Origin of the sequence: Paenibacillus sp. FSL L8-0502, from assembly GCF_038593055.1 — a bacterium.
In the GTDB taxonomy this organism is placed as follows: domain Bacteria; phylum Bacillota; class Bacilli; order Paenibacillales; family Paenibacillaceae; genus Paenibacillus; species Paenibacillus polymyxa_D.
On record NZ_CP151958.1, the window covers coordinates 4844532 to 4902202 of the forward strand.

Annotated in this window: 50 protein-coding genes and 2 pseudogenes (1 of these 52 only partly in view); 16 read left to right on the plus strand and 36 right to left on the minus strand. The window is 44.3% G+C overall.

The window, feature by feature from the left end:
* Together deoC and NSQ57_RS21300 are read right to left on the minus strand one after the other, a co-directional pair.
* Positions 1-503, minus strand: the 5' portion of a protein-coding gene (gene deoC, locus NSQ57_RS21295) for a deoxyribose-phosphate aldolase (RefSeq protein WP_342425266.1). The gene continues 160 nt to the left of window position 1, outside the view; the window shows 503 of its 663 coding nt (coding positions 1-503); its start codon is at positions 501-503; its stop codon lies off the left edge, out of view.
* Positions 504-711: 208 nt separating this feature from the next.
* Positions 712-1647, minus strand: a complete 936-nt coding sequence (locus NSQ57_RS21300; protein WP_023990386.1) for a sugar-binding transcriptional regulator — start codon at positions 1645-1647, stop codon at positions 712-714.
* A gap of 275 nt (positions 1648-1922) precedes the next feature.
* Here NSQ57_RS21300 and NSQ57_RS21305 point away from each other — a divergent pair, with 275 nt between their 5' ends.
* On the plus strand, positions 1923-2336 hold the full coding sequence (locus tag NSQ57_RS21305; protein WP_029519325.1) for a chemotaxis protein CheW: 414 nt from the start codon (positions 1923-1925) through the stop codon (positions 2334-2336).
* Between the two features lie 60 nt (positions 2337-2396).
* Here NSQ57_RS21305 and NSQ57_RS21310 read toward each other — a convergent pair whose 3' ends face one another.
* The 5 genes from NSQ57_RS21310 to NSQ57_RS21330 form a co-directional block, all read right to left on the minus strand.
* Positions 2397-3515 (minus strand): slipin family protein, encoded by a 1119-nt coding sequence (locus NSQ57_RS21310; protein WP_342425267.1) that lies wholly within the window; start codon positions 3513-3515, stop codon positions 2397-2399.
* An 835-nt stretch (positions 3516-4350) separates the two neighbouring features.
* The gene (locus NSQ57_RS21315) at positions 4351-5202 is read right to left on the minus strand and encodes a fibronectin type III domain-containing protein (RefSeq protein WP_342425268.1); all 852 of its coding nucleotides are present in this window, start codon (positions 5200-5202) and stop codon (positions 4351-4353) included.
* A 430-nt stretch (positions 5203-5632) separates the two neighbouring features.
* Positions 5633-6733 carry a bifunctional diaminohydroxyphosphoribosylaminopyrimidine deaminase/5-amino-6-(5-phosphoribosylamino)uracil reductase RibD gene (gene ribD / locus NSQ57_RS21320; RefSeq protein WP_029519328.1) on the minus strand — a complete coding sequence of 367 codons (1101 nt, stop codon included), beginning with the start codon at positions 6731-6733 and terminating at the stop codon, positions 5633-5635.
* The gene (locus NSQ57_RS21325; RefSeq protein WP_029519329.1) at positions 6730-7494 is read right to left on the minus strand and encodes a GTP cyclohydrolase II; all 765 of its coding nucleotides are present in this window, start codon (positions 7492-7494) and stop codon (positions 6730-6732) included. Before NSQ57_RS21325 ends, ribD begins: the two co-directional genes overlap by 4 nt.
* 83 nt (positions 7495-7577) lie before the next feature.
* Positions 7578-8675, minus strand: a complete 1098-nt coding sequence (locus NSQ57_RS21330) for an FAD-dependent monooxygenase (protein ID WP_029519330.1) — start codon at positions 8673-8675, stop codon at positions 7578-7580.
* 266 nt (positions 8676-8941) lie between these two features.
* Between NSQ57_RS21330 and NSQ57_RS21335 the strand changes: the two genes are divergently transcribed.
* Entirely contained in the window at positions 8942-9277 is a 336-nt protein-coding gene (locus NSQ57_RS21335) for a helix-turn-helix domain-containing protein (RefSeq protein ID WP_013312049.1), read from the plus strand.
* A gap of 148 nt (positions 9278-9425) precedes the next feature.
* Here NSQ57_RS21335 and NSQ57_RS21340 read toward each other — a convergent pair whose 3' ends face one another.
* Complete coding sequence (locus NSQ57_RS21340; RefSeq protein WP_013312050.1) at positions 9426-9818, minus strand: helix-turn-helix domain-containing protein; 393 nt, start codon at positions 9816-9818, stop codon at positions 9426-9428.
* A 148-nt stretch (positions 9819-9966) separates the two neighbouring features.
* On the opposite strand from NSQ57_RS21340, the gene NSQ57_RS21345 reads away from it, so the two are divergent.
* Together NSQ57_RS21345 and NSQ57_RS21350 are read left to right on the plus strand one after the other, a co-directional pair.
* The gene (locus tag NSQ57_RS21345) at positions 9967-10485 is read left to right on the plus strand and encodes a DJ-1/PfpI family protein (protein ID WP_069011589.1); all 519 of its coding nucleotides are present in this window, start codon (positions 9967-9969) and stop codon (positions 10483-10485) included.
* 193 nt (positions 10486-10678) lie between these two features.
* Entirely contained in the window at positions 10679-11380 is a 702-nt protein-coding gene (locus NSQ57_RS21350; protein WP_029519333.1) for a YoaK family protein, read from the plus strand.
* A gap of 12 nt (positions 11381-11392) precedes the next feature.
* Here NSQ57_RS21350 and NSQ57_RS21355 read toward each other — a convergent pair whose 3' ends face one another.
* Positions 11393-12568 carry a DHHA1 domain-containing protein gene (locus NSQ57_RS21355; RefSeq protein WP_069011590.1) on the minus strand — a complete coding sequence of 392 codons (1176 nt, stop codon included), beginning with the start codon at positions 12566-12568 and terminating at the stop codon, positions 11393-11395.
* A 238-nt stretch (positions 12569-12806) separates the two neighbouring features.
* Between NSQ57_RS21355 and NSQ57_RS21360 the strand changes: the two genes are divergently transcribed.
* The 3 genes from NSQ57_RS21360 to NSQ57_RS21370 all read left to right on the plus strand — a co-directional run bounded on the left by NSQ57_RS21360 (position 12807) and on the right by NSQ57_RS21370 (position 16028).
* Positions 12807-13340 (plus strand): MarR family transcriptional regulator, encoded by a 534-nt coding sequence (locus NSQ57_RS21360; protein ID WP_069011591.1) that lies wholly within the window; start codon positions 12807-12809, stop codon positions 13338-13340.
* Positions 13341-13474: 134 nt separating this feature from the next.
* Entirely contained in the window at positions 13475-14794 is a 1320-nt protein-coding gene (locus NSQ57_RS21365) for an HlyD family secretion protein (RefSeq protein ID WP_029519336.1), read from the plus strand.
* On the plus strand, positions 14778-16028 hold the full coding sequence (locus NSQ57_RS21370; RefSeq protein ID WP_342425269.1) for an ABC transporter permease: 1251 nt from the start codon (positions 14778-14780) through the stop codon (positions 16026-16028). Before NSQ57_RS21365 ends, NSQ57_RS21370 begins: the two co-directional genes overlap by 17 nt.
* 122 nt (positions 16029-16150) lie before the next feature.
* Here NSQ57_RS21370 and NSQ57_RS21375 read toward each other — a convergent pair whose 3' ends face one another.
* On the minus strand, positions 16151-16711 hold the full coding sequence (locus tag NSQ57_RS21375) for an NAD(P)H oxidoreductase (RefSeq protein WP_029519338.1): 561 nt from the start codon (positions 16709-16711) through the stop codon (positions 16151-16153).
* A gap of 162 nt (positions 16712-16873) precedes the next feature.
* Between NSQ57_RS21375 and NSQ57_RS21380 the strand changes: the two genes are divergently transcribed.
* Positions 16874-17269: a helix-turn-helix domain-containing protein gene (locus NSQ57_RS21380; protein ID WP_013373192.1), complete on the plus strand. Its 396-nt coding sequence runs from the start codon at positions 16874-16876 to the stop codon at positions 17267-17269.
* Between the two features lie 45 nt (positions 17270-17314).
* On the opposite strand, the gene arsC is transcribed toward NSQ57_RS21380, so the two are convergent.
* From arsC to NSQ57_RS21395, 3 genes are all read right to left on the minus strand, one after another.
* Positions 17315-17734, minus strand: coding sequence for an arsenate reductase (thioredoxin) (arsC, locus tag NSQ57_RS21385; RefSeq protein ID WP_029519339.1), 420 nt, complete (start codon positions 17732-17734; stop codon positions 17315-17317).
* A 25-nt stretch (positions 17735-17759) separates the two neighbouring features.
* Entirely contained in the window at positions 17760-19049 is a 1290-nt protein-coding gene (locus NSQ57_RS21390) for an arsenic transporter (RefSeq protein ID WP_342425270.1), read from the minus strand.
* A gap of 86 nt (positions 19050-19135) precedes the next feature.
* Positions 19136-19486, minus strand: coding sequence for a metalloregulator ArsR/SmtB family transcription factor (locus NSQ57_RS21395; protein ID WP_318628112.1), 351 nt, complete (start codon positions 19484-19486; stop codon positions 19136-19138).
* A gap of 131 nt (positions 19487-19617) precedes the next feature.
* Here NSQ57_RS21395 and NSQ57_RS21400 point away from each other — a divergent pair, with 131 nt between their 5' ends.
* Entirely contained in the window at positions 19618-20067 is a 450-nt protein-coding gene (locus NSQ57_RS21400; RefSeq protein ID WP_340933236.1) for a MarR family winged helix-turn-helix transcriptional regulator, read from the plus strand.
* A gap of 137 nt (positions 20068-20204) precedes the next feature.
* A complete protein-coding gene (locus NSQ57_RS21405; protein WP_340933238.1) occupies positions 20205-20996 on the plus strand; it encodes an arsenite methyltransferase in 792 nt (263 codons plus the stop codon).
* Positions 20997-21040: 44 nt separating this feature from the next.
* On the opposite strand, the pseudogene NSQ57_RS21410 reads toward NSQ57_RS21405, so the two are convergent.
* Positions 21041-22634: pseudogene (locus tag NSQ57_RS21410) on the minus strand (alkaline phosphatase family protein).
* 182 nt (positions 22635-22816) lie between these two features.
* Here NSQ57_RS21410 and NSQ57_RS21415 point away from each other — a divergent pair.
* Positions 22817-23590, plus strand: a complete 774-nt coding sequence (locus NSQ57_RS21415; RefSeq protein ID WP_342425271.1) for an alpha/beta hydrolase — start codon at positions 22817-22819, stop codon at positions 23588-23590.
* A gap of 210 nt (positions 23591-23800) precedes the next feature.
* On the plus strand, positions 23801-25027 hold the full coding sequence (locus tag NSQ57_RS21420; RefSeq protein ID WP_340933243.1) for a sugar efflux transporter: 1227 nt from the start codon (positions 23801-23803) through the stop codon (positions 25025-25027).
* Positions 25028-25035: 8 nt separating this feature from the next.
* Here the strand turns inward: NSQ57_RS21420 and NSQ57_RS21425 are convergent, their stop codons facing one another.
* Positions 25036-26253 (minus strand): macrolide family glycosyltransferase, encoded by a 1218-nt coding sequence (locus tag NSQ57_RS21425; protein WP_342425272.1) that lies wholly within the window; start codon positions 26251-26253, stop codon positions 25036-25038.
* Positions 26254-26444: 191 nt separating this feature from the next.
* Positions 26445-29753 carry a pectinesterase family protein gene (locus tag NSQ57_RS21430; RefSeq protein WP_342425273.1) on the minus strand — a complete coding sequence of 1103 codons (3309 nt, stop codon included), beginning with the start codon at positions 29751-29753 and terminating at the stop codon, positions 26445-26447.
* Positions 29754-29941: 188 nt separating this feature from the next.
* On the opposite strand from NSQ57_RS21430, the gene NSQ57_RS21435 reads away from it, so the two are divergent.
* Positions 29942-30781 (plus strand): AraC family transcriptional regulator, encoded by an 840-nt coding sequence (locus NSQ57_RS21435; protein WP_029519347.1) that lies wholly within the window; start codon positions 29942-29944, stop codon positions 30779-30781.
* Between the two features lie 222 nt (positions 30782-31003).
* Here NSQ57_RS21435 and NSQ57_RS21440 read toward each other — a convergent pair whose 3' ends face one another.
* From NSQ57_RS21440 to NSQ57_RS21475, 8 genes are all read right to left on the minus strand, one after another.
* On the minus strand, positions 31004-32041 hold the full coding sequence (locus NSQ57_RS21440; RefSeq protein ID WP_029519348.1) for a low specificity L-threonine aldolase: 1038 nt from the start codon (positions 32039-32041) through the stop codon (positions 31004-31006).
* Entirely contained in the window at positions 32028-32489 is a 462-nt protein-coding gene (locus tag NSQ57_RS21445; RefSeq protein ID WP_029519349.1) for a MarR family winged helix-turn-helix transcriptional regulator, read from the minus strand. Before NSQ57_RS21445 ends, NSQ57_RS21440 begins: the two co-directional genes overlap by 14 nt.
* A gap of 126 nt (positions 32490-32615) precedes the next feature.
* Complete coding sequence (locus NSQ57_RS21450; protein ID WP_342425274.1) at positions 32616-35726, minus strand: efflux RND transporter permease subunit; 3111 nt, start codon at positions 35724-35726, stop codon at positions 32616-32618.
* On the minus strand, positions 35723-37144 hold the full coding sequence (locus NSQ57_RS21455) for an efflux RND transporter periplasmic adaptor subunit (protein ID WP_340933254.1): 1422 nt from the start codon (positions 37142-37144) through the stop codon (positions 35723-35725). Before NSQ57_RS21455 ends, NSQ57_RS21450 begins: the two co-directional genes overlap by 4 nt.
* Before the next feature lie 172 nt (positions 37145-37316).
* On the minus strand, positions 37317-37967 hold the full coding sequence (locus tag NSQ57_RS21460) for a response regulator transcription factor (protein WP_069011601.1): 651 nt from the start codon (positions 37965-37967) through the stop codon (positions 37317-37319).
* A complete protein-coding gene (locus NSQ57_RS21465; RefSeq protein WP_209949869.1) occupies positions 37964-39202 on the minus strand; it encodes a sensor histidine kinase in 1239 nt (412 codons plus the stop codon). Before NSQ57_RS21465 ends, NSQ57_RS21460 begins: the two co-directional genes overlap by 4 nt.
* A 252-nt stretch (positions 39203-39454) precedes the next feature.
* Positions 39455-39625, minus strand: a complete 171-nt coding sequence (locus NSQ57_RS21470; RefSeq protein ID WP_013373210.1) for a hypothetical protein — start codon at positions 39623-39625, stop codon at positions 39455-39457.
* 18 nt (positions 39626-39643) lie between these two features.
* The gene (locus NSQ57_RS21475; protein WP_016820419.1) at positions 39644-39838 is read right to left on the minus strand and encodes an H-type small acid-soluble spore protein; all 195 of its coding nucleotides are present in this window, start codon (positions 39836-39838) and stop codon (positions 39644-39646) included.
* 199 nt (positions 39839-40037) lie between these two features.
* Here NSQ57_RS21475 and NSQ57_RS21480 point away from each other — a divergent pair, with 199 nt between their 5' ends.
* Entirely contained in the window at positions 40038-41225 is a 1188-nt protein-coding gene (locus tag NSQ57_RS21480) for a macrolide family glycosyltransferase (protein ID WP_029519354.1), read from the plus strand.
* A gap of 75 nt (positions 41226-41300) precedes the next feature.
* On the opposite strand, the gene NSQ57_RS21485 is transcribed toward NSQ57_RS21480, so the two are convergent.
* The 6 genes from NSQ57_RS21485 to NSQ57_RS21510 all read right to left on the minus strand — a co-directional run bounded on the left by NSQ57_RS21485 (position 41301) and on the right by NSQ57_RS21510 (position 48563).
* A complete protein-coding gene (locus NSQ57_RS21485; RefSeq protein WP_029519355.1) occupies positions 41301-42716 on the minus strand; it encodes a glycoside hydrolase family 32 protein in 1416 nt (471 codons plus the stop codon).
* An 83-nt stretch (positions 42717-42799) separates the two neighbouring features.
* Complete coding sequence (locus tag NSQ57_RS21490) at positions 42800-43627, minus strand: carbohydrate ABC transporter permease (protein ID WP_029519357.1); 828 nt, start codon at positions 43625-43627, stop codon at positions 42800-42802.
* Positions 43627-44511 (minus strand): sugar ABC transporter permease, encoded by an 885-nt coding sequence (locus NSQ57_RS21495; RefSeq protein ID WP_029519358.1) that lies wholly within the window; start codon positions 44509-44511, stop codon positions 43627-43629. The genes NSQ57_RS21490 and NSQ57_RS21495 overlap by 1 nt, the downstream gene beginning before the upstream one ends.
* A 59-nt stretch (positions 44512-44570) precedes the next feature.
* Positions 44571-45896 (minus strand): ABC transporter substrate-binding protein, encoded by a 1326-nt coding sequence (locus tag NSQ57_RS21500; protein ID WP_029519359.1) that lies wholly within the window; start codon positions 45894-45896, stop codon positions 44571-44573.
* Positions 45897-46060: 164 nt separating this feature from the next.
* Entirely contained in the window at positions 46061-47038 is a 978-nt protein-coding gene (locus tag NSQ57_RS21505) for a LacI family DNA-binding transcriptional regulator (RefSeq protein ID WP_069011602.1), read from the minus strand.
* A 178-nt stretch (positions 47039-47216) separates the two neighbouring features.
* Positions 47217-48563, minus strand: coding sequence for a cellulase family glycosylhydrolase (locus NSQ57_RS21510; RefSeq protein ID WP_342425275.1), 1347 nt, complete (start codon positions 48561-48563; stop codon positions 47217-47219).
* A gap of 412 nt (positions 48564-48975) precedes the next feature.
* On the opposite strand from NSQ57_RS21510, the gene NSQ57_RS21515 reads away from it, so the two are divergent.
* Complete coding sequence (locus NSQ57_RS21515; protein WP_230585153.1) at positions 48976-49662, plus strand: glycoside hydrolase family 16 protein; 687 nt, start codon at positions 48976-48978, stop codon at positions 49660-49662.
* Positions 49663-49938: 276 nt separating this feature from the next.
* Positions 49939-50702 (plus strand): annotated as a pseudogene (locus tag NSQ57_RS21520) (IS5 family transposase).
* Between the two features lie 318 nt (positions 50703-51020).
* Here NSQ57_RS21520 and NSQ57_RS21525 read toward each other — a convergent pair.
* From NSQ57_RS21525 to leuB, 6 genes are all read right to left on the minus strand, one after another.
* Positions 51021-52010, minus strand: coding sequence for a D-isomer specific 2-hydroxyacid dehydrogenase family protein (locus tag NSQ57_RS21525; RefSeq protein ID WP_340933259.1), 990 nt, complete (start codon positions 52008-52010; stop codon positions 51021-51023).
* Between the two features lie 144 nt (positions 52011-52154).
* Entirely contained in the window at positions 52155-53501 is a 1347-nt protein-coding gene (locus NSQ57_RS21530) for a 2-hydroxycarboxylate transporter family protein (protein ID WP_342425276.1), read from the minus strand.
* Positions 53502-53524: 23 nt separating this feature from the next.
* Positions 53525-54787: an aconitase/3-isopropylmalate dehydratase large subunit family protein gene (locus NSQ57_RS21535; RefSeq protein ID WP_340933262.1), complete on the minus strand. Its 1263-nt coding sequence runs from the start codon at positions 54785-54787 to the stop codon at positions 53525-53527.
* Between the two features lie 6 nt (positions 54788-54793).
* Positions 54794-55303, minus strand: coding sequence for a 3-isopropylmalate dehydratase (locus NSQ57_RS21540; protein ID WP_340933264.1), 510 nt, complete (start codon positions 55301-55303; stop codon positions 54794-54796).
* A 10-nt stretch (positions 55304-55313) separates the two neighbouring features.
* The gene (locus NSQ57_RS21545) at positions 55314-56456 is read right to left on the minus strand and encodes an aconitase family protein (RefSeq protein ID WP_340956965.1); all 1143 of its coding nucleotides are present in this window, start codon (positions 56454-56456) and stop codon (positions 55314-55316) included.
* A gap of 1 nt (position 56457) precedes the next feature.
* Complete coding sequence (leuB, locus tag NSQ57_RS21550) at positions 56458-57558, minus strand: 3-isopropylmalate dehydrogenase (RefSeq protein WP_340933268.1); 1101 nt, start codon at positions 57556-57558, stop codon at positions 56458-56460.
* Positions 57559-57671 lie beyond the last annotated feature (113 nt).

Genomic DNA, 57671 nt, shown 5'->3' on the forward strand with positions numbered 1-57671 from the left:
AAGGCAACGTCTTCCACAGTAGCTCCACCTGTAGAGAAGCCTGTCGAGGTTTTCACAAAATTCGCCCCCGCTTTGACGGACAGCTCACATGCCAGTACCTTCTCTTCGTCAGTCAGCAGGCAGGTTTCGATAATCACTTTTACCAGTGTACCAGCAGCTGCTTCCACGACCGCACGGATATCCTGCTCGACGAGCTGTACATCACGTGCCTTCAAAGCACCTATGTTAATAACCATATCAATTTCAGTCGCTCCGTTAGAAATAGCATCTTTCGTTTCAAATGCTTTCGTTGCGGACGTGCTCGCTCCCAGCGGGAAACCGATAACTGTACAGATGGCTACGCCTGTGCCTGCGAGCTGTTCTGCTGCATAAGCTACCCACGCCGGGTTCACACATACAGAAGCAAACTGATATTTTTTTGCCTCGGCAGTCAATTTAGTAATTTCATCCTTCGTCGCATCTGCACGCAACAATGTATGGTCGATTAATGCTGCAATGTTCATATCTAAAAGCTCCTTCATTAGATAAATAGTTGAAGACAAAAGTCCTTTATTTCTCTGTGATGAGATCATCATAGCACGGCTTTGAACATATGTAAAACACATTTTGAAATTATGTTCACGCTTGTACATAAGGCGTTCACCTACCATTCATATTACCCTGTAGGCACACGCCATAACCGTGTATTTTGCTGGATGGAGGCGACTTGCTCTATTGTAAAAGTGCTTGTGCCGTAAACTGATCCGTCACCAAGATATTCGCATACTTGCCACGCAGCGATGCCCGAATGGCCTCCACTTTGCGCTGGCCTCCAGCGACGAGAATGGACTTCTCCTTCTTTCGCAAATCAGGCAAATCAATCCCAACGGTACGGCTGTTAATTTCCTGACTGCATATGTTGCCCTCAGCGTCAAAAAAGCGTGAGCAAATATCGCCCTTGCCAATTCTTTGCAGTAGCTTCTGCTCTTCCCCGTTAAAATAACCCAATCGGAACAGCAACGCATCCTCCTTGACCGTCCCCACCGTAAACACCGCGATGTTCGCCTGCTTGCCAAGTTCGATGATACGCTGGATATGCCGATCCTCCTCGACCATTTTCTTAACGGCGTGACTGTCGAAAATTACAGGCAGCGGCAAATACCTTGCTATGGTATGAAAGGCTTCTGCGAACAAATTCACGGTTTCCACAGCATATGTGTTGACATGTGAATGGCTCACGCCTCCCTTGAGCTGAACCACCTCAACTCCCTTGACCTGCTTTTGTTGGAGATGAAGCGCCACGGCATGCATGGTTGTTCCCCATGTCACTCCAATAATATCAGCATCCTGTACCGTTTCATGCAAATAATCGGCTGCTTTTTTGCTAATATGCTTCTTGATCTCCTGATATTCATTTAACGGCGAATAACAGACTAACACAGTATCCAGTCCGTATTTCTTCTTCACCTGCTCTCCGAGCGCGTCCATATCCTCCATCGGGTCCACAATACTAATCCGCACGTATCCTTGTTCCTTGGCAGCCTGAAGTAACCGCGATACCGTAGGACGCGAAACCCCGAGTCTGACCGCGATATCTTGCTGGCTGTAGTCGTTTAGATAGTATAATCTGGCTGCTTCGATACTTAATCGCTGCTTTTCATGATCCACTCTACCTCAACCCGCTTATCTTAAAATGTAGTGCCATCGGACACAGCTTTAGTCCCAAACATTATATATGAAGGGAAACTTGAAGCCACGCCTTGGCCGTATGGTTGTTATTTTGGAAGATTTAACTGCTCGTTTGTGATATTCTGTGAGTAACTACAACCATTTTACCGCATCCTCAACTTTATCGTTCCATCTGTCAAAACGCAATAGTTAACCCATTTTACCGCTCAATCACAACCTGTGATGGCTCATCTGAATAGATAAGGAGAATTGTTATGTCTGAATTTATTGTGTGCAGTCTAGCAGACAAAAAGTTCGCTTTAAACTTTGTGGAAGTAGAAGAAGTCATGAATGCTAAGAAGGGAACTCCGCTTCCCTTTTCCGAAGCATGGCATGAAGGAATGGTGACTATTCGCGGCAATGTATTTACGATCCTTAATTTACGCAAAAAACTGCTTCTTCCTGCATCCAGCGATTCCTCCGAGGACAAAATGATTTTGCTCAGCCGTGCGAAGATTGCTCTGCTTGTCGATCAGGTGGAGGACACGGCTTCTGCCGAGGACAGTCAGCTACAAAGCAATGAGGAAGAGTGGCAGCGCGAGTTGTTCCCTACCGTGATGGAGCATCAGGGTACCCTCATTCCGGTGATCGATATGGACGCTTTTCTCGCATCCACCAAGACGAACTAAAACGCAAAATACTCCCGAACCTTGAGGCGGCTTGCACTCATCGTTCGGGAGTATTTTCAGTTATTGGAGTCCCTGCCCCTCTTTCATGTGAACCAGCGTGTTCAGCTGCTCCAGCAACGTATTCCCGCCAGTTAGCGAAATCGTGCCAATCTTCTCGCAGATTTTTTCCATGAATTCTAGCTCTTTGAGACGATAGAGAGTGGCGTTCTCGTCCATCAGCTTGGCCGTATTGAGCAGACTACGAGTGGATGCCGTCTCTTCACGTCGTGTGATGAGGTTGGCCTGTGCCTTCTTCTCTGCCAACAGCACCGTATTCAGAATATCCTTGATATCCCCCGGCAAAATAATATCCTTCACCCCTGCTGACGTAAAAGTCACTCCATATTCGTCGCTCTGCTCATTCAGTCGAGTCAAAACATATACCGCAATCTCCTGCTTCATTTTCAGCAAATCATCCAGCTTCATCGTGCCAACGTATTCGCGTAACAACAGTTGAAGCATAATGTACATTTGCTCCTCGTATGCCCGGAATTCTAATGCCCGCAATGGGTCGATGATACGGTACTGACAGACGAAGTTGAGGCGCAGCGTAATTTTGTCCTCTGTCATGATTTCCTGTCCCATCAAGTCCATTTGCTGTTGTCGCATATCTATCGTTTTGATCTCTGTATTCACCGTGGACATCCAGAAATAATATTTACCCGGTTTCAGCTCACCCTGCAACACATTATCGTAATACAAAAATCCTAATTCATAGCTGCCCACCTGAAGCGCCTTCCAGAAGCCCGGTGTCTTGGACAAGAATGCTTGCCCCAATGCCTTATCAATTGCAGGCTGCCGAGTATCTGCACGAACAAAACGATGTTCCTTGAGCACGTTCCAATAAGCATATTTCCCAGCCGTCATCAGCTCCACAAACCGATTATCCTCATAATGCAGCACATATTCATGGTCCTCTACATCAATGACATTCAATTGCTCAAGCAATAGGGGATCTGTCAAAAACAAACGAATATCATGGTCCGGTACAAAAAATGGTTCGGCTACATTCAAAATTTCAACCGCTTCCTGCTGAAATGTCTTCAATAGGTAAGTTCCTGGTTGCAACAATTTGTGGTAGCTTCCTTTTTTGAACAGCAATCCGCGCTCATCGGATTTAATTGTTATCTTCTTAAACATCGTATCACTCCTAGTATTTAGAATCCTCAACTTAAAAGAGTGCTTTTTTCTACGTGTGGCGCTCCGCGATCCATTTGATCTTCCGATCGCTGTTGCCCCTGAATTTTTGGATTTGATGAACCCCTTATAGGGTTAAACTTCAGGGGCAAAAGGCGAACGCTTCGCTTCTTCAGATTCAAATGGACCGCTCCGTAGCTGCCCGCCTTAAAATTAACACACTTTTAAAATGAGGATTTTTTATTTTTATTTGTTGTAGTAGGGTTAGGACCCTTGCAGAGCATCCCTCCGGTGTGAACGGCGGGGTCAAGCTTGAGGAAAAAGAAAGATACCGCCTGTTTTCGTGTTCTAGGGATGGGATTCATCAGCCCAACATCGACTGTGAATCCGTATCTCCGAAGCCTCGGGCCCTGTCGGCGCTTGCTCTCTCCGGTATCCGCTGGCCGCATAGCCATCGCCCCGGTATCTGTCATCAAGACCAGACATGGGATGCTCTTATCCGGGTCTTTTCATTGTTTTTATTCGATCATTCGAATACTCTACCAGAAGTCGCGTGGAAGGCGATTGGGAATCGAACCCTAATTGTTGGTGGATACGCAAGTTTACAGGATACCTGACCCCATCAGGGCAGGCACTGCGGGACCTTTGGAAATCCGCGCCTCGGTAATATCTTCCTGTATCAGCCTTTATCATTATCGCGTAATCTAGAACTCGCGAACATGGCGAAAGTATTACGACCCTATAAAAAACGAAAAAGACACAGGAGAAGCATATGTGCTTCCCTCGTGTCTTTCTCTCTATAGTTAACTAGTCGCGTTCGTATCTTAGGCCTGATCCACTAGGATGTTTTTTCGAAAACGGGATCAGCGCCTGGTGTTGGAAGTTCTGGAACGTCTGTCGTTGTTGAGGCAATCTGCTGGTGTGTATAGCTGAATGGAGGGGTCTCGTATTGCAATCCCGCCTTTTCATAGGTAAACCAATAGCTGACACCCTTCCCGATATCGAGGTCTGTTACCCGCTGCTCCCAGACACCGCCGTTGTTGGTCATCCGGTAATTGAGCTGTTGTCCATCCGTTAAAGTATAATGCACGTCAACATAGGCCGAGGCTTTTTTGGGTGTAAATTGAAGCAATGCTTCACGATCGCTGACAAAACGAGCTCCTGCTTTATAATCCTCCGTTTCTCCGCCACCCTCATTACCGCCAGATGCTGTCTCCGTAGTTACCGATATAGCATGGCTTGCTGCAGATAGGTTACCAGCTGCATCGCGAGCTTTAACGGTAAAGCTGTAAGTGGAAGCTGCATTTAGCCCTGTCATTGAAGCGAAAATACCGCTTATCTCTGCCGCCTGTGCCCCGTCCTTATAAACGATATACCCCGCAACGCCAACATTGTCTGTAGCTGCATCCCACTCCAGAGTGACTGTCGATGCCGTTTTGGTCGTAACTCGTACATTCGCCGGGATGGACGGAGCCTCCGTATCAGGTTGCGGATTGCCACCGCCGCTTCCATTTCCGGTATTAAAGCTGTTCGGCTGCACGGTAATACTGTGCCCATCTGAGAAGGTTACCGTTTTGACCTGGTTTGTAAAATTGTAGGCCACATAAGTTTTTACACCGTTCTTATGAAATACGGCATAAATAGGTGAATTAGCGGTGATGCTGCGGTCGATGTTGCCTACAGCATCCAAATTATAGATCCAGTGGTAGGCATTCGCGTAATTATGTTTTCAAACTCACCCCATAAGACATTCACCCTATAAGTTATTCATCCCATTAACCATTCACCCTAATAAACGTTTAGTATATAAAAAAAGAATCCTCCAGGCCTATTAGCCCTTCAGATCCTCTGTTTTGAATTTATAAGTTTTTGAGCCTTTGAGTTTTTGAGTATTTAGTTTCTTATGCCCTTCCCATGCTCCACAACATTTCGGAAAAAGAGTGACTTTGCGGTGGGCAGCAGCGGAGCGAAGGGGTTGCATCTGGAGAAGCGGAAGCGTTCGCCTTTGCAGTGGGATTCTTACCTTTAAATCTCTCATACAATCCGAAGAATCCCACTGCAACAGCGATCGGAAGATCAACCTCTCCGCGAAGCGCCTCCTCCACCCGAAAACAACTCACTCATTTTCCCCGCTCAAAATACCCTTCTATTTTCCAATCTACACCAACCTGTGTCACGCTCAAATCATGCAATGCCACCGCATCGCTCATCGCAGACACGCCTTCTCCCCCGAGAAATCCCGGGGCTGCACGTCCTCCAACCAGCTTCGGCGCCATATACAGCACCAGCTTGTCTGCCAGCCCTTGCTGCACGAACGAAGCGTTCACTTCGGCTCCGCCTTCCACGAACACCGATGACACCTCCGCTGCCCCCAGAATATCCAACATTTGCGGCAGGTTAACTCGATCGCTGTTTTCATCCTGTGTCGGATATACTTTTACACCCAGCTGTTCCAGCTGGCTTCGCTTGCCTTCATCGTAGGCCCGTCCTGTGAATATCCAGGTCGGAGCCTCCCCATCTGTAATGACACGAGCATCCAATGGAATTCGAAGCTTACTATCCAGAATGATACGAATCGGATTCCGTCCTTCTGGTAGACGAGTCGTAAGCTGAGGATTATCATGAATCACGGTCTGTACACCGACCAGGATTCCTACATGCTCGTGACGAAGACGATGCACATCCTCCCGTGCAGCCTCAGATGTGATCCACTTGCTTTCAGAGGTTCGAGTTGCAATTTTACCGTCCAGCGTTACTGCTGATTTGATCGTAATAAAAGGACGCTTGCTCACGATATATTGATTGAACACTTCATTCATGCGGATGGATTCCTGCTCACATACGCCGACAATGACCTCAATGCCTGCATCTTTCAAAATCTGCACCCCTCTGCCGGAAACCAGCGGGTTCGGGTCCAGCGCTGCAATCACCACTCGACGAATACCAGCCTTCACAATCGCTTCCGCGCACGGGCCTGTCCGGCCGTGATGGGAACACGGCTCCAGCGTTACGTAAATCGTCGCTCCCTGAGCGTGTTCACCCGCCATACGCAACGCATGAATCTCGGCATGTGGCTCGCCGGGCTTCAGATGAGCGCCGATCCCAACGATACGGCCGTTGTTGACAATGACTGATCCGACGAGCGGATTCGGTTCTGTTTGCCCTTTAGCACTTCTGGCATTTTCCAGTGCCAGGCGCATATATTTTTCGTGAGTGGTCATAGAACCTCCCTGAGATCGGAATCCCGCAAATGGCCGGATCGTTCCACTTTTGTATTCAAATACCGTTCATTATATTGCGACACATCGCCCCAGAGCGGCATACGACCCGCCACATTCATACCCGATTTTTTCAAGGCATCCAGTTTTTTGGGATTATTTGTGATCAGGGTTACCGGCTTTTGTCTCAGGTGACGGAGCACACTAATGGCATCCGCATAGTTGCGTGTATCATCTTCAAAACCCAATTGATGATTGGCTTCCACGGTATCCATGCCTTCTTCCTGCAGAATATAAGCCATTGCTTTACTAAACAAACCAATTCCGCGGCCTTCATGGTTAGCCAGATAGAACAATGCACCCGTTCCATGTTCCACGATCATTTTCATGGACTGGTGGAGTTGAAATCCGCAATCACAACGCTTGCTACCAAAAATATCTCCAGTATGGCAAATACTATGCATGCGAACTAATGCATTTTCCGACTGCTCGAGATCGCCGTACACCAAAACGCTTGACTGTTGTCCCTCTGCCAAATCCAGTGTGGACAATCGCTTCACAATCGTCTCAGCGGTGGCATTCAGTAAGTCCTGACGATCTTCCTCATCCCGTACAGGCAACCAGCAGTACCACTGAAAAACAACCGTTTCCCCTTCCAAATTAACTGGCAGCTTGATCGGTCCAACCAAAATCGTCGAAGATTGTTCTCCACGAACGGTTTGAATTTTATCGTTAAGTAGCGTAGCTACATCTTTTTGGTTCATCTCTTTGCACCATCCTTTATATAAGCTCTATATAGAAAATGCCTAATTCTTCAAAGGCTAATCGTTATTGTTAGGGTCATAAATCATTGAACTCTGTGTAAGAAATGTTCATGAAACGTGGATTCCATCGTCAGTTGCCGTTCCTGAAGCTCGGTGACAGCCTGCCGTCGTCCGTCTTCGAACGCCTTTAGGTCTCCGGCGGTATAGCTCTTCTGTCGTAAACGAAGAAGCTCACTGGCTAGCACATCGGCATCCTTCAAAGCTGCGTTCAAGCCAAAAGCTCCGGTAGGTGTCATGGTATGCGCCGCATCTCCAATAAGGACCAGTCCGTTCTGCGTCCAGGTGTCACTACGACTGCTGAAAATATCCAACGGTACGAAGTCCTTCCATGAACGAATATGATCATGCACACTATGCTTCAAATCTGGAAAAGCCTCTGTAAACCGTTGTATAAATGGTTCAAAGGATTGCTTAAACAGGGTTAGAAAGCTACCCTCCTCCACATTCCAGCCAATTTGAATATAGCCCTCAGCCTGCGAGAATAAAGCCAATTGTCCTCCGTTGACCCATGCCAGACGAGTGACGGGCTCCCACCCAGCAGGTGCCGTAATTTTCGCCCATAGCAGATCATAGCCGTGTCGAATGTTCGTCACAGGCATCTGCGCCAGCTTGCGCACAGTCGAATAGCGACCATCTGCCCCTACAATCAACGAACTGTGAATCGTGATCTCATGACCGTTCTTATCGCGGGCGGTCAAGCCCGTGTACCCCTGCTCGCTGTTACCTTCCAACGCAGTCACAGTTGTACCCGCCAGGTAACGGAAGGACTCGTAGGTTGACGCCTGTTTGAGCAAAGCCTCCAAAAATCGAGGCTGTGGAATATGAACCCCCACATTACCATCTACTGATACTGGCTTGACCGTCTTCACTTGCCGCTGATGCCCCCAATATTCGATCCTTGTGGAGGCGAGAACATAGTTCTCATGAATTTGTTCGAGCAGCTTATGCCTTTGGATCACTTCCTGACCCTCATCATTTAAGATTTCACCGCGAAAGGCCTTTCCCGCTATGCTCTGCCGCTCAATCAATATCGTGGATACACCCTGCGCCGCCAGTAGACAGGACAACAAAGTCCCTGCGGGTCCCCCTCCAACTACGCACACTTCACATTCCAGCTTCATCCGACTTCCCCCTACACCCAAACCATAACCTCAACGATTAGTTCGTACCTGTTCATTTAATTACATCATTAATAATATCAAAAATAACATCAAATTAAGTTTAAATTTTAAGTATTCATATCTTAAGCTCCGTCTCAAAGCTAACAAGTTACTTTATGTAACAAAGTATATTTATATCATATCATTTCGTCAAGTAATAAATTTATGTAAAGTAAAATCATTTACTTTTAACAGTGAATCGTTAATAATAAGCATGAGGTGATCACATGAACATTCCGCAGATGTGTCCACGGTTTGAAAAGGCTATGGAACTACTGAGTAAGCGTTGGACGGTATTGATCGTATTTCAACTAACGAATGGTCCGCAACGTTTCGTCGCTATTGAGAATTCAATTCCTAATTTAAGTGGAAAGGTCCTTTCGGACCGTTTGAAAGAGCTGGAGGAAGAAGGAATCATACAACGTATGGTTTATCCTGAGAAGCCCGTACGGATTGAATACTCTCTTACGGATAAAGGACGCGATTTAGCTCCTTTGTTTGACCATATCGGTACTTGGGCTACACGCTGGATTGAGGTTCTACCAGCACTTGAACAGCAATGATTCTTATTGAAGCAGCTTCACGTCTACCGCTATTGTTCCTAGACTAATATGATAAAAACACAGACTGCTAACATGCCAAAGAACGCCTTTGCTCTAAGTACAATTGTACTCATAGTGCAAGGCGTTCTATTTTTCATATGAAGGAACTTTAAACGTTTCCCTCACCGCTGCGTTGCATTTCCTCACGTATGGATTGCACCCGTTTTTTCCCCCAGTCATACATCATCTCCACAATGGGTAAAATCGTCATCCCCAGCTCGGTCATCGAATACTCCACCTTTGGAGGTACCTCGGGATACACTTCCCGGTGCACAATACCGTCCTCCATCAACTCCCGCAACTGATTGGTCAGCACTTTATGCGACAGCTTCGGAAACAGCCTTTGCAGGTCACTGAAACGATGCGCTCCTTCCACACCCAGATGCCATAAAATGACGACCTTCCATTTTCCGCTTAACACTGACAAGGTTAGTTCCTTTTCGCAGTTATAGTCTCCGTTAACGATCTTCTCCCGTATTTCTTCTCTTAGCGTATCAGACATATATAATTAACTCCTTCTAAATCATCATGGTCTTGCACTCTAATAGTAACCTGCAGGTAACCTCCGTACTTGAAAGTGCATTCTTCACAGCCTGACGAAGCCATCCTACAATAGTAGATAACGTTACACATTCAAGGAGGAATAAAGTATGAGTAAAAAAGCTCTTTTTATTATACCCCCAGAGCGCTTTAATGAGGATGAATTGTTTAAACCGAAGGAAGCGCTGGAGCAAGCAGGCGTTACCGTGACCCTAGCTAGTACAAAAACAGGCGAAATCACGGGTGACTACAACGGTAAAGCGACAGCTGATCTTGTTTTTACAAACGCTGTGCTGGCTGATTATGATGTAGTATCTGTGATCGGCGGATCAGGTACGAATGACCATCTGTGGAATAACGCGGATCTCCAAACTCTGCTAAAACAAACTCATGAGCAAAAGACTTTATTGGCTGGCATCTGCGCAGGCTCTGTAGCCGTGGCTCAAACCGGACTACTCTCTGGTAGAACGGCTACATGCTATCCAGTGGATATACAAAAGGATCAGCTTCAAGTGCATCAAGCCGAATATCTCGCTCAGCATGTCGTTGCGCATAGCGACATTATTACAGCCGATGGCCCAGATGGTGCACAGGAATTCGGCGCAGCCCTCGTTCAAGCTCTGCAATAAGCACATTCTCGAAGTTCCAGATGACACTTTAAACAGCACTCCAACAAGCCGCATCACGTCCTTTCTATTGTATGGGACCTGATGTGGCTTTTTTGTGTCATTTTCATGCTTAAGTGATTAATTTAATTGTATGGTCCTGGATTTTCGTGTTAGCTTTAAACAATCGACGTTTAGCATAGGAGGCTTATATGCCGTGTTTATGAAAGGCAAAATACATTTACATCAGGTAACGTCCGAATCGTTGCGACTGGGCGCCTTACTATCATTAGTAGGGGGCTTTTTGGACACATATACCTTTGTTGGAAGAGGCGGTGTTTTCGCCAACGCACAGACAGGCAATATCGTGCTGCTGGCTGTCAAAGTCATTCAGGGGCACTGGATTCAGGCGTTATCCTATATCCCGCCCCTGATCGCCTTTTCACTGGGGGTTTTTGTTGCTGAAGGGATTAAACGAAAATCAACCCACCGTTTAACTCCGGACTGGACCCGCGCAATTCTTTTACTGGAAATTGCGATTTTTTTCATCGTGGGATTGATTCCGCAAGGAGTTCCCAATACGGTAGTGGTGGTGATCGTCTCGTTCGTCGCTTCCGTGCAAATGACTTCCTTCCGCAAGCTCATTGATGTGCCGTACACCTCCACGGTCAGCACCGGTAACCTCCGATCAGCTATCGAGGCTGTGTATGTCGCCGTAACGACCAAGGACACGAACGCTGCCATTCGAGCGATGCGTTATGGTGTCATCCTGGCAGCCTTCTTGGTAGGAGCCTTGCTGGGGGGATTTCTAACTTTGACAATTGGGGATAAAGCCGTTTGGGGCGCTGTTGTTGCACTTATTTTTTCTTTTATTTTATTTACAGAAAAGGAAAAGTGGAAGCTTCCCCTACGCCACTAATCCTTCATTACATCAGCCCTGAACGAACTGGCGCTGGGCCGTTTCAAAGAAATTCAAAAGGTCTTCACGGGACGGGAATGCAGCCTGAGCTGATTGGTTGCTACCGCCCCCCTTACCGTGAAATGCCCCCAGATTCTCTTTCAAAAATGCTCCGCAGCTAACAGACTGGGTGCCGTTATGTGCCAGAAGGATTTTGTTTTCTGCTGTTGTGGCAAATAGAACAAGCAAATCATGCTCAGCTGTCAGCTTGGTAGCCAATTGCTGCATGTCCTGCAGGGATTTTTGTTCGAATACATGAGCAAGAACATGCCCCCGCACAGCAGATAGCAACTCTTTCGCCTGGTACGAAGCATTTTCCTCTTGTAGGAGCTCCACTTGCGCCTTAAGCTGTTTATGCTCCTGCTCCCACTTTTCGAATCGGGTCAAAATATCTTTTCGCCCGGTATTGAACTTCATAGATAACACGTCCAATATCTGAACACTATCGTTAAAATCCTGGAGTGCGCGAGCGCCACATTTGAAATGGATTCTTGCCATCCCCTTCTGCTTCTCCCATTTTAAGCATTTAATGATTCCAATTTCCCCGGTCTGAGCTACATGTGTGCCACCGCAAGCATTATATTCAATGCCCTCGATCTCGACAATCCGAATATTTTCTGTCACTTTGGGCGTTTTCACAAGCGGAATGTCCTTCAATTGCTCACGGGTTACAAAATAACTTTTTATGCTGCGATTACTATAGATTTGCTGATTTACTTCCTGCTCGATTGCCGATAGCTGCGCAGGCGTTATATCCGAACAGTTCACATCAATCGTGTCATATTCTTGTCCCAGATGAAAGCTTTCCGTACGGGCACCCAACAACTCTAGACAAACCGCTGACAGCAAGTGCTGCCCGCTATGCTGCTGCATATGATCAAATCTGCGTTCCCAATCCAATCGGCAGGCTACTTTCCGATCCTCCGGCAAACGCTCTACCTGATGCCAAATATCCCCTTCTTCGAGAACAACATCTAATACACGGACGCCCTGAATTGTTCCTGTATCACAAGGCTGGCCTCCACCATGCGGATAAAAGGCCGTTTCCTCCAGCGTAACCAAATATTTTCCGTCTCTTTCCATGCTCTGTGTAATATGAGTGTCCCACTCCGTAAGATTTGGAGCAGTGTAGTATAATTTTGTCGTCATTCCAGGTTCCTCACTTTTGGGTTTTTGGTCTCGTGCGATATCCACTTATTATCAAGCACTTCATTGTAAATATCAATGTAGGGAAAAGCTTGAACCATGGCACGAACAACCTCCATATGGTGAACAATCGCATGACGATTAACAAAGTTTAGCTTGAAATTCATTTTTGAATAGATTAAGATTAGTCGGCTAACTAATTTATTGATTGGAACATACTGTAAGAAGAAAGGAGAACCTTATGGATTTTGATTTACGGGACTTGCCCACTCGTGAGGCGCTACAAGAATTTTCTATGCGTATCCCCGAGATTGATGTAAGAGCAACAGAAGCTATGCTATTTTTTATGCGGGTATCTTCCAGCGTCTTTAAAGTCAGCTTTGAGGGCTTTGAGAAGTTCGGTATATCTCATGGGAAATTTTCAATATTAATTCTTCTGTACCGCAACATCCATACAGGATTGCTGGCTACAGAGCTTGCGGAGAAAGTAGGGGTTAGCAAGCCTACTGTTACCGGTCTGCTTGACCGCCTGGAACGCGATGGGCTTATTATTCGATCTGTTCATCCTTCCGACCGCCGTATGAGCATTGTTAAACTGACCGAACAAGGAACAGAAATGATGGAAAGACTGCTGCCTATACATTTTACAAGCACTTCCACACTGATGAGCCACCTGTCCACCGATGAAAAGGAATTGCTCCTGACGTTACTGCAAAAAATAGAAAGTGGCATCCCTCAAGCAAAAGAGATATATAAAGCAACAAAACCAGAATAAGTTTTAATTTTGCGTTTTAGTTAGCCGACTAACTTTTAAATTATTAAATAAAAGAATAAATAAAATGTACATATCAGGATATTTATTCGAGTCTATGTTTAACCCATTTTATGAATCTAAGGAGCGTATTACCCATGAATCGCACACAAGCCACCAGCCTCATCATCCCTCTCATTTCTATCGCCTGTCTGATCGGCGGGGGTTTCCTGCTCCAGACCAACGGACAAGATCAAGTCAATGCTTCGCGATCCGTTAAAGGCACAACACTAAATGCGGATAGCATTCATGTATCTTTTGAACAAGTAGGAGGCAAAGTCCTGAACATCCCGGTAACAGAAGAAACGAAGGTGAAAAAAGGAACTGTCCTTATGACTTTGGATTCCACAGATGTGGATCTGCAAATTGAGCAGCTGCGGACACAAATTGCCCAGTTCAATACGCAAATCAGCCAACAACAACAATCCATCAATTTAGGCTATACACGGGCAGCAACTCAGGAAAAACAGGCACAGCTAGATATCGCGCAAGCTCAAGTGACTGAGAGTAAAAGTCAGGCAGCATTGCAGCGGGCACAAGCGGCTGAGCGTCAAGCCACTGCTGCGGAACAACAGGTCAATAACGGGGTTCGGGATGAAGATGTTCAGCAGCAACGAATTGCTGTAGCCTCAGCAACCAAAAACGTTCAGACTGCGCAGACCAACTATAAGCGTAATAAAGCACTCTATGATGCAGGAAGTGCATCCAAAGCAGCGTTGGATGATGCCGAATCCTCTTTGACTTTAGCGACAAATCAGTTGAGTCAGCAAAAAGAGGCTCTACAAAAGCTACTTCATGGTGCCACTTCTGAAGAACGTATGCAGGCCAGTGAACAGACGACACAAGCAGCCGTTTCGGTAAAACAAGCCGAGGAAGAAATTCGCGGTGCCCAATTGTCCGTCGATCGTTCCAAGACCCAGCTGGAAACCATTCAGCAGAGTCGTCAACAGTTGGCAGATCAGAAGCTGGCTATTGACCTTTTAAAGCAACAAAAAGACACACAGGAAGTTCAGCTTAAAACGTTGCTGCTCAAAAAAGAACGCCTGGTGTTAAAAGCACCACAGGATGGCAAGGTGACTTCGATTAGTACCAAAGTCGGCGAAAATGTGGCGCAAGGTGCTCCTGTGATTACCCTGGAAACCAACGATTTATATTACGATCTCTATGTGAATGAAGAACAAGCGGGGAAATTCAAGGCCAATCAAGAAATTAAAACTCATATCTCTGGTCTCAATAAGGACTTGAAAGGTACGGTACGCTATGTAACTGCTGCACCACAATTCGCTAATGTGAAGATGTCCCGTGAAAAAGGAGAAGCAGATACCGCTACATTCCAGATACGTGTATATGTAACAAGAGAAGCAGCTTTGCTACCAGGCATGACAGTTGAGGTGAATACAAATGAAATCTCTTCGTGATGAATGGTCGTATCTGGTTCACTCCAAGTATCCGATTATAGCTATTATCTTCCCATTGATTGCCGTACTGGGGTATTCACTGTTGCTCCCAAGCAGCCAAATTAACGACGCTAACGTGGTAGTGGTGGATCAAGATAACACAGCTTACAGCCGTGAGTTCATTCAGAAAATAGATGCTTCCCCGTATATGAACGTAGCTGAGATTGTTTCGTATACGGACAACCCTGAACAGTATTTTTATCATGAGCAATATTTGGCTGTTATTTCATTGCCGCATGGTTTAGAGGACAATCACAATCGTTCCCTCTCCAGCCGCGTGGGTCTCATTCTCGATAATACCAATGTACAATCTATTACTTCGATTCGTACAGCTATGCAGGAAATTAGCGTTTCCGAGAATATGGAACTGTCTGTTCCAGCTATGTTGAAAACCGGGATGAACGCAGAACAGGCTCAAGGGGCCCTCAATGGTATCGCCTTGGAAGTGCGTTCCATGTTTAATCCAACGAATGACTATCAGAATACGACGATACTTGCATTCACTTGTATGTTCTCTTTTATGATACTGAATATAAATAGCTTACCTCTGGTCGCCAGACTCCGGGTTTCCAAGAGGCTGGCTGCTGAGCTGCAAAATCCGTTCAACATCCTGCTGCGTATGCTTCCTTATACGCTGTTTTCGACGGCTGGCTTAATCTTCTCTCTAGGGATGCTTAAAGTGTTTGGGGGAGGCCGTTTCGAGGCCAATCCAATTCTCTTTATAATTCCAGTTGTCCTGTATGTATTCGGTACCGTTTGTATCAATGTCCTGGTTGCATGGGGCGCTGCACATCCGGGAATAGCCATTGGCAGAATGGTGATGATACTCATGCCTGCTTTTGTTCTATCAGGGGCTGTTCTTTCCAGATCACTGTTTCCACCTTTAGCGATTCAAATCGGTGATTTCTTCCCCTTTGTATGGATGTATAAATTCCTGCGCACTATGGGTCTGCGTGGTGCACCTTTGCAGGAGATGCTTCCCGAACTCGGTTCTCTGTTACTATATGTGGGTGTACTCTCCTTGCTGGTGATCGCCAGAGCCCTATGGGAGAAACAGAAGCTGGCCAAGCAGACTGCGGGCACTGCTTCTGAAAAGGGATTACCACATCCCGTTGTTCCAGCAAGCACAACTGGCGGCGGGTTATCTATGCAAGGGGCACCGTCAGCACCTACGCACGAGCCTGTAAAAGGATAGAGTCTCGTCTGTAAAATAAAAAAGGGTTAAGTGCCGTCTAACGAGCCTTAACCCTTTTTCAATAATCAGGATTTTGCAAAATCCTCAATAATATTAAATTCTCATTGTTATCAGAATAGAATTCACTTATATGCCCGACCTAATTGATAAGCGTGCTCCAGTAATCCTTCAATGTATTCTTTCGATTCGGACAAAGTATCATAGAAGAACTCCACCTTGGACTCTCTTACTCTTGCGTAACCAGCAATGGCTTTATTCAAATAATTAGTAACCAAATCGTGATATTCATACTTGATCAGATGTTCTTTCGTCCCTCCCGCCAAGCACATCCACAAAACCTGCTTTGACGTGAACTCCTGAAGTAAACCTATGTTCCACACTTTATCCAGGTACCCTTTTAGCATGGACGGGACACTATACCACCATAATGGAAACACAAAGACCAGAGCATCCGCAGCCACTATTCTATCCATCTCTTTCCGTGTTTCAGGAGCATATTGTTTATGGGTCGTATTCCAATCCAGCTCATCTGCAGCGCTGTACACCGGATTGTATCCATCCCGATCCAAGTCCAAAATATCTACCTCGTGCTTATTCTCTTTCAATCCCTCTACAAAACGATTCATGACCGCAAGGGTTAGTGAATCTTCTCTAGGATGCGTGACGACCAATAAAACTTTCATGTATCCGTAACCTTCTTTCTCCTCATAATTGGTGAACCCTGTCTACAGATGCTATTATGGATGTTATACATTAAAGTGTGAAGTACGCACTTCAATGTACTGTAGGTACTTTAAGGTTCCTTAGTGCTTTTTGTACTACAGATCGGAGAGGGGGAAAAGTCTATGGAAGACAAAGCCAAAACCTATATGCTCGGGATCGAGGCAACTTTGGAGGTCATCAGTGGAAAGTGGAAAGGCATTATCCTACACCATTTAACCAGCGGCAGAAAACGTACATACGAACTTCGTCAACTCATTCCGAAAATCACCCAAAAAGTGCTCACCCAACAGCTTAGAGAGCTTGAAAAGGATGGAATCATCCACCGCATCATTTATAACCAAGTTCCCCCCAAAGTGGAATATGAGCTTAGTGAATATGGATGGGATTTTAAAGATCTGCTTGATCGTTTTTGCTTATGGGGAGAAGATCATTTGGATAGGATCTATGGAGATAAAACAAAGGTGTTGGAAGAGTATTCTGTGAAGGAGAAAAACGCCAAACAAGCACCACCCCTTTAAGGAGGCGTGCTTGCTGTAATACTATACCTAAGCTGTGTACCTTGTTTATTCACCAGTCTCCGAAAATTTCCGAATACGAGCCCCTACTTCATCCCGTACACGCTGGAATACGCTCCATTTCTCTTCTTCTGTTCCTTGTGCTTTAGCCGGATCATCAAATCCCCAATGTTCACGACGAACGTGCGGAGGTGTGATAGGACATTTATCAGCAGCATCTCCGCACAAGGTCACAACCAAATCCGCGCTGTTCAGCAAAGCAGGATCTATAATATCTGAAGTTTGACCGGAAATATCCAACCCTACTTCATTCATCGCTTGCACCGCTTTAGGGTTAAGGCCGTGTGCTTCAATACCCGCACTGTATACATTCCAACGGTCTCCCAAGTATTTTTTGGCCCAGCCTTCTGCCATTTGACTGCGGCAAGAGTTACCAGTGCATAAAAAGTAAATTGTCTTTTTTTCCATCATTACCGTCTCCTTCAATGTTCCATTATGAAATGATTAACCATAGATATAAGCCCAGTAGGGTCATAAAAAGTGTAGGAATGGTTAAGACAATGCCTGTCTTAAAATAAGTCCCCCAAGAAATTTTTACGTTTTTCGAACGGAGCACATGCAGCCACAACAACGTGGCTAATGAACCGATCGGAGTTATTTTCGGTCCCAGATCAGAACCAATGACGTTAGCATAAATCAACGCCTCTTTGACCATACCGGTTGCATGGGTAGCATCAATGGCAAGCGCATTAATCATGACCGTAGGCATGTTATTCATGACCGACGAGATAATCGCCGCAATAAAACCCATGCCCATGGTGGCCACAAACATACCTTGATCGGCAGCCGCCTGAATCACATGAGACAGAAGATCTGTCAAACCCGCATTACGTAGACCGTACACCACAACATACATCCCAATGGAGAAAAATACGATAGCCCATGGAGCACCCTTGATGACTTCTTTCATCGGCACTGCAGGGCTTCTACGCGCCATCAATAAGAAAAAGATAGCAATAATACCAGCCACCACCGAAACGGGAATGTTAAAAAATTCGCATGCAAAGTAGCCAACGAACAAAACCGCGAGAACGATCCAAGACATACGGAACATTTTTGGATCTTTAATCGCTTCCGCAGGCGTGATTAATTGTGCCGTATCAAACGTTTTCGGAATTCTTTTACGGAAAAAAAGATACAGTACTCCTATACTGGCTGCTAAAGAAAATAAATTAGGTACAATCATGCGACTCGCATATTCCATAAAGGTGATCCCAAAGAAATCGGCTGACACAATGTTGACCAAGTTGCTGACCACAAGCGGAAGCGACGTCGTGTCTGAAATAAAACCGCTCGCTATAATAAAAGGAAAAATCATTTTCTCATCCAATTTAAGTGCCCGAACCATCGCCAGTACAATCGGTGTCAGTATTAAGGCCGCACCGTCATTCGCAAAAAAAGCAGCAACAACGGCGCCAAGAATGGTCACATAAACAAACATCCGGGTTCCGCTTCCTCGCGCAGCTCGTGCCATGTGAAGCGCCGCCCATTCAAAGAAGCCGATTTTATCAAGCACCAACGAAATCAGAATAATGGCTACAAAAGCCAGTGTCGCATTCCAGACAATATGAGTAACTTCCCAAACATCATGCAAATCGACGACACCCACCAGCAAGGCGAGTATGGCACCGCCACAGGCAGACCATCCGATGGACAGATTTTTAGGCTGCCAGATCACCAATACTAAAGTGGCTAAAAATATAATGCATGCCAACAAAATCAATGTTCTAAACCTCCAATATATTACCTTATAAACATATACTTATATAATAGCACCGTTATCCCTCAAGGAGATACACGGAACAGTCTTTAGGATGAACAAGCTGAGGAATCCGGTTCACAAAATGTGATCGGCTCCTCTTTATTCAGCCATTTTAAAATTTGCTTGGAGTCTGGCATACGCTCAAGAACAGCTTGAATATGCGGCTTATCGTCTACATTTAGGGAATAGTATACCCACTGACTTCGTCGTTCTTCTTTTACAATCCCTTGCGACTTTAGTTTTCTCAAATGTTGGCTAATTGCTGGCTGCGACATATCAAAGATATCTACAAATTCGCAAACACACCATTCTCTTTCTCTTAGCAGGGAAAGCATGGCCAACCGGGTTTTATCCCCCAGTAGCTTTAAATGATCGGCTACATAACCAAGTTGCTCCAATGTGTGACCTCCTTCCGCTTATATAACTACATGCTTATATGCTAATATATATCGATTTTAATATCAAGAACGAATAATACTTGCAATTTGCAAATTAATAACGTATAAATAAGGCATGAGGTGAAACATAAATGGAAAATACACGAGAATTATTCCAAAACATGACCCGTCGGTTAGGTTTACTGAACAAAAACTGTTGTACCGTGGGTGGGCATGATATTTCTCCGGTTCAAAGTCATATTCTTTATGAAATTGACCGTCAGCATAAACCTTCCATGCAGCAAATTGCTGAAACCCTTGGAACAGATATCACTACGTTTAGCAGACAGGTTCTGAGCTTGACCAAGATGAATCTGGTTGAGAAAACGCCGGACCCTAGCGATCGTAGAGTCTATACCCTGTCTCTTACCGTGGAAGGTAAATATGTAGCGACTACTATTGACGCACAAATGAACGAGTACTTGAACGAGGTCTTTTCGTTTTTATCTGATTTTGAAAAAGAAACCGTGATACGATCTGTGAAACTCTTTAACGCTGCCATGGCCCAATCCAGTAAATGTTGTTTTCCGGTAAGAGGATAATACTCCCCTTGAGTATTTGCAAATTACAATTTTATTAATCTACTAAACCTCTATCTGCTGTACGCCTTCCTGCTGACTAAAACGTAGAGAGTCGTTCAAGTTTCGTTCTACCTATCCGACCTAAAGGAGTAGTGAATATGAATAAACTTACTAATGATGAAATCCGCCAAAATGTACGGAACCATTACCAACAGATTGCTGTTAAGGAAGTCAATCCCCCCGCAGTAGGCAACTGCTGTGGATCTCCGTCAGATGCGGATAGCCTCTCATCCCAAATGGGTTATTCCACCCAGGAAATAACAGCTGTGCCTCAAGGAGCAAATCTCGGACTTGGCTGTGGTAACCCGCAGGCCATTGCAGAATTGAAAGCCGGAGAAGTCGTCCTAGATCTGGGCAGCGGCGGCGGATTTGACTGTTTTTTGGCTTCCCGCCAAGTAGGGGACACTGGCAAAGTGATCGGAGTTGATATGACGCCAGATATGGTCAGCCGCGCCCGGAGTAATGCCCTCAAAGGAAAATTTACAAACACTGACTTTCGTCTAGGAGAAATCGAACACCTTCCGGTAGCGGATCGCACAGTGGATGTGATCATCTCCAACTGCGTGATTAACCTTTCACCAGATAAACAGCAGGTCTTTCACGAAGCCTTTCGTGTTCTGCAATCCGGCGGCAGATTGGCGATCTCTGATATCATTACGACTACAGAACTCCCTCCTGAAATAAAAAACGATCTGGATGAGCTGTATTCCGGCTGTATATCCGGGGCCTCTTCGTTGGAAGAAGTAGAATCTATGCTGCAGCAAAGTGGATTTACGAGCATTAGTATCGAACCTAAAGATGAATCCAAATCATTTATCAAGGATTGGATGCCTGGTGCAAACGTGGATGATTACATTGTTTCCGCCGTTATAAAAGCCACCAAAGCTTAAAAATCAATGTGCTAAGGGGAACATTGCTATATTGGCGATCCCCCTCAGCCGTTCACCAATTGCAGAATCCAGTCTTTTATATCAACGATTCGCAGTGTTTTGGGGCGTGTATTCGTTCCGGAAATAATTAATGGGACAAGGGAATCCTTTTCATGCAGCGATCCATGAGCACCTCCACCGATGTGGGTGGGAGAACTTTCACCGACGAGTTCATATCCGGGTTGGACCGTGACGACAACATATCTTCCTTCATGTGAATTCATTGCCCCGTGTAACCTCGCCAAAACGTCTGGATATTTTCCATACTTGATCCGGTTGTTATTCACCTTAATATCCACAAGGTCCTCTTCGCCCGACAAGGTCCACGATTGTCCATATTCATCAATGAATTTTCCACCGGGATGATAAGAAAATAGCTTACCCGTTTTCCCCTTTGTAACATGAATATTGTTTTTACCATCTTTCATAGCGATAATGTCGAGCTTGTCCTCATTTTGTAAAAACTTCACCACGTCAGACAACTCCACGTTATCGTTAATCGCATAGATATACGCCATTCGTTCATTAGCGGCAATCACGATTTGGTCTTCAGTTCTTACGGGTTGATTTAATTTTGCAATGCGGTAATGATTCAAAAGAGGCCTTATATCAACCGTTGCTGCCTGTCGATCATCATAAACCGCACTTTGTCCACTGTCACCCATGACAATCCATATCGCATTGTTTACAGCCTGTTCCCAAGAACCATATGCGTTCAACACAGTTTGCAGTGCTTGATCTGCTTTTTCGATTCCCTTCAGTTGAGTCGGGCCCTTTCTATGCGCCAAATTATCATTCTCAGGAAAGTATGTGATGGTTACGTCTGGAAGTTTCTTCTGGCTGATTAGAAAAGCGGCATCTTTTGCGGAAAATTCATCGTTCATCCCAAATTTATTTCCACAAAGGAGTATTCCAGTTATTTTTCGGATTCAATTGTGCCAGAGCTGCATAAGATAACCATTTAGGCCCTGTTACTATCATTTTTTCTGGCACCCTGTTGCTATTCGCTATGAAGTCAGGCACTTTTAAGGCATGTTTCGTTTTCCCTCTAAAGACAATAGCATTGATGGACGCGGATTCTTTTCCTTTGTCAGCCAATTCCTCATGTATGGTTTTCGTTTTTTTGTTCAAATGGACTTGGTTTAATTGGTAAATTGCGTCTAAGAATACTTGTAGTTGGTCTATCTTTAAGGCTTCTTTGGCACCATTGCCGTAGAGAATCATGCGTTTCTTTTGGTTGCTGTACCAAACGAGTCCGGGCACATGATGTTGGTCTGCATACGTTCCCGTTAATAATGTGCTGTCGATTGTCACAGACATCGTGGGAAATGAACTCACGACATGCGGAAAATATTGCCCTTGATGAAGGAGATATTGCATTGCGGGTGCACGGCCTTCTTGAATTGCATCTTGCAAAGGCTTATCCATTAAAGAATCAATCAAGATCACAATGACAGGTTTTTTGCCCATTTGATTTACTGTGATAGGTGGCTTCACACTTTGTTGTTTTAGCTGTTGACTGGAGTCCGCTCTACACCCCAAGACCAACAACAATAAACCTAGCACTAGTGCTATGGTAACTTTATTTTTCATGCCCATGTATGTGTCCCTTTCTTAGAAAAACTTGATCCTCTTATTTTTTTCTTGTACTAAAAAAATTATTCCTGCATTGGATCATCGGGAAAAAGAGTATCTCATGCAAATAAAGTTATACCTCCCTGAATGGTTTTGATCTAATAGGTCAAATTTAAGAACATAACCATTCAGGGAGGTACCTAACGATGACTACTACAAACATAAGCGAATACTCCATGCATTATATGGATTCCGGAGAGGGAATCGCCATCCTATTCATTCACCCTCCGGTACTCACAAGCTTAAATTTCACATACCAAATCCAAGGGCTATCGCCCCATTTTCGAACTATAGCTTTTGACATCAGAGGACACGGTAAAAGTCAGCCTTCCGAACAGACGGTTACTTATCCTCTCATTGTCAAGGATATTAAACATTTGATGGACCGGATGAGCCTTGATAAAGTATTTCTGTGTGGATATTCTACCGGAGGCTCGATAGTACTTGAATTCCTCTTGACTTATCCAGATCGGGCATGGGGAGGCATTGTTATCAGTGGAATGTCAGAAGTAAACGAAGGGCGACTAAGAAACAAAATTTCTTTGGGCATTGCTCTTTCCAAAATCGGCGCAGTCGGTACACTTGCCCTTTCTATTGCTTGGTCACAAACGAAACAGCTATCTTTGTTCCGTAAGTTATTCAGCGATGCGAAGCAGGGAAATCCCAGGAATGTCGAGCAATATTATCGATACAGCTTGAAGTACAACTGCACCTCACGACTCGGGGAAATCCAGCTTCCCGTCCTGCTTGTTTACGGTGCAGAAGATAAGCACTTTCATCCCTATGCCAAAATATTGCATCAACAATTACGAAATAGTGAGCTGGTTTTCCTTAAGAAAGCTGATCATCGCCTTCCTACGAAGGCCGCCGGATCATTGAATGAACTGATCAAGCAGTTTGTAAACCGCTTTAGCCTTTAAGGCACATCCTACGGGGAAAATCGTATACACATCTACACCCCCATCCTGATACTGTATCTTTGCCTGTATATGACCTACTCAAATAAGTGAAAAAAATTATATAATATTTTACACCATGTAAATATACAAATTATGCTAAGTTCATATATAGTTTAGATGGGATAGGTATGTATTATTCTGCTTCTAAATCTGAAGGGGTGTAAAAATGAAATGCTAAAGCGTATTCAAAATCTTTTTGTTATACCTAACTACCCATTGTTCATGATCTGCATGTTATTGCAAGGCATGGCTATATCCATCAGCGCACCTTTTTTAGCTGTATATTTTACAAGTACACTTGGCGTATCTGTAGGAACCTTTGGTGTGTTTACAGCGGTGAGTTTGATTTGTGGCATATGGATAAGCTCTCTGATTGCCAAACGTTCTGATACCGGATTAGATCGCAAACAAATTTTGGTGATTTGTACGTTATTTAATGCCGTAGCCTTTGCAGGATATCTTGTAATCCAAAATTTTTATGTGCTTTTTGTTTATATGACGATCTTTACGGCCATTGGTGCTCCTGGGATGCCGCAGTTATTTGCCAGTGCACGTGAAGCAGTAAATCGCAGTAAATCTGCGGATCACGCCTTTGCTAATTCAACGCTTCGGTCTATGTTTTCTCTTGGCTTTATTACCGGGCCGCTTTTTGGTTCCTTTTTGATTGCACATACGGGCTTTAAGGGTATCTTTATGGGAACGACCTCTATTTTTGTTCTCATTGCTGTGCTTCTATTCTTTTTTATCAAGCAGCCTCCCGCTCAACTTAAACATAACAATCAACTTTCACTTCATCACATTACATTACATAAAAATATTGAGATTCTGATTCCCTTTTCCGTTCTTACTCTGCTCTATACGTCTCACTGGATGAATAATTTGAATATTTCCTTGTTCATCATTCACAATTTACAAGGCGACACGAGTGACGTTGCTCTAGTATCCAGTATTTGCGCAATTGTAGAAATACCCTTGATGCTCATGTTAGGCGTACTAGCAGCTAAATACTCCAACCGTTTGCTTATATTTTTAGGGGCATTAACAGGAGTTGTCTATTATCTCCTTGTCCTTATGTCTACGGAGATGTGGCAGCTATTCGTGGGGCAGCTTCTTCTAGCCTTCTTTGTTGCAGTGATTTCTGCCATTGGCATTAGTTACATGCAGGATTTGTTGCCCTCTCTTCCAGGGTACGCATCGACGCTATATTCCAATGCGACAACCATCGGAAGACTGGTGGGGAGCTTGATGGGCGGATTAACCGCTCAATGGATTGGTTACCGAAATACCTATTGGGTATGTTTGGCCCTAATCATCTGCTCCCTTGGTCTTCTGGCGATTTCAAAGAAACTAGAGTTTGAAAAATCTGCTACTTTAAAAGAAAGGAATCACAGTATATAGACTGCCGCTTATTTTTCTATGGTGGAGAAATGGCTCATGATTGTATCTGCCGCATGACTGTACCCACCAGCCTGGCGTAATGATTCGCCAATCACATGAGCCTGTTCTTTATAGGTTGGATGACTCAATACCTCTAATAAGGCAGCTCTCAAACTAGCGGGTGTAAGCTCATTTTTATCCACAACAACACCTGCTCCCAGTTCCTGCACCCGACTAGCTACGATGGGCTGATCCGATGTTAAAGGAATCATGACCTGCGGCACATTGTAATACAGAGCTTCACTTGTACTGTTCATCCCCGCATGTGTAACAAAAGCGTCCACATGCTGAAGCATTTCCAATTGCGGAATATAAGGCTTGATTATAAAATTGTCAGGGATACACGAGGCCAATGGCTCCATGTCTGTATAATTGCCTGAAGACAGCACAAACTGCACAGGCAAATCGCGAAATGCTGCAAAACAAAGCTTATAAAATTCCAAGTCTTTATTCAAAATAGTACCCATTGAAATGTACACCGCCTGTGGATGCAGAACACGAAGTTGTTCGAACGGGAAGGAAGGAGCATCTTTACGCGGTACAATAGAAGGACCTGTAAAAATAAAACTGTGATCCAGTTTCTCGGCTTGCGGTTGAAAATAGCGGCTTGTATAAACGATTCTTAAGCGTCCACCATGAGGAGCAATCTCTTCTATAGCCGGAGCGTCAACCTGAAGCTCATTAGCCAGTTGATGCGTTATTTGCATCGTAGCCGTGTATAACTTTTTTACCTCCGGATCATTGTCATTCATGCCTTGCCCCGATCCCAATGGCTCTACGAAAGCAAAAGAAGCGATAGAGCACACAGCAGGGATTCCTAGCTTCTCAGCAATAATCGTGCCTCCCCAACCCATCAAAGAATCATAGATTAAATAATCATAAGTTCTGTTTTCAATAACTCTCAAAACCTCTGGAATAATCGGAAGAATCATACCTTTTACCATCATGTATACAAATTGATAATGATGTTTGTATTCTGCTGGCTTTAAATCAGAGTCTTTGGAAAAAGCATCATCCACAAAAGGGTAGGTGATCATCTGTGCTCCTGTCTGTTGAATTCTCGTACGATATTCTTCCGTACACACATAGTCAACATCCTCCCCATTGTCTACCAACCTTTTCACTAATCCTAGTGTCGGATTAACATGGCCTTCAGCAGGCGTGATCACTACTAACACACGTGCCATACGTTACACCTCCAAAATCAAAAATAAATTACAATTTGAAATAAATGCACTTTTAACATAGCAAACATTTACCATATAAACAAGTATTTTCAATACCTAAAAATTAAATATGTATCCTCCACTCAAACGATAGAAATAAGCGAGGCTGAACGCTAGAAGCGCTTGCCCCGCTTAACCACTGAACATCAAATTTAAAGACGCCAATCCCAATGATCTGGTCCACTCAGAACAGCTTCAACGGTGTACTGGCTTGCTTCATCGGCAGTAAGCTGTTTGGCCCAAGGTACACGTTCGCTACTTCCTGCACCTGGTCCAAAGTTATCAAACTCTCCAAATCTTGCGGTCTGCTCATTGGATTCCTTGCCCCAATTATTCCAGCCGCCCGGCTTGATATGGTCATCCATATAGGTCTTCAAAAAAGTAACATGAGCGTAAGGGCGCCATGGCCGTCCGAGATCCACCTTGCCTGTCAAGCCATTTTCTGTTGTCAGACGACATTGAATAAATACAAAGCCCGGCTTGTTCTCTTCTGTTGAAGCTGCTGTCACATATCCGGCACGCAGGCTGTGTATGATCGAATTATCAAACACAGCGGGTGCATTGCCAAATATAAAATCTACACTGCCACTGATGTAGCTGTCCTTGAAATACTGTCTGCCACGGTTCACAAGCAACGTATCCTGTAGGCCGGTAATTTTGACATTGTGATACTTACCACGATCGCCTTCGGCATATAACGCTACAGCCTGCACCTGCCCGGTTCCTTCTGTATTGGCAACCGTGACATTCTCCAACACAAAATCAGGACTTTGCACACGCATGGTATAGCTGTTGCTTGTTCCTAATTCTTTTCCATCCACCACGGTTTTGGCCGTATCATCAAAAGCAATGATCGTTTTATCCCGATCTTCTCCGATAATACTCAGGTTTTTCTTAGAGGAATTCACCTTTATTTTCTCACGATACGTACCGTTTTTGAGATGGATAACTGTCCTTGTATTGCTGTCGTCAGGGACTGCGTCAATAGCTGCCTGGAGAGATGTAAAGTCAGCAGGACCATAGGTCGCTACCACCACACTAGTAGGACGAGTTCCTCCTGAGTCTGTCAGGTTGCGGATGGTGACATGGCTGAATTCCGACGTATTGTAATTCCATACATCGTTTTGTGGTTTGGATGCATCAGTAGCCAACCCGAACAATAGCGGTTGATGATCCGGCACATCTATAACCGTTTCACCAACCTTCTCCCAGTTCGTCACACCATCTGCGGACACCCAGCCGGTAACCTTTGGTCCTTGTCGTACCAGACGAACCGAATATGGCGCTGTAATAAACGTCTCCATTGACGCACGTTTCGTCTTACCCTCCGTTTGATCACGACTGATAAGAATACCCTGTTTGCCATATTTAACAAATGCTAAAGACATAAAAGCCATTTTTGATCCAGGCTTCAACGATTCACGAATCATTACACCCGCTTCGGCATTATCATCCACTGGGGTAATATGTTCCACACGGGCTGTAATTTCAGTGTCACCTTCCCATTTTTGATAAGCATAATGGAAAATATCTGCCTTACCGTCAACGTCTCCCGCTGACTTCAGTCTTATACTGCTGCCGCTTGCATCTTCTTTTAAGACCTGAGTATGCCCTTTTATATAACCACTGTGGCCCTCAGAGCCAACCTCCTCGCTGAGCCAGCTTCCTGTTGGTGCAGTCGTGTTAACGTGGATGGTGATAGGATTGGAAAATACGGCAGTCCCTTTGTGATCTGTTACCCGTGCAACAATGTAATGGGTCCCGTCCGTCACATGGTTCCAATTCATTTGATAAGGCGCAGTCTCTACTTTTCCAGCGAGTTTGCCGTCAATGATAAATTCAACATGAGCAATACCATCTTTGTCCTTGGCTGTTGCTGTTATGGTCGCATCCCGGCCTGCTTCCAAAATATCGTTATGCTTTAGTGAACGTCCGTTTGCATCCGACACCTGAACGACAGCCTCTGGATTATTCACCTCATTTCCATTCGACAGCTTCTCAATAAGATCATTTAAATAGACCTCCAGATTCGTATAACCCTTGGCAAAATGAGCATACGCCCCTGTGCCGGCAAGCCCCTGACCGTTACGATCATCTGCATTATTGGGGTCCAGCCCATGGGCACGTTCCCATTCATCCGGCATTCCATCATGGTCACTGTCAGAAAGCTCCGTCGTCGTTACGTTAGAATCGTCATAAATCCACCCTGCTTCACGCGGAGAGTTAATAAATGCACCCGTTCCATTCTTCACATCATTCATAATTCGGGCGTCCACCGCATCTCTTCTTGGCAGCGTGGCTCCTGAGCCGGCAAGCACCTCCGTATATGCGGTTTGTGCATCTGTCGCTTGATATGGACCGTACGCATCGGGTGAGATTCCGTTGTCGTATTCCCCTCTGACTTCAATCGGCTCCGCCAAACGGGTGGACGGATCAATAATGGACCCAATGGATGTGCCAAGCTGCCAGTTGTCTTTCGTAACCGAGTCATTGCCGTACATATAGTTACCACCAATAAAGATGCGTGTTTTATATTTTTTACTACCCACGTCTACAAAAATTTGACCGCGAACGCCCTCATATGTGTTAGGGCCATACTTATAATAGTTATTTAGCACATTATACGATCCTTCACCACCGCCGTATGAGGAGAAAAATCCCCAGTTATAAATGACATTATTGGTCATTTCCACAGCGTCGATTTGTTTTTTATCGGTTGGAAAACGCGGATTACGGCTTGCATTGTGAGCCAACAAGTTATGATGATAGGTGGAATTTCGTCCACCCCATATGCCGCCATAGCCGTGGCGACCTTTCTGGTGCGTAGTCATTAGCATACTTTCGGACGCAATGGACCATTGTACCGTTGTATTGACGTTGTCATACAGGCTCAGTACCTCATCCACCGACCAGCTAAAGGAACAGTGATCAATCATTATGTTTTTATGGTATCTGGCTCCCAATGCGTCATCCTCACTGGGGTAACGGTCGGTCAATCGGAAACGCAGGTAACGGAGAATGACGTTATCTGCTTCAATCCCTGTTGTGTAATCGCTTACAGTTATACCGTCGCCAGGAGCTGTCTGACCCGCAACCGTCAGATTGTTTCCCAAGATCTTAAGTGGCTCCTTGAGATGAATCGTTCCACCCACCCGGAATACGACCGTCCGATTATCGGAGCTGACCGCTGCGCGAAAAGATCCGGGAATGATCTGCTCCCCTTTGCCGTAGTCTGCCAGCGTGGTAACCTCATACACTTCACCTCCGCGTCCACCGGTAACATATTTACCGCCACCCTCAGCCCCAGGAAACGCCGGAATATCCGTCGCCACTTTTGCCCCCTTTGCGTTCTCTGTTCCTACCGCAGTCTCCGCTTGGATTAGTGGCGGGCACAAGGTCAACAACAATGAACCCACAACCACGTTACATAGCACCTTTTTCCACGTACGCTGCTTGCTCATATTCTGTTTCCTCCCTAAGATTTTCTTCCACATCAGCGCATATTTTTATAAAAACACGATCCGAGACGTTCAGAAGCGCCTTCACCTCCTTTCATCAATCTTTTCTGCTTTTATCATTGGCAGGTTGTCATATATACTGTTGATGTATGAATGCGCTTACTTATCTTAATTTGTAAAGGAAGAAGCACATGAATGAAGTGAAAGAAGATAAATATGTCATTGGCGAACAACAATTCTCCATTCATCACATCTATCGTACCGGTTTCACAGTTATGCCCCGGCCTCATGTCCACGAGAACTATGAGCTGTATCTTTTACTGCGAGGCGAACGCATCTATTTTATGAATGGCAAGGTATACACCGCTCGCAAGGGGGATCTGATATTCATCCTTCCTCACGACTTGCACTCTACCGCCAGTACGCAATTGCAGGAAACAGAGCGCATTTTGATTCATTTTTCTCCGACGTTTCTCCCACAGCAGGATCATGACATTCTTGACCTGCCGCCATACCAGCAATCCGCGTTACTTCGCTTACCTGCGAGAGAGCAAGTGGAGGTTGAACGTTTATTCCTACAGATGAATACCGAATGCAGGAATAAGCAGCCTCTGCATGACCGTTGCGTACAGCATTTACTGCTGGAAATGCTTATCCTGGTGCACCGATCGGAAGCAATCGAGCGTAGTGAACCTGTCTCCTCTCATCCCATGCATCAGAAAATCACGGAAATTTCTTCTTTTATTCAGGATCATTACAATGAACCGTTAACTCTCGAACAAGTGGCTGCCTGCTTTTTCATTAGTCCAGCTTACCTAAGCCGTATCTTTCTAAAGTTGACTGGTTTTCATTTCAGCGAATACATCCGCGTAGTGCGGGTCAGGGCGGCCCAAACCAGACTTCGAACCACCAAAGACAAAATCCAGCATATTGCAGAGGATGTCGGGTTCGGTCATGCTTCCCACTTTAATAAAATCTTTAAAAAAATAACTGGGCTCTCTCCTCTTCAGTACCGCAAGCAGGTTCGGTAGATATTCAGTGTAAAGAATTAGACACCAATTTTATACCTCCGCTCTTGTCTTGTTTTTCCATTTTTATATCCACTTGCTCTTTCATGGAACTAAATACAAGCCGCGTTGGAATAAGTAAAATGCACAAAAAAACCATACTTCGCTGCAATGCGTGCACCGAAGTATGGCTATTACATAGTCATTTTACATCTTTAAAATTATAAATTACTCTTTCCATGACCATTATTGCAATGCTTTAATATCCTGAATCAGCAATTCAACATTTTCTTTCTTCGTAGCCCAACTGGTACAGAATCGAACTGCACTATGTGTATCATCAACCTTTTCCCAAAAGGAGTAAGTATATTTTTCACTCAATGCCTTTAGTATACGATCTGGTAAAATCGGAAACTGCTGATTGGTTGTAGAACGGTATTGAAAAGAAAAACCTTGCTCAGATAATCCGTTTTGAAGCAGCATTGCCATATCTATAGCGTGTTTGGAAATTTCAACGTATAAACCGTCTTCAAACAAAGTTTCGAATTGAATGCCCAACATTCTTCCCTTAGCCAGCAGCCCCCCTTTTTGCTTGATCATATATCGGAAATCTTTTTTCAATGTATCATTTAGAATGACTACGGCTTCTCCCATCAATGCTCCAATTTTTGTCCCGCCAATATAAAACACATCGCAAAGCTGTGCTATATCCGCTAAAGATGCATCGCTATCTTCGGCCACCAAGCCATAGCCCAATCGGGCTCCATCTATGAACAGTGGTAAACCACATTCTTGACAGACTCTACTTAATGCTTCCAGCTCTGCTTTGCTATAGATCGTTCCATTCTCAGTAGGTTGGGAAATATAAACCATCCCGGGCTGTACACTATGCTCAGGAGCGGCATCATTCCAGTGAGCGTCATACAAATCTTGTACCTGCTCGGCCCGGATCTTCCCATCTCCGCTTGGCAAAGTAAGTATTTTATGTCCAACAGCTTCAATCGCTCCGGTTTCATGAACGGCCACATGTCCAGAAACTGCAGCAACGACGCCTTGATGCGGACGCAGAATAGAAGAAATGACGGTGGTATTGGTCTGTGTACCTCCAACCAAAAAGTGTACATCCGCATTTGGGGAGTCACATGCTTCTTTAATATATGCTCTAGCTTTTTCACAATGATCATCCACACCATAACCTGGAGTTTGTTCATCATTCGTCTCCAGTAGTCGCTTTAATATGCGCTCATGGGCACCTTCGGTATAGTCGCATTCAAATCGTATCATTCTGTATCCTCTCCAAATTATCCAATTTCTTCTGAATTAACAACATAGAAGCATGTAATTCTTTTATCTCTTCTTCTGAGAGTCCTTGAACTAATTTTAGAATTTGTTCATCAGACCTTTCATTCAGTTGGTTAAAGAACGCCTTTCCTTTAGGAGTCAAACGAATCAGATTTGTTCTATTATCCAACGTTGAATTTTCCTTAACAAGAAAGCCCTCTTTGCAAAATTTAGCAATGATCCTACTCATATAGCTGCGATCAATTTTAAGAGATTCGACTAAAGTATTCGCTATACATGGCTCGATCAACCCGATCTCTATAATGACACGGGCCTCGGTAAAGGAATATCCGCTATCCAGCACATGTCTATCCAAAACACCCAGTATATTCGTATAGAACCGATTAAAACGCCTCATATCCGCTATGATATTAGCATCTATATTGACCATAACTCCCCCTATTTAGTGGACTTTTGCAACAATTATAGTAAAGATTTTTGTGGACTATGTCAATGAAATAAAAAAACCGTACATTAAGACTCTCGCCTAATGTACGATCCTGTATTATATATTTACCTACAAGTTCAATGAACTATCGCTATTTATAGCCTTTTGCTTCTTATGCTTCCGTTTCAGCTTCAGATGAGCTACGACCATATACAGCGTCGGAACTACAAACAATGTTAAAATAGTTGAAAAAATCAGTCCGAAAATAATGGTTGTTGCCAACGGTTTGAACAAGATCTCCCCTATTGTGGCAATAGGAATCATACCCACAATCGCAGTTAGCGAAGTAAGCAAGATCGGACGGAAACGGGCAGAGCATGCCATTAGAATGGCGTCTGTTAAATCAGCGCCTTCACGCCGTGCATCTTCAATAAACTCTATCAACACGATACCGTTACGCACGACGATACCAGCAAGTGAAATGATCCCCATAATACTCATGAATCCAATGGGCATCCCTGAAATAAAACTTCCAAGGATTCCCCCTGCCGCTGCCAGATAAACGGTAGTCATAATAATGAGTGGTGTGGACACCGAGTAAAACTGCATGGTGATCAAGAGGAGAATAAGGAAAATAACAATAACAGCTAATTTGCCCAAGTCCTTAAACATATCAGACTGCGCAGATGTTTCCCCTCCCATCTCCCAGGTGTAGCCTGGTTCAAACTGGGTATTTGTAAGTTTGCTACGGATATCATTAGTGAGTTCTGTAGCCGTACGCCCGTTACCATTGGCTGAGATCGTTACCGTCCGTTCCAGATCATAACGGTGGATTTGTTGGATGGAAAAGTCCGGTTTCATCGTGGCTAATTGGGATAAAGGTATTTGCTCCCGTGCCGCATTGTTCACACTTAATTGTTGGAATAATACCTCAGGATCTTGGTTTGGTTTGTTCATGTATATATTGACATCAAGCAATTCCTTACCCGTATCAAAATCCGTTACATTCACCCCGTCACCCATTAATAGCAAAGTACGCGTTAAATCGGAATAACTAACCTGATATTTATCCAAGGCTTGCTGATTGATTTGGAAATTCAGATTATAGCTTTGCATACCCATATTATCGGTCACATCTACAGCTCCGGGGGTCCCCGCAACCATTTCTTTGACTTTAGTTGTCATGTTTTGCAGCTTATCAATATCTTCTCCTTTAATACGGATAGACACCGCACTGCCGACCGGAATACCTAATTGGGGAACACGAATGCTGATTAATGCAGATGGATATTTAGCTTGTAGCGTATGGGTCCAGTTATCTACTGTTTTTTTGAGATCAAATATCCCCTCTTTTCCAACGACAGCAATTTGGCCGTTGACCGCTCCCCCAGAGCCATGACCGCCTGCAACATCACTATACAGCTGAGGCGCTCCTCCACCTGCCGTTGCCGCCAGCCGCTCTGTTTCTGGCTGTTTTTTGACCCAGCTCCCAATCTCGTTTACAACTTGATTGGTTGCCTGCAACGACGTTCCTTCTGGCATCGTTACGCTAATCGTGGCATCCGCTTGATCGGAATCCGGAAATAATTCAATGGGAACAACAGCAAGTAGTCCATAAGCTGCTGTACCCATCATAAGACCAATAAGCGCTGTTAACAGTGGACGTCGCAGTATTCTAGGCATCCAGTTTTTAGAATACACATTGGATAGAGATTGTATTTGATTCCCCAGAAGTCCAGGTGGCTTAACTGTTTTACTACTCTCTTTACCTTTACGACGTTGATCGTACCATTGACGGAAAATAGGAATAATTGTTAACGACATAATCATGGAAGCCAGCATCGTTAATGAAATAACGGTAGGTATCGGTTTAATAAAGTCACCAATAGTGCCCGGCAGGAATAAAAGCGGGGCAAATGCCGCAACCGTAGCTAGCGTAGCTGTAATGATCGATAAGGATACCTCTTTCGTCCCTTTAATGGCCGCCTCCGTAGCATCTTCCCCAAATTCAGAGCGTCGGCGTTCAATGTTGTCATTGACCACGACGGCATCATCAACCAATATCCCTAATACGATAATTAATCCAATGACTGAAATTTGATTCAGCGTGATTCCTGTTGTGGGTAAGAAAATAAAGCCGATGGCGATGGAAACAGGAATGGCCAAGGCCACAAATGCAGAAGTCAGCAAATTTAAACCTAATGTACATATAACAATGACCGATATAATAGCGATGATCATCTCTTTGGTCAGGTTTCCAAACATTTCATCGACTCGATCATTTTGCGCAAAAAGTAGCTCAAAATGTACATTCTTCGGCAAACCGCTCACAAGTTCATTGATTTTGGCTGTAGTCGCCTTAGATACCGTTGGCACGTCTGTGCCTGTATCTCCGCTCACACTGATCGAAATAGCAGGCTTGTTATTCACATACGTATAACTAGTCGCTTTTTTAAAAACAAGTGAGGCTGTCCCTACATCCTTCAGAGATATCGGGAATCCATCGTCATTGCTTGAAATCTGGACGTTATTTAGAATGGATGGATCGGTAGAGGCATTTACCGTCAGCTGATAAGTACGCTCATTGAAATCCATACTTCCTGTAGGAACTCTTTCATTCTCATTTTTGATTGCTTGAACAACCTGCTCCCAGGAGATGTTATATTGTTGCATCTTTTGTGTGTCTAAACTAATTCGTACTTCTTGATCTGGTATTCCTTGAATATTAACTTGCGAAACACCCGAGACCGTTTTTAATTGATCTTTCCATTTGTTCATCAATTCATTTAACGCGTATAAATTCTCAATTTTATCAGAAGTAATCGCGTATGAACCAATGAAAGAGCTTGTCATGCTATCATTAATAATGGGCTGCATCGCATCTGCTGGAAGCTCAGACTGTGCATCCTGTACCTTTGTACGAAGATCAGCCCACACCTTTGTCGGGTCCGCATCTTCAAAAGCATCTATCATTATACTAGATTGTCCTTTAGATGAAGTGGAAGAAATCGTTTTGACACCTTGTACGGCTTTAATTTTCTGTTCCATGACCTTAGTAATGGTTTGCTCGATTCTTTCGGGTGAAGCGCCTGGATAGATGGTTGTAACACTGGCTGACAAGGGAATAACATCAGGCTGCTCCTGTTTAGGTAACGATGTAAAATTGTAGAGCCCTAGCACAATGCACATGGCGAAGAAAATGAGTGTAATTTTTTGCTTTTTAACGATATATTTAATCATTCGGACGACTCCTCCGATTTCCCAGGTACACCATTCCCAAGTAAATCACCATTAAATAAGGTTCCTGCTCCTTGCGTAACGATTTGATCTCCTGCGTGTAGCCCAGAGACCACTTCGAGCTGATTATTAGTCACTTTCCCCAGTTTAATCGGTGTTTTGACAGCTTTTCCATTTACAGCTTTAAAGACATAAGGATCATTTCCCGTACTAATTACGGCCTCTACGGGCACTAAAAGCGCTTCGTTTTGATTTAGGCTTTTAGATGCGCTGATGACTTGACCAGGCTTCCAATTCAGTTCGGGATTGGGAATGCTAACTTCCACATTGATGCTTCCCGTTTTGGAGTTCGTCGATGGATAGATCTGGGTGACGGTTCCTGTTCTCATTTCATCGTAGAGAGATATATTAACTTTTTGGTTTTTCTTCCACGATAAGATTTCACTGTCTGGTACGGGGAGGAGTACTTTTAAAGTCTTGATATTTCCGACAACAAATGCCTCACTTCCACTGGAGCCCAGTTGACCATCAGATATCTTTTTTTCAATCACAACACCAGTGATCGGGGAGGTTAAAGTCGCTTTTTTCAGTGACAAGGATGACTGTTCATAAGCAGCCAATGCATCCTCATAGGTAGCCTGTGCCTGAGCTTTACTGGCTAGCCCTTGTTGTATAGTAGCCCTAGCCGATTCCAGCCCTGCTCTGGCCTGATCTACGCCGGCCGAAGCTTGGGCACGCTGTTCCTGGGATGCCCCTGCAAGCAAAAGAGACAATTTCTCTTGCGCATCACTTAAGCTTTTTTGTGCGTTTGCTAATTCCAGCTGCGCATTCTCATTTTCCGTTAAAGATACCGCACCTGCCTGGAATAGACTTTGGGAGCGTGCGGCATCCGCTTTCTTCTTGTTATAATTATTAGTTGCTACAGTAACCGCATTTTGAGACTGTGCTATCTCCTGCTTTTTGGCGCCATTGTTCAATTCCTGCAATTTCGATTGGGCCGCATTGACCTGGGATTGCGAACTATGAATGCCCGCCTGTGCCGATTGGACAGAAGCCTCCGCTTGGCTAACACCAGCCTTTGCCTTTTCCATGGTTGCCTTTGCCCGATCCAGCTGCAACTGGTAATTGGATGTATCTAGCTTCGCAAGGACACTCCCTTTTTCTACTGAATCCCCAACCTCAACCATAGTGCTCAATATACGTCCATCCGCTTCAAAGGAAACATTGGCCTCATTACTTGCCTGCAATGTCCCCGCCAAATTAAAATCATTGGCCAAAGGTTTCATTGCAAGTTTCTCCACTTTCACCGGGTGACTGGCTTCTGTTACAGAGTTCTCCGTTGCACTGGAGCAACCGGAAGCTACGATAGCTAATGCAACCCCTGCAATCATTATCCTAATTCCTTTTTTCTTCAACTTCATGTCATCCTCCCTGATTCTCTCTTCTAAAGGTGCTATCAGCAACCCGTGGGTCAAGTAAACCTTTTCATCCTTTTTTCATGTTATAACAATGAACAAACAAAAAAATCGTACAAAGGGGCAAGCACCTTATGTACGACTGGGCAAATAAATAACATATTTTCAGTTATTATTTCTAAAGCTGTAAAATACCACGTTCCAACGAAACAGCAACGGCTTCAGATCTGGAATCAACACCAAGCTTGTTATAAATATTCGTTAAATGTGCCTTTACGGTACGCTCGGAAATTCCCATATCAAACGCAATTTCCTTACTTTTAAAACCATGTGCAACAGACTTTAATATATGTCTTTCCTTATCAGTCAGAACTAAGTTTCTTTCATGTGACTTTGCCTCAGCTTCTCTCTTATTCGTGGCAGCAAATACCCTTGCTGTTATTTCTGGCTGAAGCAGCGTTTCACCCCTTAGCGCAGACTCAATCGTGCGAAATAGGTTTTCCCGACTGGTATCTTTCAACAAATATCCTTTTGCTCCCAAAGAGAGTCCTTTAATCATTAAATCATCTTCGTTATAGGTCGTCAGGATAATGACTGGCGTTTCATTTTGTTTTTCTCTGAGGGCCTTCATGGTTTCCAAACCACTCATTTGCGGCATATATAAATCCAACAGGATGACATCCGGCTGAAGTTCTTCGATCAATTTAAGAGCCGTTACACCTTCTCCAGCCTCACCAATCACTTCATAGCTGTCATGGGTCTCCAGCACCAGCTTTAATCCTTCTCTAACTACCCAATGATCATCGACGATTAAAATCTTGTATTTCATAATAGGTCTCCTTTAGTAAGAGGCGCCTCTATTTTTATAGCCGTACCTTCTTGAAATATACTGTTGATATTTATTTTTCCACCCAGCATCCGTACACGTTCATGTATACCTATTATTCCGTAATGCCCTGTTTGCTTGGCAATAATATCCGTATCAAATCCTTTTCCATCATCACGAATCTCGATTTCAATCTTGCCTTCGTTATCCAAAATACTTATCCATACAGTATTCGCATGTGAATGCTTTGCTACGTTGGTTAAACACTCGCTTATAATAAACAATCCATGTTCGAACACCAGTCTGGGAACCGAAGCTTTAATTTTGATGTTGCGGATTACACGAATGCTCGTAGCCATTGTGAATCGCTGTATTTCTTCCTCCACGGCTTCTGCAAAATCAACTTCCGAGATGGTTTTTGAACGCAGATTGTCTATAGCTCGCCTTGAATCAGACAATGTTCTTCGCACTTGTGACATCGATTGTTGGACGATCTCCTGAGCTCTTTGCGTACTTCCTTTTGTCAGATGAGCATCAATGGCTTCAAGTTGCATGATTAGCCCAGCAAGTCCCTGCGCCAGCGTATCATGAAGATCACGGGCCATACGTTGTCGTTCGTTAGCGATTGTAAGTTCTTCGACCTTTTGATGTGCGATTTCAAGTTCTTTAAGAACGTTTTGCGTTCGGATTCGTGCTTGAACTTGTTTGAGAAAAAGAATGGCATAAGCTACTATAACAACTGCAATGAGAAAAAATAGCGGGATGAACAATACAAATTGCCTGCCATCATTATGCCAGACTACAGCCACACAAAAAAGTACATAGGAAATCAAAAATACAAGAATGACCTTAAGCGGCTTGTAATAAATACCTATACTCTGACCCACCAAAATTGGCATTAACCCAACCAGCACAATGGAGAAACTGTCAGGTAGAAGAAATGCACTTGAAAAGATCAATCCCCCTTGCACAACAAAATAAGCCCATGAAAAATATTTTGCAACTCTTTGAGCATGCAAGTACAAGAGGATGTGTAATATGACGATTACAGTAAATAAGACACTTTGCAGCAGATTTAGACCACTAGACAAATGTTGAAGAATGACAGACTCACTATAAATTATAAAAATCCATATTATAGTTAATACTTTTGAAATATCTTTCTTCTCAAATTCACCTTCACTTTCACTTATTTCCGGATCTACATTCTGGACCTGTACATTGAATTCATCGTTCATAATTCCCTCCTACAATTCTAAATTCGGCTTTTCGACTTAATAGAGATAATGGCACTATGACGGCCTAGTCCATTTAGTTTGAACAGAAATCATTTATATATTATTTTACAAAAAAACGAAAAGAAAAAAACGTACACATGGGCAGCTTCACTTGTACGTTTGGGCATTGAATACTTTTTGTTTGATACCATCCAAGTTATGCGTCATATAAAAAGCACGCAGCAGGTTATCCTGTGCGCGCTTGACCACTTACTATTCTTCTTCCAACTCATCTGGTACATCGTATTTATTGATATGTGAAGTCATTGCTGCAACAGCTTCGCTGGCATCCGTTGTGGCCGGTACTTCTCTGACCACATCATCCGTCTGATCACGAAAGTTCAAACGATCTGCCTCAATCTCTTTCTGTTGGTTCGGTTTCATTTTTCACGTCGCTCCTTTCTATTCAAGGGTCTGATCTCGTTCTGTTAACGCGTACAAAGGTACTTCCCGTTCTTCTTCCGGGTTGTTCAGCGCATAGATCCGTGCCGTCTCACGCTGTTCATTCACATGCTGAATATAAATGGGTAGCCCATCACACAACACATTCGCCATTATGGAAGAAGACGCTATTTCTTGCGCTCTTTGAACATTCACTTAGAAAAAACCTCCCTTGCTAAGTAGAGTTCCCCCTTACTATGCACGAGGTAAATATTTGTTATACATATTTCATGCCAACATGTGTTTCACGATCTTGAAAGGATATCATTTGAAAAAATAAATATTATTGTTATTATGGATTGAGAGATTCAGTGAAAACTGCAATCTTAATTGTAGAGAAAAGGAGTAATGATGAATGTTAAACATATTAATGGTTAACTTTCCGGCAGAAGGACATGTGAACCCTACGATTGGGATGACGCAAGCCTTTGCAGCACGAGGGGACCAAGTACATTACATTACAACTGAGAAATACAAGGACAGACTCGAAGCAGTTGGAGCGAAGGTTCACCTGCATTCTGATCTGGTCAGGACCGCTTCTATTGATTCCAATACTCCGGATGGGTTGAGTGCATTTATGAAAATTCATATTCAGACTTCGCTGGACATATTAGCAATTACTCAGCAACTGTCTAAAAGCATTGATTTTGACTTTGTATTCTATGATAGATTCGGAGCTGGCGAGTTAGTTAGAGACTATTTGAAAATCCCTGGTATTGCTTCCTCCCCATCTTTTCTGATTTCACAGAATCGGATGGCTACCAATCTCTTTCGCTTTAATGAAAAAGAGCCGTTTCAACTTGATGAACATGCCACGACCTCACTGCAGCTCATGAAAGAAAGGTTCGGTGTTGCTCCCGAAAATATGGTTCAATTTATGAGCAATACAGGGGCTTTGAATGTTGTATATACCAGTCGATATTTCCAACCAGACGGTGAACAGTATGGTGACGAGAATCTCTTTATTGGTCCCAGCTTTCCAGAACGTAAAGGGGAAAATTCATTTCCACTGGACAGACTAGAGGATAAAAAGGTTTTGTATATTTCGATGGGAACTGTTCTGGACCATACTGAAGACTTTTTTAACACCTGTATTGAAGCTTTTTCCGATTTTGAAGGTATCGTCGTGATTGCAGCTGGCGAGAAAGCTGACTTTACGAAAATCAATCCGGCGCCAGAGCACTTTATCATCTCGCCCTATGTTCCCCAATTGGAGGTATTACGTCATTCAGATGTGTTTATTACTCATGGTGGAATGAATAGTGTAAATGAAGGAATTCACTTTAACGTACCCTTGGTTGTACTGCCGCAGGACAAGGATCAGCCCATGGTCGCGCAGCGGTTAACAGAACTTCAAGCTGGCTATCGCATAACCAAAGACCACATCAATGTACAATCGTTAAGAGATGCCGTACATGAGGTACTGTCGAACGCAACGTATAAAGAGGGCGTACAAAAAATAAATGATAGCTTCCAGCAATCTGGCGGTACAGAAGAAGCCCTCGCAAAAATTGATGCCTATCTTCAAAATAAGCTTGTGTAAATCACACGATTACAATTCTACAAAAAAACAGGAGCCCTGACCATCAAGGGTCGGGTTCCTGTTTATCATGCATTTCTATGTGGAGATATCCCACTTCTGAAACGAAGCCATCGTACACTTTCCGCTCGTGAACGCTCGAATGCCTGTAGATTCTGCTCCCGGATACACTCTTCCTGTGAGGACGTATTCACCGTCGCCGATGAATATTTCCACCGAGCTTTTATCGACAAAAATCCGAAGCTCCAGACGGCCCTCGTTTAAGTTTAAAGGCACTCTTCTCTCTCCGCCCGGGCCTATACCTGCACGCTCACGGTTAAAACGGAACAGACCGTCATCGGGACGATACGAGAGTACAGTCTCCTCTTCGTCGCCCACTCGCAGCTTCAAGCCGAATTCATTGGTGTTACTGGCTTCGAACTCAAATACCGCCTTCAGTTCGTAGCTATCTCCGAACGTTTCCATGATCTGCTCGCCTGTCAGCAAGATATCCCGCTGTTCGAACAGATTGGATCGGTAATTTTCCACCTCTTCAAGCGGACGGAACAGCAATCTGTCGTGGTCGATAACCGCTTCCCGCGGAAGACTCATTGCACCCGCCCAATGGTGCCCTTGCTGGGTCGGCATCTCCGACTCCCACATATCCATCCATCCGATGACGATTCGCCGCCCTTTATCATCCAAGGTTGACTGCGGGGCATAGAAATCGAATCCGTGATCTACCTGAGCATACCGCTCTGCCGTAAATGTTCCAGCCTCCGCATTGAAATCACCTATACCGTACATGGTGGAATGCAGATTGCGGTATGCTTCTCCCTGAGGGGGCATGCGCTGTGGAGACAGCATAAATACGTGCCGACCGCCAAGCGGGAACAAATCCGGACACTCCCAATTATCGCCGAAACGTCCGTCACTCACGGCTAGTACATTGACATACGTCCAGCTTTTCAGGTCTTCAGAACGATAAAGCAGTACAAGTCCGTTCCCTTGGGCATCATTAGAACCAAGAACGGCGTAATATTGATCTTCGTGCCTGAACACCTTAGGGTCACGGAAGTCTTTACGGCTGATCGTGTCCGGTACGGCGTCATAACCGATGACCGGATTGCCCTCCCACTTTTCGAATGTCACCCCGTCCTCCGATACTGCAATCCCTTGTGACTGCTTGTAATCCTGATCCTTGTCAGGCCCGGTTACAACATGTCCGGTATACATCAGGACAAGCTTCCCGTCCTGCTCTATCGCACTGCCAGAGAAGCAGCCATCCTGGTCGAACTCGCCGTCCGGTGCCAAAGCGACCGGTAGATAATCCCACTTCATAAGATCGCGGCTGACTGCATGTCCCCAGTGCATCGGTCCCCATACTGATTTATACGGGTAATGTTGATAGAACAAGTGATACTGCCCGTTATATTGAATGAAGCCGTTCGGATCATTCATCCAGCCGAATTCAGCCATTAAATGGTAGTTCAGCCGATAATCCGGCCGAAGCATATGCTTCGATTGGGAAATAAATTGATCTGCACGCTCTCTCGTATACGTTCTAGTCTGTTTGATAAGGCATCCTACTCCTACAATTATTTAATCGAACCTTGCATAACACCCTGAATAATATACTTCTGGGCGAACAGATAGATGATAATGATCGGAAATATCGTCAGTACCAAACTTGCCATCAATGGACCATAATCCACTGTATAGGTTCCATAAAAGTTATACGTGGACAACGGAAGTGTCCTTTGCTCCGGATCGACCAGAATGAGGGAAGGCAGCAGAAAATCATTCCAGATCCACAGCACATTGAGAATGGAAATGGTGGCAGTCGTGGGCATCAGTACCGGAAACACGATCCGGAAGAATGTTTGAACCCGCGTGCAGCCGTCAATTAGCGCCGCTTCCTCCAGTTCTTTTGGAATACTCTTTACGAAACCATGATAAATGAAGACGGCCAGCGAGCTACCAAAACCGATATACATATAAATCAGCGACCACTTACTGTTCAGCAGATCAAGTGACCCGTAGATTTTCACCAATGGAATCATGATAGCCTGGAATGGAATGATCATGGATGCAACCATCAGCATAAATGTATATTGGTTGAACTTGGTGTTGTTTCTGACAAAATAATGAGCCGTCATCGCCGCAAACAGCGATATAAACAGAACGCTTAACACCGTTATGACCAATGAGTTGGTGAAGGCAGCGATGTAATTCATTTTATCAAATGCATTCATATAATTGACCATACTGAAGCTCTCTGGAAGCGATAACGGATTTGAGGTGATGGCCATGTTTTCTTTGAACGAATTGATCAGCAGAAAGACGAACGGTACGATGAACAATATGAGTATGACTGTCAGCACAATGAATTTGATTACGGAGGAAGCAACTCTTTTTCTTGTCATTACGCCTCCACCTCCAACTTCTTACTAAAATAAACCTGAAGCAGAGTGATGAGAGCAACCATCAGGAACAACACGAATGCTTCTGCTTGCCCCACACCATAATCACGGGAAAGGAATGCCTTTTCATACACATGCATCGACACCATTTGAGTACTGCTGAACGGCCCACCTTTCGTGAGCGCAAGGTTCACGTCATAGACCATAAATCCGCGTTGCAGGGACAAAAATATACATACGATGAAAGAAGGAACCATCAAGGGCAATACCATTTTCCGCAGTCTGGTCCAGCTGTTTGCCCCATCAATGCTTGCGGCCTCCATAATATCATTCGGCACACCCGTCAATCCCGCGATGTAAATGACCATCATGTAACCCGCGTTCTGCCACACCGTTACAATCACGAGTGCCCAGAACGCTTTGTCGGGATCAGCCAGCCAAGTCGTGCTGAGCGACTGTATACTGGCATGTTGTCCCAAATAGACAAGCACGTTGTTGAATATAAACTGCCAGATAAAACCGAGTACAATGCCCCCGACAAGGTTGGGCAGGAAAAATCCTGCCCGGAAAATACTCTGCCCTTTTAACCCTTTAGTCAGCACATAAGCCAGCATAAAAGCGATCACATTGATAAGAACAACGGTATAAAACACATACTTGAGCGTCAAGCCGAATGACTTCCAAAACTCGATATCTCTAAAAACAGCCAGATAGTTTTGGATGCCTACCAGCGATAGTGTGGTGGAAATACCATCCCAGTTTGTGAACGTCAGATAGATGCCATACAAAAATGGAATAATCATTACCGTTATGAAGGCAAACAAGGTTGGGCCCGTAAACAGTAGCCGCGTCCGCAGCCGGTTCCATACTCCTTTTTCCGTAATCATGATGATCCCTTCCTTTGTTTCGGGTTTCTCTCTCTATTCCAGGTAATTTGAAAACAACCTTATTTAACGGTTTTCCAGTAGTTTTCGATTTCTTTAACCAGTGTTGCACGATCTCCCTGTTTCGCCAGATACTTTTGCATGGAAGATCCTGTCTTAGACCAGTGGTCCGCAGGCAGCATGCTCATCGACTGCTCTGACTTGCCTTTTGCAATATAATCCTGGATGGACTTGCCAAGCGGGTCGGCCGCAGGTAGTGTAATATTTTTGAACGCCGGGATAATGTTCGCTTGGTTCACGAGGAAATCCTGGCCTTTCTCATCATATACGATCCAGTTCAGGAACTTCTTCGCCGCATCTTGCTGTTCCGGAGTAGTCTTCTCCTTGTCAATAACAATGCGCTTGGATACAGCGGACGAAATCTCCTGATTGCCGTAGTCATCGGCATTGTTACTGATGGGTACAGGCAAGAAACCATATTCTTTGTTAGCCGTATCAAAACTGTTGATTTGCGGCCATGCCCAGTTGCCCATGAACCAAATGCCAACTTCACCTTTGCCGAGCAGCTCCGGTCCGCGTTCATAAGCTCCTGCTAGCGGAGAAGCCTGATCGATGTTGTATTTCATCATGAGGTCGAATGTATCCATAAGTCCGTTAAATACAGGATTATTAGCCAAGCTAGCCTGGCCCGTTTTTAGTGACGCCATGAATTTGTCCACTTCAGCCATGTCTTTGTTCTGGCCTGCATAAGCAAGAGGCAAATAATGAGCGCCCAGAGACCAGTCCATTGGTGAAATCACCAATGCTTTCTTACCAGATGCCTCAATTTGCTGAAACAGTTTTTCAAGGTCATTTCGGGTTTTAATTGTGGTAGGATCAAAGCTTCCGCCTACCGCTTTATCTACAACGGCTTTGTTGTAAATGAATCCGTAGCCTTCAACAGCCAGCGGAAACGCGTAATTTTTGCCGTCAACCGTCGTAGCTGTGGTAGCGTTTTCAACTGTGTCCTTATTCCACTTTTCTCCGCTCAGATCGAGGATACGGTCCTTGAACTTCTCCACATCACCTGTATCTAGCATGATCATGGTCGGCGGGTTTCCGGATGCGTACAAAGCGGAGGCACGCTCAAAAGGCGACCCACCAGTCGGAACCGGTTGGATTTCAACAGTAATACCCGGATTGTCTTTCTGGAAGGCCTTAGCGGCTTCCTCCAGCTGTGGAAGGATTTCGCCTTTGGAGTTCAAAAGCGTAATCTTCACATTTTTCGAATCCCCTGATCCCCCTCCAGAAGCCGAATTACCTTCTCCACCGGAGCCACCACATGCAGACACCACCATAACTAAAAGAAGCAGCATTACCATCCATTGAACTCTTTTGAATTTACTCACTGTTGTCATCCCCTTATTTATATAATGGCTCTGAACACTTAAATAAAACGCTTACAAACGGATTATATGTCAAAGGTTTAACCTGTGTCAATCGTTTGACATGTTATTCCCTTAGCATGTACTAAAAAAAATCTGTTCCCCTTGTTAGAGGAACAGATTTTCATTCAGGTCGTTGCACGCTCAATTAGTTCAACAGGCAACAGATTGACAGGTTGTACCTGCTCCCCCTCCGCCTGCCTGCGGATCAGCTCGACCGCCAGCCTGCCGATCTCTGCAATCGGCTGTCTTACCGATGTAAGTTCCGGCGTCAGCCAGGAAGCAACACTTACATCATCGAAGCCTACAATACGCACATTCTCTGGCACATGCCTTCCAGCGCGAATATATTCTTTCAGCGCAAAAGCAGCAATAATATCACTTGTTGCGAACACCCCATCCACATCTGGATGTTCATAAACGAGTTTTGAAATGATCCGCTCGTACTCCTTCTGGTCGAACACATTCAAGTCCGTTTGAACAATCACATGCTGGACATTATGCTTACCCACCACATCCCGGAATGCTTTGGTCCGCTCATTGGACAGCATGTTCAGCTCCAGATTTCCGCAGATATGGGCAATTTTCCGGCAGCCTTTGCGAATGAGCAGCTCCGTAGCCAGCTCGCCTCCGCGATAATTATCCGAGGATATGTAAGGAATATACGGGTCAATCTGCCTATCAAACGTCACGATCGGTGAATTCAAATGTCGGTACTCTTCTACTTCTAATGTATGGCTACCCATAATGATGCCATCCACCCGGTTCCGCTTCAACATATCAATATACACTTTCTCTTTCACGGGATCCATATGTGAATTGCACAGCAGGACCTTGCAGCCATGCTGATAGGCGTAATACTCAACCTGATTGGCAAGCTCACTGAAGAAAGGATGCGAGACATTGGGAATAATAAGGCCAATAATATTGGACTGCTTACGTAGCAGAGATCGTGCTATTTCATTTGGTTGATAATTAAGTTCCTCCATTGCGTCGAACACTTTTTTGCGTGTAGTTTCGCTGATATATCCCCGGTTATTCATTACACGGGATACGGTGGTGACCGACACGCCCGCTTTTAATGCTACATCATGAATTGTCGCCATATGAACCTCTTCCCGTACAAAATAAATACATACAAACTATACTCTCTCCCCATCATTTCAACAACTTTACATAACGGAAGGCCTCATAATGGCCGTCAATCTTACACTAGTCATTTCTATAAGATAATACGACAGCCTATCCAATTGGAAAGGCTGTCAATAGCTGAAAGTATTAACATCATTCTGATTGTGCGTCCGTCGGTGCATTAATGTATGTATCTGTAAGCACATCGGTCGGTGCAGCCACAGGCACATCATCCGTTGCTGATTCACTGTTCTGGAGTAGTGCTCTCGGATAGGTCCGTGCACGCTCATAGTACCAGTCAAACAAGAAGCGGGCCATCGCCTGACGTCGGTTATCGCCATCCCACTTTAACCCGGCTGTTGGGTCCGCAAATGAACTCCTTGCTCCAGCTTCCAGCAGAAAGCCATTCATGTGTGCGGTCATGCTGACATTACCGGCTGCTGTAAAAATGGACTTCGTGTTTTGCCCAAATCCATTATTAGAGCCGTTAAACAAATTCCAGTACTCCGAATCGCCGGGCTGTGTTTTGAACCAGGTAAATTCTGTGATATTTATTGGATAGGCTTGAGCTGCCGCCTTAATGTTGGAATCCCATTGCGATTGTAGCTTGTCCTTGTTATCATGCGCTCCGTAGCCCGGATACCAGTGGACAGCATAGCCGTAGTTGTTCAATGGATCTATCAGCGGGTGTTTTGCCGCCGGGCTGTAAAATTGGTTGTATCCAAGTCCTGCAGCCCAGATGACATTATCCGCTCCTTTACTTCGAATCGTGGAAATGATAGAGTTTTGGAATCTTCTCAGATCATTCCAATGGTCAACAAAATCATTTTCACCAGGATAGCCTCCCCAATGCCCATTCGCATATGACTTAATAGGCTCGTTGATCAGTTCAAACATGACGTTATCCGCGCTATTAATAGCCGGCTGCGAGGCAAGATACCCCCATATTTGATTGAATTTGTCCAGATTGGATTGTGTTGTAGCCTGGTCGTCAGCCAAAGTGAAATCAAGACCAAGGGTAACATAAATGCCCTTTGTTTTCGCATAATTGATGTATGGAATAATCACATTTTGTGTAGCTGCTTGTAAACCTGAGAAATTGTATGACCCTGCGGCCACATCTCCCATATCCTGGCGGTCAATAAACAATCGGACCTGATTCATATACCAGCCGTGGTTGCTTCCATACTTCGGTCTGGTGTCTGCAAAGGTGTCAGTGATATCCTTCAAATAAGCCAAAATTGCTGCATGACGATTGTTACCATTTAAATTGAGATAATAATTACTATTTTGATAGGTCCAGTATGCCCCCGACGGCTGATGCCAGCCACTTAAAACAACAGGTTTTCCGCTGCTGTTCACCAATTGATTGCCCCTGACATGGAGCTTTCCCATAGGCATACCTGACCATGCATCTATATGTTGGCCAAAGACCGGTGTTAAAGGCAATAAGAATACAAGTATCAGAGCTATTTTACATACCATACCTAATTTTTTCAAAGAAAGGCCTCCTCTTCAAAAATTAATTGACTATTATACCAAAAGAATAAAATGGTATAAACATGTAGTGGCTCCGCTTCCTGAGTCTATCCCATTTCAAAATCGTCATTTCCCCCCTTAATAGAATATTTTAATCCTGATTTTCATTTCTTGTATATAATTGTAGTACTTACATTTTTAAACCACAACTTGATAAAATTTAGTTTTTTTAAAATTATGCCTCAAGTGTTAAGTTTGCTATTGTGGACGACTCCATTTCAAACTACAATGAAGATACCAAATTTGGAAGCGCTTTATTTTTTCGGTAAGATGGTCAATACTTGAAATAATGTATCATTACCAGCCATTTCTTTCATGTTTGGTCAATCTTTTATGGAGGTGTAAAATGAAGAAGAAGTCTTGGTTCACTTTAATGGTCACGGGTATTGTCTCTCTGTTTTTTTCGGTAAGCGTTTATGCGGGGAATGTTTTTTGGGAACCACTTAATGGTTTCAATTCGGGGGCATGGCAAAAGGCAGACGGATATTCCAATGGGAACATGTTTAATTGCACTTGGCGTGCCAATAATGTTAATTTTACGAACGATGGCAAAATGAAGCTTGGCTTAACGAGTTCTGCGTACAATAAGTTTGACTGCGGAGAGTATCGATCGACGAACACTTACAGATACGGCTTATACGAGGTCAGCATGAAGCCTGCTAAAAATACAGGGATCGTATCTTCCTTTTTTACGTATACGGGGCCTACTGATGGCACGCAATGGGATGAAATAGATATTGAATTTTTAGGCAAAGACACGACAAAAGTGCAATTCAACTATTATACAAACGGTGTCGGTGGTCACGAGAAGGTTGTTGATCTGGGCTTTGATGCATCAAGAGGCTTTCACACCTATGCTTTCGATTGGCAGCCAGGATACATTAAGTGGTATGTTGACGGGGTTCTAAAGCATACGGCAACTACAAACATACCAAGCACGCCAGGCAAGATTATGATGAATTTATGGAATGGCACTGGCGTTGACGACTGGCTAGGTTCGTATAATGGAGCGAATCCGCTATACGCTGAATATGATTGGGTAAAATACACGAGCAATTAGGCCGTAGTACAAAAGCAGCCCTTCAGGTATTTAATAAATCCCCAGTTTAACCCATATGTTTACGGGTGGTTAGCATTTTCCTGCTTCAATTACTTTAAAGATACCAATACAGGAAAGGGTTCATGTAACTATACTCACTCTGATTGAGCCAAAGCTGTCGCCTCTTGAATTTAATAAAAAAGCCCGATGATACTTGCTCATCGGGCCTTTGTTAAATACTTACTAGGGCCTGTACGCAAACTGTACAACTCGTAGAAATCTAGTAAAATAAGGCACATGAGACGAAGATACGAGTTAACGGATGAAGAATGGAATATAGTTGACCCCCTGTTGCCCCCAGCCCGAAAAAAACAGGGAGGACGTCCGCCCAAGGATCGGCGCCAGATGCTCAATGCCGTGCTTTGGGTTGCTCGAACGGGCGCGCCATGGCGGGATTTACCGAGTTACTATGGCCCTTGGTCTTCAGCCTACAGCTTTTTCTGGCGGCTACAAAAAGCGAATATTTGGGGTGAAATACTGAAGCATGTCGCCATCGAGCCGGATTGGGAGCAGGTCATGGTCGATGCCACCATCGTCCGCGTCCATCAACATGGAGCGGGCGCAAAAGGGGGCAGGACCGGCAAGCAATCGGACGTTCGCGCGGAGGATTAACTACCAAAATTCATGCGATGGTGGATGCGCTCGGCTATCCGCTGCGTTTCGAATTGACGCCAGGACAAGACCACGATTCTGCCACCGGCTATCGCCTTCTTCATGAACTGGACTTCTGCCCGGGCGAAGTGTTGGCTGATCGCGCCTACGATACCAATGCCATTCTGGAGCTTTTGCAAAGCCGAGCGATCACTCCGGTTATCCCAAGCAAACGCAATCGGCGGGTAAAGCGCCCGTTAGATTCTGAAACGTATAAAGAGCGACACTTAATTGAATGCTTTTTCAACAAAGTAAAAAACTATCGACGCTTGGCCACTCGCTATGAAAAAACAGCGAACATGTTCATGGCTTTTTTGACGCTGCTTTCAATTCGTTTATGGCTCAAATAGGTTTGCGTACAGGCCCTAGAAAATAATTACGGTTGCTAACTATAATATTTAGTGTGTTACCATCATTAATGTCTTTGAACACAAACACCAATCGGTTTATAACTCAGGAACCAACTTTAATGTTAAGTTGGTTCCTGCAAAATCCAGTAATAACAATGTTTCAAAGGGATTTACAGTCATTTTTCAGTTACATTATAGTTAGTAACTAAGGAAAATCTCAAATAAAACAGGAACATTAATGATGTTGTTGCCGTTGAACTGTTGTTCTATCTATACATTCTCCTTGCGATTCAATTATCACAAAGGATATTTTTTGATCTATGATTGTATTTCCCACCGACTAGTTCCATTATTCATAAAAGATATGAGCGATTTTAGCGCAATTTCTACCATATCACTCACTGCTTGATCCGTATAAAATGCGGTATGTGGCGTTATAATGACATTGGGCAATGCCTTTAAGATGGCCAGTTGGTGATTATTCAGGACATTCAAACGGTGATCCTCATGAAAGATGCCCAGTTCATCTTCAATCACATCTAGTCCTGCAGCCCCTACTTTTCCCGTCTCAATCCCATAAATCAGCGCTTCGGTATCGATTAATGGTCCCCGCCCACAATTCACGATGCAGACGCCATCCTTCATTTTAGCGATGCTTTCCCGATTGATCATATGGGTGTTGCTATCGAATAATGGTGCATGCAGGGTAATCACATCACTAGTGGAGAATAGCTTTTCCAGCGAAACATACTCTATCAAATTTCTTAGATTATCATTTTCGTAAATATCGTAACCTATAAGGTTACATCCGAATCCGGAAAGATTTCTGGCAACAGTAGCTCCAATTTGACCGGTACCTATAATCCCCACAGTTAAGTTTCTGATTTCTCTTCCTTGAATACCTGCCAAAGTGTAATCCTGTACGGTGCCTCGTGCTAAAATCTGTTGTGCTTTGCGTTCACACATTAGAATTAACATCGTGGTAAAATCCGCGACACTATTGGGCGAGTAGGTAACATTGGAAAAGCGAATGCCATACTCTTTAGCCGCAGCTCTATCTACATAATTGTATCCAGCGCTTCTTAATGCGAGATACTTGACCCCAACCTTACTTAAAGCTTGCAAAGTTGCTCGGTCCGCTTTATTGCTCCCTTGTATCGTTACAGCCTCAGCGTCTTGCGCTTGAATTGCGGTCTCGGCATTTAACTCTTGAGTCACATATTTGATATCCAAATCAAACTTCTTCCCAAATTTTTCGAAGTATGCCGCTTCGTCAGGACGCGTTTGATAAACTACGATTTTATTCAAGGTTGAAAACTCCTTTCGGTGATTGGCCTCATCATGGAAAATGGAAATACGTTACCGGACAGTATAATGTGAACATTTTCACATTATACTGTCCGTATATCGTCCAACGTCAGCCGAATAGTGGAAACATTTTAAAGTGGTGGATTATAAAAAGTATGGCAACAGCAAGCTGATAACAATAACCATTATGGCTCCGCCGATCCGGTTGGCGATAGTTGCAAATGGCATCATCCCCATCCGCTCCGAAGTTGACAATACCCCGATAGCACCGGTTCCTCCCAGATTTCCTAAATTAAGACCTACGGCGATCATCGAATCTATAGGATGGAATTTCATAAGCTTGCCGACAATTAATGAACCTACGACAGAGCCGATAACCCCAAAGATGATAATGGTAAAATTTGATACTGTAAAATAGGAGGACACTTGGCTCAAATCAAGCGATGCAATCCCAATCCCCGTGATCAGGAACGGTAAAAAGTTTCGAACCATAAACCCTTGCCAGTAGTCACTAGATTGGCACAAGCTATCATCCAAGAATCCAGTTGCTTTCACGATAATGACTAAAATTACAGCCCAGGCTATAAAGTTAAGCTGTGGTATGAGAGTCTGCAAAATGTTACCGGCAATTATAAAAACAACCGAAACAAACAAGCCTGTACCTAACTTCGTAATATCTTTTTTCAAATCACTCGAGACTTTAGCTTTTTCTTCAACGGGTTGGTCTGCATTTTTGTGCACATTCTTCAGTAATTCGCCATTACCTGTTAGCGAAGGATAGCGCTTCCCAAGTTTATGCAGCAAGCCGGCGAAAATGACGCAAATCAGGTTCGAAATGTTCATGTATACAAGGAATTGCCCAGAAAAAGTTCCTGCCGGCTTGTGAAGAATTGGGCTGTAAATGGACGGAACAACAGCGATTGCACCAGAAGAGCCTCCGGTATAATTCGGCAAACCGATCATGAATAGACCCTCCAGCAGCGTTGAACCTGTTAGGAGCGATCCTAGAAATAAGAAGATGAACACAAAGGCCAGAGCACCAATAATGCATGGTAATAGCCGTAATGAGATGGAGACGAGTACCTTCCGATCCATACTGAGGATCGAACCGATGATGATTGCCGACAAAAATAAGTTGACAAAGCCCGATCCAATCAAACCAGAAATATTCGTCTGCACGTAATCCGGGATCAGGCCAAAATACACGAGTGCGGAGCCAGCGAATAACGGCAGGAGGATTGCCCCTCCCATCCAACTTCCAAAAATGGGGATGATGCCTCCAACATATGAGAACAAACCACCAGCCATCAAGAGAAATGCAATCGAACCGATAATATCTTTATTCAAATTCCCCGTATAGACCGCAAGCAAAATGATAATAGAAAAGGGAATATAGTACTTTAACGGCAACCCTGAAATCTTTATTCTTTTTAATTGAGTTATGAAATTCGACTTCGGCGGCATAGCGGTAACCCCAATTTGCTTATCCATAGTAAACTCCCATCTGATTATTGTTATAGCGCAAATTGTTTAGCTGGATGAGTGATGACCCCCATTAACGCGGATGCCGCGGCCACTGCCGGGGAAGACAAATAAATCAGCGACTTCTTGGTTCCCATTCTACCGATAAAGTTGCGATTGTTAGTGCCAAGTACCACCTCGTCGTCACTCATTAAACCATATGGTTGACCGCAGCATAATCCGCAGCAAGGGTGCGAGACACTGGCACCAGCATCGATGAAGGTTTGAATAAAACCGCGTTCCATCGCTTCTTTGTAAACGTTGGTGGTTGCCGGGATCACGATCATTTTCAGGAAAGGAGCTATTTTTTTACCTTCAAGAATTTTCGCTGCCGTCTCCATATCTTCAATGCTACCGTTGGTGCAAGAACCGATATAAACCTGATTCAGTTTCGTTCCTTCAATTTCGGATATAGGATGGACATTATCAACCCCTTGCGGACATGACAATTGGGGCTCGAGCTTGCTGACATCGTAACGAAGAACTTGTTCATACTCGGCGTCTTCGTCCACTTTCAGCCAGGAAATATCATTATAGTCCATGTCATAATACTCGGCTGTTTTTTCATCTGCTTCGAATAATCCTACCTTTGCACCGGCTTCCAAAGCCATGTTGGCTATGGTGAATCGTGACTGCATACTCATGCTGCGCACGGCAGCTCCTGTGAATTCCATCGACTTGTACTGTCCGCCGTCCGATTTGATGTCACCAAGGATTCTTAGGATAATATCCTTTGCTCCGACACCCTCTTGAAATTCACCTTCAAGCACAATCTTGATGGCCGAGGGAACTTTGAGCCAAATCTCGCCCGTTGCCATAACTGCTGCCATTTCGGTATGTCCAATGCCAGTACAGAAACAGCCCGCCCCGCCATAGGTCGTTGTGTGGCTATCTGTCGCTACGACGATTTCACCTGGTCTTGCGTATCTCAGCTCATGCATCAGAGAATGGCAGATTCCCTCGCCCTTATGAACGTTTTTAATTTGGAATTTTTCGGCCAACTCAAGTCCATCCACAAAATGAGCAGGATCGGTATCAGCTTGGTTGGTCGGCATCAGATGGTCAAAGATAATTACTCCGCGATCCGGATAGATCGCTTGGGTCACATGCATATCCTTTAAAGCGCGCTTTAGGAACGAAGTATAAATATCATGGATCATATATCGATCAGGCCGAGCGATTACAATATCGCCTGGGGCCAGACTTTGTTCTCCCGTATTTTTCATTAATAGTTTTTCAGCCAGTGTATATCCCATTGCTTGTTATCTCCCTTCTACTTCAGCTTTTTCCATTCGTTTAATGATGTTGGGGATTAGTCCGCCATCTTGAATAATTTCAAACAAGTTCTCGGGCACCTTGGGAATGCTGAAGCTCTTGCCGTTGACTGTAACTGACTGGTTCACTTCGACAGTCAGGATGTCCCCTTCTTCGCAGTGCTCAGGTATTTCTGCATTTTCAATCAGCAGCATTCCGTTATTGATCGCATTCCTAAAGAAAATGCGGGCAAAGGATTTAGCGATGATGCAGTAAACACCATGTACATTAATCGCTTCGGCGGCCATTTCCCGTGATGATCCGCAGCCAAAATTTTTACCAGCTACAATAATGTCTCCTGGTTGTACCTGAGATGCAAATTCGGAGCGAAGTGTTTCAAGGCAGTGCGAACCCATTTCCTTTTTATCGAGGATAACTCCGTGCCGACCTGCAATAATAGTATCTGTATCGACATCGTCCGGTAGTTTCCATATCTTACCACTAAATTTCTTTTCCATAAAAGACTTCTCATCCCTTCGAATTTAATGTAATACAGCCCTTCAACGCGGAGTTGGCAACGGACTCTGCGGAAGCCAGGTAAACCAGCGAGTCCTTTGAGCCGTTGCATCCCTTGTAATTCCAGCAACTAGCAGATAGCATCGTTTCGCCTTCAGCGATAACACCTTTTGAGGTTGTCACACAGCTGGCGCAGCCTGTGCTCAAGATTTGCGCACCGCTATCGATAAAAGTTTGAATCAACCCTTCGGAAATAGCCTGCTTGTAAACTTCATTAGTTTGTGGTCCAATCGATAACCGCATATTAATTGGAATCCGTTTTCCTTTCAGAATCGCTGCGGCTGTTCTCAAATCCTCAATACTGCCTCCTGTGCATCCGCCGATGAAACAAGCCGACAGTGGAGTGCCTTTCAATTCAGCCGTAGGTTGCGATTGATGGATCGCCCCCGGCAGAGCAACCATCGGCTGCACATCTCCTAGATCATAGCTTTCTTGGCCCGGTCCTTGATAATCTGTTTGAAGAAAAGCTGTTACAGCACCGCTTCTCGAAGCCAATTGGCAAAGATCTGTTGTTTCTTTCGGGGATAAGGAATTTAAGCCCTTGCCATAAAATTCGATAGCTTTGCCGGCGTATTTAAGCTCTTCTGATGCTAAAAAAGAGATTAAGAAATCTTTAATGGACGCTTCTGGTTTGAGTTGACCCTTAAGTTCAATGTACACGGTTTCCGGAACCACTAGACTCATCTTGCCGCTGGCACACACTTGAAGCAATTCGGATGGATTCACATGTAAACCAAGAGCCTGCTCTACACCGAAAATGCTGTTGTGTTTGCCTGGCGAAACAATGATGTCACCAGGATTTACATATTGATCCAGCAGAATGTGATATCCGATACCTTGGGATTGGACAAATTTCAGTTCGTGCTTGCGAGCAAACTGGATGAGTTTCTTCTGTATTTCAGCCGATATGAAATTCCCAGCGGGAGTATCGAAATAGAGCATTACGATCACCCGCTCAGGTGCCTCAAGCCGCTTTATATTTTCTAATTCATTTACAATTTCTAATGGTAAACTGTCACTTAAAACAATATAGTTCGGTTCAATTACTGTGGTTGCTCCGGACTTTTCGTTCAAAATAGATTCGATCATCGTCATATCAAACCAGCTCCTTCCCTATTTCCCTTATCTTTTCGGATATGATAGACCCCATTTCGCTTGTCCCAATCCGTTTACTTCCTGGTAAGCAGATGTCCTTTGTTGCGTATTTTTCATTTAATACCTGTCTAACTGCTTTCTCAATGGTCTGGCTCTCTTTTTCCAAACCGAAAGCAAACCGCAACATCATCGCGCCAGATAAAATAGAACCGATCGGATTGGCGATATCTCCGCCTATAATGGAATAATCCTTATTGTGTATTTGGTTAGGTGTAAACAAACCTTTGCCTTGGTGATTGAGCTCTGCTGACGGAAGTACATTCGGTGTTCCTGCCAATGCCGATATTTCATCCGAAAGGATATCTCCGAACATACCAGACGTTAGAATGACGTCATAGTTATGAGGATTGGTAATGACCTGCGCAGCGGCATCATCAATATACTGATTCACCAGACTGACATCCCGATAATCTGCGCTAACCTCCTGTACAACCTCACGCCACAATTTCGAACTCTCCAAGATGACCGCCTTATCCAAACTTGTGACCTTCTTGCTGCGCCCACGAGCAATTTCAAACGCGGCGCATGCATTCGCTTTGATAATTTCTTCATTATAGTACTCTGTATCGAATGCTTCTTTGCCATGATCCCCGATTCCCCGGTATCTTTTGGACATGAGCATGCCCCCAGCCAGATCACGAAGCATAAGAATATTAAACCCCTCGCCAATGATACCGTTCTTCAGAGGGCTCAAATCCGCCAATGATTTATACACGGAGATGGGTCTAATATTTATCGTAAGCTGTAGCTTTTTCCTAAGTAGAGAAAGAACATAGCTAGGACGCTTCTCTTGCGGTAATTCCGGATAGTGGTCTAGCCAAAGGCTGCCTAATAATATCGCGTCGCTTTCTTGACATTGTCTTAGGCTCTTATCAGGAAGGGGTTCGCCGTACTTTTGAACGGCCTCGGTTCCAGCTTCACATCTTTCAAAATGAAACGTATGATGAAATACGTTGCCGACTTCATTCATCACTTTGATCGCTTGATCAACGATTTCTTGACCGATACCATCTCCATAAATAACCGAGATATTGTATGCCATCTACCTCATCTTCTCTTTTTGATATTACGGAATAATACTTTTAATCCTCCAAAGCAATCACCGTTATATTCCTTGGATTTGTTGAAGCATATAAATAATTACGATTAGTACAA

Coding starts and splice junctions, on each gene's coding strand:
- NSQ57_RS21305 (WP_029519325.1), top strand. CDS start 1,923: ATGTCTGAATTTATTGTGTGCAGTCTAGCAGACAAAAAGTTCGCTTTA.
- NSQ57_RS21310 (WP_342425267.1), bottom strand. CDS start 3,515: ATGTTTAAGAAGATAACAATTAAATCCGATGAGCGCGGATTGCTGTTC.
- ribD (WP_029519328.1), bottom strand. CDS start 6,733: ATGACCACTCACGAAAAATATATGCGCCTGGCACTGGAAAATGCCAGA.
- NSQ57_RS21325 (WP_029519329.1), bottom strand. CDS start 7,494: ATGAACCAAAAAGATGTAGCTACGCTACTTAACGATAAAATTCAAACC.
- NSQ57_RS21330 (WP_029519330.1), bottom strand. CDS start 8,675: ATGAAGCTGGAATGTGAAGTGTGCGTAGTTGGAGGGGGACCCGCAGGG.
- NSQ57_RS21335 (WP_013312049.1), top strand. CDS start 8,942: ATGAACATTCCGCAGATGTGTCCACGGTTTGAAAAGGCTATGGAACTA.
- NSQ57_RS21340 (WP_013312050.1), bottom strand. CDS start 9,818: ATGTCTGATACGCTAAGAGAAGAAATACGGGAGAAGATCGTTAACGGA.
- NSQ57_RS21345 (WP_069011589.1), top strand. CDS start 9,967: ATGAGTAAAAAAGCTCTTTTTATTATACCCCCAGAGCGCTTTAATGAG.
- NSQ57_RS21355 (WP_069011590.1), bottom strand. CDS start 12,568: ATGACGACAAAATTATACTACACTGCTCCAAATCTTACGGAGTGGGAC.
- NSQ57_RS21360 (WP_069011591.1), top strand. CDS start 12,807: ATGGATTTTGATTTACGGGACTTGCCCACTCGTGAGGCGCTACAAGAA.
- NSQ57_RS21365 (WP_029519336.1), top strand. CDS start 13,475: ATGAATCGCACACAAGCCACCAGCCTCATCATCCCTCTCATTTCTATC.
- NSQ57_RS21370 (WP_342425269.1), top strand. CDS start 14,778: ATGAAATCTCTTCGTGATGAATGGTCGTATCTGGTTCACTCCAAGTAT.
- NSQ57_RS21375 (WP_029519338.1), bottom strand. CDS start 16,711: ATGAAAGTTTTATTGGTCGTCACGCATCCTAGAGAAGATTCACTAACC.
- NSQ57_RS21380 (WP_013373192.1), top strand. CDS start 16,874: ATGGAAGACAAAGCCAAAACCTATATGCTCGGGATCGAGGCAACTTTG.
- arsC (WP_029519339.1), bottom strand. CDS start 17,734: ATGGAAAAAAAGACAATTTACTTTTTATGCACTGGTAACTCTTGCCGC.
- NSQ57_RS21400 (WP_340933236.1), top strand. CDS start 19,618: ATGGAAAATACACGAGAATTATTCCAAAACATGACCCGTCGGTTAGGT.
- NSQ57_RS21405 (WP_340933238.1), top strand. CDS start 20,205: ATGAATAAACTTACTAATGATGAAATCCGCCAAAATGTACGGAACCAT.
- NSQ57_RS21415 (WP_342425271.1), top strand. CDS start 22,817: ATGACTACTACAAACATAAGCGAATACTCCATGCATTATATGGATTCC.
- NSQ57_RS21420 (WP_340933243.1), top strand. CDS start 23,801: ATGCTAAAGCGTATTCAAAATCTTTTTGTTATACCTAACTACCCATTG.
- NSQ57_RS21425 (WP_342425272.1), bottom strand. CDS start 26,253: ATGGCACGTGTGTTAGTAGTGATCACGCCTGCTGAAGGCCATGTTAAT.
- NSQ57_RS21430 (WP_342425273.1), bottom strand. CDS start 29,753: ATGAGCAAGCAGCGTACGTGGAAAAAGGTGCTATGTAACGTGGTTGTG.
- NSQ57_RS21435 (WP_029519347.1), top strand. CDS start 29,942: ATGAATGAAGTGAAAGAAGATAAATATGTCATTGGCGAACAACAATTC.
- NSQ57_RS21440 (WP_029519348.1), bottom strand. CDS start 32,041: ATGATACGATTTGAATGCGACTATACCGAAGGTGCCCATGAGCGCATA.
- NSQ57_RS21445 (WP_029519349.1), bottom strand. CDS start 32,489: ATGGTCAATATAGATGCTAATATCATAGCGGATATGAGGCGTTTTAAT.
- NSQ57_RS21450 (WP_342425274.1), bottom strand. CDS start 35,726: ATGATTAAATATATCGTTAAAAAGCAAAAAATTACACTCATTTTCTTC.
- NSQ57_RS21455 (WP_340933254.1), bottom strand. CDS start 37,144: ATGAAGTTGAAGAAAAAAGGAATTAGGATAATGATTGCAGGGGTTGCA.
- NSQ57_RS21460 (WP_069011601.1), bottom strand. CDS start 37,967: ATGAAATACAAGATTTTAATCGTCGATGATCATTGGGTAGTTAGAGAA.
- NSQ57_RS21465 (WP_209949869.1), bottom strand. CDS start 39,202: ATGAACGATGAATTCAATGTACAGGTCCAGAATGTAGATCCGGAAATA.
- NSQ57_RS21470 (WP_013373210.1), bottom strand. CDS start 39,625: ATGAAACCGAACCAACAGAAAGAGATTGAGGCAGATCGTTTGAACTTT.
- NSQ57_RS21480 (WP_029519354.1), top strand. CDS start 40,038: ATGTTAAACATATTAATGGTTAACTTTCCGGCAGAAGGACATGTGAAC.
- NSQ57_RS21485 (WP_029519355.1), bottom strand. CDS start 42,716: ATGCTTCGGCCGGATTATCGGCTGAACTACCATTTAATGGCTGAATTC.
- NSQ57_RS21490 (WP_029519357.1), bottom strand. CDS start 43,627: ATGACAAGAAAAAGAGTTGCTTCCTCCGTAATCAAATTCATTGTGCTG.
- NSQ57_RS21495 (WP_029519358.1), bottom strand. CDS start 44,511: ATGATTACGGAAAAAGGAGTATGGAACCGGCTGCGGACGCGGCTACTG.
- NSQ57_RS21505 (WP_069011602.1), bottom strand. CDS start 47,038: ATGGCGACAATTCATGATGTAGCATTAAAAGCGGGCGTGTCGGTCACC.
- NSQ57_RS21515 (WP_230585153.1), top strand. CDS start 48,976: ATGGTCACGGGTATTGTCTCTCTGTTTTTTTCGGTAAGCGTTTATGCG.
- NSQ57_RS21530 (WP_342425276.1), bottom strand. CDS start 53,501: ATGGATAAGCAAATTGGGGTTACCGCTATGCCGCCGAAGTCGAATTTC.
- NSQ57_RS21535 (WP_340933262.1), bottom strand. CDS start 54,787: ATGGGATATACACTGGCTGAAAAACTATTAATGAAAAATACGGGAGAA.
- NSQ57_RS21540 (WP_340933264.1), bottom strand. CDS start 55,303: ATGGAAAAGAAATTTAGTGGTAAGATATGGAAACTACCGGACGATGTC.
- NSQ57_RS21545 (WP_340956965.1), bottom strand. CDS start 56,456: ATGACGATGATCGAATCTATTTTGAACGAAAAGTCCGGAGCAACCACA.
- leuB (WP_340933268.1), bottom strand. CDS start 57,558: ATGGCATACAATATCTCGGTTATTTATGGAGATGGTATCGGTCAAGAA.